Here is a 55261-nt window from a genome sequence, read left to right on the forward strand (position 1 = left end):
TGCACACGGGAGCGCGTGTCGCGGTAACCCTTCATCCGGGCGAGGCTGGCAGCGGCATCGTCTTCTGCCGTACCGACTGCGGCAATGCCGTCCCGGTTCGCGCAAGCCATGGCCGGGTCGCCGAAACCGACTTGTGCACGGCAATCGTCGATGCGGCCGGCAACCGGATCGCCACCATCGAACATCTCATGGCGGCCCTGGCGATCTGCGGCATCGACAATGCCCGGGTCGATCTGGCGGGACCCGAGATTCCCGCCATGGACGGATCGGCCCAGCCCTTCGTCTTTCTCATCGAATGCGCCGGTACGGTACCGCAGGATCGTCCACGCAATACCGTCCGTGTCGTGAAATGCGTCGAGGTTCGCAGCGGCCAGTCGCTGTGCAAGCTGGTGCCGGACCATGAACGCTCGTTCCACTGCCGTATCGACTTCCCGTCGCGGCATGTCGGCATTCAGGAGTTCTCCCTGGCCTTCGACGATGACGGCCTGCGCCACGAACTGGCCCCGGCGAGAACCTTCGGCTTTGCCGACGATGTCGAGGCACTCAGGGATCGCGGCCTTGCCCGGGGCGGATCGTTGCGCAACGCCGTGGTGATCGGTGAGCAGGGCGTGCTCAACGAGGAGGGACTGCGCTTCCCCGACGAGTTCGTTCGCCACAAGATGCTGGATGCGATCGGCGACCTTGCCCTTGCCGGATGCATCATCGGGGCGAGGTATGTGGGGATCCGCCCCAGCCACCGCCTCAACATCGCCTTGTTACGGAAGTTGTTCGACACCGCTGGCGCATATGACGTCATCGCGGGCGAGCTGCCGCCATCGGTCCCCCGCATCGACGTGCCGGCAACGTCGCTGGCGCTCAACAGCTGAAGCTGGTTGCCGGCATCTTATCCGGCAGGCGCCGCCACGGTTCGTTCGAGACGCAGGGCGGCGCAGCCGTCGGGGTAGTAGCCGGGTACCCGGGTTGCCAGGCGGTAGCCCATGCGCTCGTAACGGTTTTTGAGCGTGAGATTGTCCTCGCGGATCTCCAGCCGCATCCGTGTCGCACCGTGATCGAGGACTGCCCGTTCGGCGGCGCTGAAAAGGGTGCTGCCGAGACCGGCCCCCTGAATCCGCGGATCGACCGCCAGCGAATAGAAACGGCCGGCCGACGACCCCTTGCGGAACAGCACCAGGGCGTAACCGGCCGGGCGGCCCTCGTGCTCGACGACGATCAGTGCGGCATTGGCACCATCGGCGAAGTGTCGGAACTGCCGGGCGGTGATCAATCCGTCGTAACGGGCCGGATCGAACGCCGCTGCCTCGATGGCCGCGAGCGCTGCCGCATCGTTTCTCGTCGCTGGACGGCAAGGGGGAGCGTGTATTGATGATTTCGCCATGGCATATTTCCCTTGAAGGCGAAAATGTCCGCAAACGGATCAGCTGATGCCGGGTCCTGCCTGCCGGAATGCTCCGGTGTGATTGACAGTTGAGGACATCCCTCTGAGCGGGCTGGTCCTTCTAGATCTCTTTTCTCCAGGTTGGAATGGGGCGATTGAATCCGGATTTGCAATTGCCGAAATCGGAATTCTGGCTCTATCGGAAGTTTCCAGAACCGGCTAGATGCCTGTTCGAAGACTTGCGTGAACATCTTTGTTTCTCCAGGTGAAGGAGTAGCCGGCATGGTGATGGTCGGCGGATGTTGAATGGTTGGCTGATTGTCGTCGATCGCCTTGATGACCTCCCGCAAGGGGTTGCCGACCTGAACGCGACGACCACGCGGGACTACCTTGTGAGCCGTCCGGCCAAGACCCGGTTCACACCGAAGATCCTCAACCTTTCCCGCGACTATGCCTACCAGACCCGGGGCTATTACTGCTCGCTGCTGGCGGAGGCGCGCGGGCAGAAGGTCGTGCCCTCGGTCACCACGATTCTCGATCTGGCGCGGCGCAGCCATTACGCCTATGCGCTGCCCGACCTGGAGGATACGCTCAACCGCACCCTTCGCCGACTCGCCGAACCTCCGGTTGTTTCCTTTCGCCTGCATATCCATCTGGGCGTGGTCGACGACCCGCGCTTCGAGCGTTTCGCCGCCCAGTTGTTCGACTGGTTCCGCCATCCCGTCATCGAGGTGTCGATCCAGGCGGGAGACTGGTGGCGTATCCGGCGTATCCGCAGGCTGGCGATCACCGATCTGCACGAGGACCAGAAGGAAGCCTTTGGCCAGGCGCTGCGCCATTACATCCACCGCCGCTGGCGCAGCCCGAAGACCCGGGCCGAACCCCGCTTTTCGCTGGCTGTGTTGTGCGATCCGAAGGAAGCGCTGCCCCCGAGCGATGCCCAGACCTTCCGCCATTTCACCCGCATCGCCGAGCCGATGGGGCTGGGTGTGGAGACCATCACCCGGAGAGACCTTCCCCGGCTTGCGGAACATGACGCACTGTGGATCCGTGAAACCACCAATATCGACCACCATACCTATCGCTTTGCCCTGCGCGCCGAGCAGGAGGGCATGCCGGTCATCGACGATCCGGCATCGATCCGCCAATGCACCAACAAGGTCTATCTGGCCGAGGTTCTGGGGGCGCATGGCATCGGCACTCCCCAGACCCGGGTCATTGCTTCGCTCAGGGACATTCCCCGTATCGAGAATGACATCGGCTATCCGGTTGTGCTCAAGATTCCCGACGGCTCGTTCAGCCGCGGTGTCAAGAAGGCAGAAAACCGCGAGGAACTGACGGCCCTGACCAGGGCGATGCTGGAGGAGTCCGATCTGATCCTGGCGCAGGAGTTCATGTATACCGAATTCGACTGGCGCGTCGGCGTGCTCGACGGCGAGGCGCTGTTCGTTTCACAGTACCGGATGGCGAAGAAGCACTGGCAGATCGTCCGCCATCGCGAGGGACGCCGGGCGATCGAAGGAGGCTTCCGCACGCTCGCCATCGACGATGCCCCGGCAGAGGTGGTGTCGGCCGGCGTTCGGGCGGCACGCCTCATCGGCCGTGGCCTCCACGGCGTCGACGTCAAGCAGAACGATCAGGGTGTGTTCGTCATCGAGGTCAACGACAACCCCAATCTCGTCCACACCGTCGAGGACTCCGCCGAAGGCGACCGCTTGTGGCAACGCCTGGCCACATGGTTTCTCGACCGCCTGCGCTGAATTCTGGGTGCGGGCGGTGCCGGAACCGCGGTATGGCGCTGCATACAGGTGGGTGGAAATCTGTATGCAGCCTTGCCGAAGGTGGGAATGATCATGCCTGTCCGTTCTTGGGCCATGAAGGGCGAGAGGAGGATCATGGCATGAGACTGGCGGACAGGTAAAGGAAAATATTCCGTTCCATCGGACCGGAAAGGAACCCCGGCAAGGTATCCTTGCGATCCGGTTGCGGGAAATGTGTCAGGAGGCGGCGAAAAGCCCGTCGATGGGACCTTGCAGCGCCCTTGGGCCGGCGGCGACACGGTTGCCTTCGAACAGGCCGTCATTGGCAAGGAAATCGCAGGCGAACCCGCCCGCTTCCTCGACCAGCAGCAGACCCGCGAGGCAGTCCCAGCTGTTCATGTGCGGCTCGATATAGCCGATCAGCCGTCCGGCCGCCGTCCATGCAAGGCCGAGTGCGCCGGAACCGTGGCGATGGTACATCCCGCCCTGCTTCAGCAGGCTGTCAAGGACGGGGATGATCTCCTGCGGTGTGCTGCGGTTGGAGAACCCGACGCTCATGGTGCCGGCGGTGAAGTCCTTCGCGTCGGCGACCCGGATCGGCTCGCCGTTGAGGAAGGCGCCGCCGCCGCGACGGCCGGAGAACAATTCGTCATTGCAGGGATCGTATATGACGCCGGTCCCGATGACGCCATTGCGGCACCATGCGATCGACACGCACCAGCTGGCGATGCCGTTGAGAAAGCACCAGGTGCCGTCGATCGGATCGACGACCCAGTATCCGCCATCCGGACCGGGCTCGCTGGGTGCATGCTCCTCGCCGACAAAACCGTCCTCGGGGAACAGTTCGCCGATGCGGCGGCGGATCAGCAGTTCGACCTCGCGGTCGGCCTCGCTGACCAGATCCTGCGCGCCCTTCTGGATGATGTCGAGCTGGCCACGCCGGCGATAGTAGCGCAGGCCAAGCTGACCGGCCTCGCGTGCCACCGCTTCCGCAATCGCCAGTCGATGCGCGCCGTCCTTGAAATTCACTGATGTTCACCATTTTTCATGAGCGATGGCCGGTTTATAGAACAGGGTAGTCTGGGAGAGGAGACGTAATGATCACTGTCGAGGCCAACGGGGCAAAAATTCCATCCATCGGATTGGGGACGTGGGCTCTGCGTGGCGAGGTCGCGACCCGCATGGTCGCCAGCGCCATCGAATCCGGTTATCGCCACATCGATACGGCGGCGCGCTACGAGAACGAGGCGGCGGTGGGGGAGGGGCTGCGCGCGTCGTCCGTGCCACGTTCGGAGATCTTCCTCACGACGAAGATATGGCCGGACTGCTTTCGTGCCGACGATTTCCGTGCATCGGTCAAGGAGCGGCTCGACCTGCTGAAGGTCGACCATGTCGATCTCCTGCTGCTGCACTGGCCCAATGATGAGGTGCCCCTGGCCGAGACCATCGAGGCACTCAACTGGGCAAAGGCCACCGGCCTCACCCGGCATATCGGAGTGAGCAATTTCACGACGAGGTACATCGCCGAGGCAGTCCGGCTTTCGACGGCGCCCCTGGTGTGCAACCAGGTCGAATATCATCCCTTCCTGTTGCAGGACAAGGTGATGCAGGCGACCCGTGCCGTCGGCATGGCCTTCACCGCCTATCGACCGATCAATCGGGGCGTCGTGCAGGACAACGAGACGATCGCCGGTATCGCGAAAAAGCATGGCAAGAGTGCCGTGCAGGTAACGCTGCGCTGGCTGGTCCAGCAGGATGGCGTGGTCGCCATTCCGCGTACCTCCAATCCCGGCCGCGCGGAGGAGAACATCGACATCTTCGACTTCGGGCTCGATGGGGCGGAAATGGCCGCCATCAGCGCGCTGCGTTCGCCGGGCGGGCGCATGGTCAACCTCGACATCGCACCGGAATGGGACTGACACCATGAAATTCTACTATTCGCCGTCTTCTCCCTTCGTGCGCAAGGTTGAGGTGGCCGCCCGCGAGACCGGCCTCATGGACCGCATCGCCCTCGAACCCGTGACGGTGACGCCGGTAGCCCCCAGCGACAAGCTCATGGTGGACAACCCGTTGAGCAAGGTTCCCTGCCTTGTCACCGATGACGGCCTGTCACTGGTCGACAGTCGGGTGATCTGCGAATATCTGGACAGTCTCCATGACGGGAAGAAACTCATTCCAGCAGAACCCGGACGTCGCTGGCGTGTCCTGCGGCTGGCCGCTCTCGCCGACGAGGCCATGGATGCCGCCGTACTCACCCGCTACGAGACCTTCGTCCGTCCCGAGGACAAGCGCTGGCAGCCCTGGATCGATAACCAGCTGGCCAAGGTGACGCGCACGCTGGATCATGTCGAACCGGATGCCGGGCGCTATATGGGCCATCTGTGTATCGGCACGATCTCGCTGGCCTGTCTGCTCGGCTATCTCGACTTCCGCTATGCCGATTTGCGCTGGCGCGAGGGAAGGCCGGCGCTGGCCCGATGGTTCGAGGAGATGTCCGCACGCCCGTCGATGCAGGTTACCGTTCCGAAATAGGCGACCACGCGCTGTGTGCCAGACCGGGAACAGGCAAGTGGAGCGGGGGCGATTCCGTCGTGGATTCCACGTCCGCTCCCGGCCTCATGCAGGAGGTCGACCTCCGGCTCGTGGGCGGCCATGTCGGGATGCCATCCGGGGTATCACTCCGGCGGGACAGGGCGGGGCTTGCGGTTCTCGTCGATGGCGACATAGGTGAAGCGGCCTTCGGTGACGAGGACCTCCTCGCCGGTGCGTCCTCGCCTCGCCCAGCTTTCTATGTGGATGGCCATGGACGTGTTCCCGACCGACAGGACGTCTGCATACAGGCTGACGACATCGCCGACGAACACCGGGGCATGGAATGTCATGCTGTCGATGGCGACGGTCGCCACCCGTCCTGCCGCCCGCTCATAGGCCCGCACGCCACCGGCTATATCCATTTGCGCGAGTATCCATCCGCCGAATATATCACCGGCAGGATTGGTGTCGGCCGGCATGGCCAGCGCACGGACGGCGGGATTGCGGGGGTTTGGCACTTGACGTGACGGATCCTGCATGGCTTCTGCCTACTACCGTGAATAGAGAGCCGCGTGGGCGGGGCGAAGGTGTTGGTCCGCCATGGATACGGTGCGGGCCCGCCGCTGGCAATGACCCAGGACGGCCGAGGACAAGCGGACCTGAATGAGCGATCTTTTCGAACTGACGGATACGGCGACGAGTGCGACCTATACGGCCGAGGACATCGAGGTCCTCGAAGGGCTGGAGCCGGTGCGCCGGCGGCCCGGCATGTATATCGGGGGGACGGACGTCAATGCCCTGCATCACCTCGTGGCCGAGCTGCTCGACAACAGCATGGACGAGGCGGTGGCCGGTCATGCCAACCGTATCGAGATCGAGCTGGAAGCCGGCGATGCCATCACCATTCGCGACAATGGCCGCGGCATTCCGGTCGATCCGCATCCCAAGTTCCCCGACAAGAGCGCGCTGGAGGTGATCCTCACGACGCTGCATTCCGGCGGGAAGTTCCAGAACAAGGCTTACCAGACGGCCGGCGGCCTGCATGGCGTGGGCGTGTCGGTGGTCAACGCGCTGGCGAGCGAACTGGTTGTGGAAGTGGCGCGCGACCGCAGGTTGTACCGCCAGCGCTATGCACGCGGTGTGCCGCAGGGGCGGATCGAGGATGCGGGAGCGGTGGCCAACCGGCGGGGCACCAGCATCCGCTTCATTCCCGATACCGAGATTTTCGGCAACCGTGTCCGTTTCGATGCCGAGCGGCTGCACCGCATGGCCCGTTCCAAGGCCTATCTGTTCAAGGGTGTGGAGATTCGCTGGAGCTGCGATCCGGCGCTGGTGGAGGGGCGGTCCACGCCGGCGCGCGATACCTTCCATTTCCCGAACGGCCTGAGCGATTTCCTGGCCGGACTGCTTGAGGGCCGCGAGACCGTGCTGGACGAACCCTTCGCCGGAGAGGCCGAGCTGGCCGATGGGCAGGGGCGGGTGGAATGGGCCGTGGCCTGGCCACTGGACGAGGAAGGCTACCAGGGACTCTACTGCAACACCGTGCCGACGCCGCTGGGCGGCACCCATGAGACCGGCCTGCGGTCAGCGGTGATCCGGGCGCTCAAGGCCCATGCCGAGCGCATCGGCTACAGAAAGGCCGGCCAGCTTACTGCGGATGATGTCCTGGGCGGATCGGCGCTGCTGTTGTCGCTGTTCTACAAGACCCCGCAGTTTCAGGGGCAGACCAAGGAAAAGCTGGTCAGCAACGAGGTGACGCGGCTGGTCGAGGGGGCGGTCAAGGACCGATTCGAATTGTGGCTGGGCGACCATCCCGCCGAAGGCACGGCACTGCTCGACCATACCGTTGCGCGTGCCGAGGAGCGGCTGGCGCGCAAGCGGTCGAAGGAGGTCAAGCGGCAGTCGGCGACGCGCAAGCTGAGGCTGCCGGGCAAGCTGGCGGATTGTTCGATCGGCGACCGTCCCGGAACGGAGATCTTCATCGTCGAGGGCGATAGTGCCGGCGGTTCGGCCAAGCAGGCGCGCAACCGCGAGACGCAGGCGATCCTGCCGTTGCGGGGCAAGATCCTCAACGTCGCGTCGGCCACCGCCGACAAGCTGGCGCAGAACAAGGAGCTGCAGGATCTGGTGACGGCGTTGGGCTGTGGTGTGGGAAGGCACTGCCGGATTGATGATCTCCGCTATGAGAAGGTCGTCATCATGACCGATGCCGATGTCGATGGCGCGCATATCGCCGCACTCCTGATGACCTTCTTCTTCAGGGAAATGCGGCCACTCATCGAAAGGGGCCACTTGTTTCTGGCTCAGCCCCCGCTCTTCCGGCTCAGTCACGGCGGCACGGTGGCCTATGCCCGGGATGATGTGCACCGACAGGAATTGCTGCGTACGGTGTTCAAAGGCAAGAAGAACATCGAGGTCGGCCGCTTCAAGGGGCTCGGCGAGATGAACCCGTCGCAGCTCAAGGAGACGACGATGGACCCGGCCCGCCGCTCGCTGCTCGGTGTCGAGATCCGGGACGTCGAAGGCAAGCCGACCGGACAACTGATCGAGGAGCTGATGGGCCGCAAGCCGGAACTCCGCTTCCAGTTCATCCAGGAGAATGCGGGGCTGGTGCGCGAACTCGACGTCTGAGGGATCGTTTCTTCAGATGGGTGGCGGAGCCTGTCCCGCACGGTCTTCGAGGAGTGCGAAAGTATGGGCCGGGATCTCGACGGCGACAGCCCGGCTTTCGAGCCCGACGGGCGCGCTCGCGAGAGTGGTTCGCCAGTCGCCTTCCGGAAGCCTGAATCGGCAGGACGGGCCGGCGTTGAACAGCAGGAGAAAGCGGCCATCTTCGAGAAGGTCGCCACATTCGCCACGTTCTTCGGTAATACTGCCATCCAGCAGGAGGCCCAGCGACCTGCCGTGCCAGTCGCTGGCCGTCATCTCGCGACCCTCGGGGTGCCACCAGACGACATTGCCGTTCTCGCCGTGCATGAACCGGCGGCGGCGGAAGACCGGATGCGTCAGGCGCAATTCGATCAGGCGGCTGGTGAAGCCGAAGAGGTCGTCATCGATATCCTGCCAGTCCATCCAGCTGATGGCGTTGTCCTGGCAATAGGCATTGTTGTTGCCGTCCTGGCTGCGTCCGGTCTCGTCACCCATGAGCAGCATCGGCGTGCCCTGCGACAGCAGCAGGGTGGCCAGCATGTTCTTGCGGTCACGCAGGCGGGCGGCGACAATCTTCGGGTCGTCGGTCGGTCCCTCGATGCCGTTGTTCCATGAAAGGTTGTGCGCATGGCCATCCCGGTTGTCTTCCAGGTTGGCTTCGTTGTGCCTGTCTTCATAGGAGACGAGATCGAGCAGGGTGAAGCCGTCATGGCTGGTCACGGAATTGATGCTGGCCCACGGACGGCGCCCCTGGTGTTCGAACAGGTCGGCCGAACCGAGCAGCCGCGAGGCCAGTTCGGCGAGCTGGTCGTCATCGCCGCGCCAGAAGGCGCGGGTGGCATCGCGGAAGCGGTCGTTCCATTCCGCCCAGCCGGGCCCGAAGCCGCCCATGCGGTAGCCGTGCGGGCCTATGTCCCATGGTTCGGCGATGAGTTTGACACGGCTGAGGACGGGATCCTGGGCGATGGCGTCGAAGAAACCCGAACCCGGATCGAAGCCGCTGGCTTCGCGTCCCAGTGCCGTGGCGAGATCGAAGCGGAACCCGTCGACGCCGATCGCCTCGACCCAGTAGCGCAGCGAATCCATGGTCAGCTGGAGGACGCGCGGATGGGTCAGGTCAAGGGTGTTGCCGCACCCGGTCACATTGACATAGCCGTCAGCCGCCTCGCGGTCGATCTTGTAGTAGGAATGGTTGTCGACGCCGCGGAAGGCCACCGTCGGGCCGTTGCCGTCGCCTTCGCCGGTATGGTTGTAGACGACATCGAGGATGACCTCGATACCGGCTTGGTGAAGCTTGCCGATCGCCTCGCGCAGTTCCGTGCGCGGATCGTCGGTGGCGGCATAGCGCGGTTCGACGACGAAGAAGCCGATGGGATTGTAGCCCCAGTAATTGGTCAGGCCATTTTCGGCAAGACGCCTTTCATCGAAGAAAGCCTGACAGGGCATCAGTTCGATGGCGGTGATGCCGAGCCTGAGCAGGTGATCGATGACCGGTTTGCCGGCGAGGCCGGCATAGGTGCCGCGCAGCGCCTGCGGCAGGTCGGGATGCAGGGCGGTCAGGCCGCGGACATGCGCTTCGTAGATCACCGTCTCGGACATCGGCCGCTGCGGCCGGTGTCCGAGACGGACCGGTTCGGGGCGGGGCTCGATGACACAAAGCGGCACATCGGCGACGGGCTCGCCGTCGATTCCGGTCCATTGCAGGCCCGAGGCCCAGCGGGTGGCATAGGGATCGAGCAGGGGGCAGGACGGATCGAAGCGGTGTCCCGCCTGCGGATCGAACGGACCATGTGCGCGGTACTGATAATGCAATCCCGCCTTCGCGCCCGGCAGGAAGCCGTGAAAAATCTGGTCGGTGTGTTCTGGCAGGTCGAAGCGGGCGATTTCACGGCGGCTTGCCGGGTCGAACAGGCAGAGCTCGATACGGTCGGCATTTTCCGAAAATATGGAGAAATTCACCCCATCGGGCTCAAGGGTTGCCCCGAGCGGGAACCGCCGGCCGGGCCACAGGGTCGCCGGCCAGTCGTCGGAATTTATGGTTGAAGGAGTGGCCGTATCGGCAAACGGATCGCGAAAGTCCGGTTCGGGGCGATTGAGCAAGGCGAAGCGTCATCCTTGTTGCGTTCAGCACATTCCCCGATGTGTCGATATCGGCAAATGGCCTCTTTTCATTCATGATATCATGCTTCCCGCCAATGGCGGGCCGGTTTGTCGGGTCGCGAAACATTCCGGTGTCGCGGAAGGCTCCCCGCGCCAACAGGATATCCTTTCCCACCGGCAAGGACGGCATCCAGGGCACCAGGGCGACCGCTCCGACAGCGACGGGCATAGCACGGAACGCCGTGCCGTCGCAGCCTCGATCGCCGCTGTCCCCGTCGCCTTTTCCTCAGACAGCCTCCAGGTCCGGCTCCATCTGGTTTTCGATCCGTTGCTGCTGCTGCGGCGCAGCCATGTCCGGCAGCGAGGCCGCGGTCCGGGTCTGGCCGAGCAGCCGGTGGAGCTGGGCTGCAATATCCTCGTCGGATGACAGCAGCATCGGCTGGATGCTGAAATGCGGCCGTGTCGCGCTGAACTCTTCCATGTCTGCCCGCAGCCGCGCCAGGACACGCTCGGCCACGTCAGTCGCCATCCGCAGCGGCGACACCCGGTCTTCTCGGGCACCAGGCATGACGATCAGCTGTCCGTTGCCGCAATAGGTGGCAATATCGAACAGCGAGAGCGAATCCAGCAGGCTGGCCACCATCCGTTCCAGAAGTTCACCGGCAATCTCGTAGCCATGCTCCTGGGCAATGTCCCACAGGTCGTCGCAACGCAGCGCGAACACGGGGATCGGGTCCTGCTGCGCAGGTTTCCGGCACAGTTCGAGATAAGCCTGGAAGGTATCGCGGCTGACCGTTCCCCGGACATGCTCGTCCTTGCCTGCATCCTGGGGACTTGTGCCGGCGCGCAACATCTTGCGCCGGACAATGGCAACCTGTTGCCAGAAATGCAGTCGAAGGCGCATTTCCTCGATTGTCATCGAATTTGTGAAAACTTCCGAAATGCGATGATCTCTCATCCATTGGAACAGCCGTTCGCCATCGAGCAGCCGTTCGTCGACAAGGGCCAGTGGCAGCGGAGCGCTGCGACGATCGCTGGCCTGCCAGTTCTCCAGATCCTGCAACGATGCCTCGTCGCTGGCGCTGACGATGATGATGTCCATCGGCTCGTGCCTCAGCATCTGCGAGGCGACATCGACCCTTTCGGCATGGCTGACCGATGTCTGGGCGAGAGCCTCGGCTGCAAGGACCTTGACCTGGGACGGACGGCCGATCAGCAGCACGCGAACGGGTGCCGATCCCTTGCCGACGATGCCGGCGGTCCGGGGTGGCGGGTCGGCTGGCCGCAGCATGAGTTCTGCACGGTCGCGCATCATCACTTCATGGCGCGCCCGGGCAAGCATGGTCAAATGGCGAAGCTGGCGGCGCAGCCGGGCGTCATCCTGCAAGCCATGCCCGGCATGCATATCGTCGCATGCGCTGTCCGCCATGGCGGCGGCACGCATGCGCACTGGAAAGCGGTCGGGATGAAAGGTCAGGACATCATCGAATCCGAGGGCAAGGGCCATGGCCATGGCGCCGCGGTCGTGGGCGGCGATGCAGGCGGCGGTAGCCTCACCCGGCCGACGGGACCGGCGCAGGCGCTCGCTCAGCGCATGCGGCGATGTCGTCCCGGTGATGACGAAAAGGCCGACAACCAGTTGCCCGCGAGAAGCGGCAGGGGTGGACCCGGCGATGGTCGAGCAGGTGAAATTCTGGCCATCCTGTTCGAGCCACTGCCCGATACCGGCGATCTCGACATCGTCACCAACCAACTCGATCAGCGCATCCGTTCGCATTCGGTCTCCTTCCCCGGCAATGCATCCTTTATCTGTGGATGCTATTGGGCCGATCCGGACAGAATACGCCGAAAGGTTTTACATTTGGTTAGCGCGCGGGAAAGCAAGGCGTGCCGGCTCCGCGGCCGGGCATTCGCTCAGCGGGTGCCGTAGATCCGGTCGCCGGCGTCGCCAAGGCCGGGCAGGATATAGCCGTGGTCGTTGAGCTCACGGTCGACCGCGGCCGTGAAGACCGGTACATCGGGGTGGGCCGCGTGAAAGGTGCGCACACCCTCCGGGGCCGCAAGCAGGCAGGCCATCTTGATGTCGGTGGGGCCGCTCTCCTTGATCCGGTTCACAGCCGCGACCGCGGAATTGGCGGTCGCCAGCATCGGGTCGACGACCAGAACGGGCCGCTCCGAAATGTCCCCGGGAACCTTGTAGTAATATTCGACGGGCTCCAGCGTCTTCGGGTCGCGGTACAGGCCGATATGGCCGACACGGGCGGAGGGGATCAGGTCGAGCATGCCGTCGAGCAGGCCATTGCCGGCGCGCAGGATGGAGATGATGCACAGCTTCTTGCCTGCCAGCATGCTGGCTTCCATCGTCTCCAGCGGGGTTTCGATCGACGTCGGCTGCAACGGCAGGTTCCGCGTGATCTCGTAGCACAACAGCAGCGCCACCTCGCGCACGAGCTGACGGAACTCGGTGGTCGATGTCTCCTTGCGCCGCATGAGGGTGAGCTTGTGCTGGACCAGCGGATGATCGACGACGGTGAGTTCGGGCATGGCAGACTCTCAGGCGGAGGGCGGAAGGGACGAGGCAACCGGAATGCCCGAAGGCCCTCGGTCAACCGCCGAAGGTTTAGAAGACGGCGCCGGCAATGGCAATTGTTGCGCTGGCCTGATCGCCGGCGGAGCGGCCGGCGCGCTCGTGGGCGAGGGTGTCGATGCCGTGCAGGAGGTAGACGGTGGGAAGCTGCTCGACCGAAATGTCGAGAATGGAACGCACCCTGTCCGCCAGCCTGTCGATCAGGGCCGTCACCAGGCAGCGCAACTCGATGACAATGTCGGAGCCGGGTGGATGGATGAGACGGGAGACGGCGGCATGGCGCGGCCGGATGATGTGCAGGGCCAGCATCTGGTTGCAGCGCTCCCGGGTGGCCGGTGCCGGCATCGTGTTCAATCCCCGCAGTTCGCGGCCCGATTCGGCCAGCGGCCCGACCAGGTCCAGCATCAGTTCCTGCAGGAATGCGTGAAACGGGATCAGCCCGGGCATTGGATTGCCAATGGCAACACCCTCCATGCGCCAGATATCGCCAAGCGGTTTGCCGCCCATGAGTACGCTGCTGGCAGTGAGCGCCTGGCCGACAGGTTGCAGAAGGCGCATCAGCGAATGGGTATCCAGGTCATGCGGAAGGTGATCGAACAGGACACCGAAGCGTGCGTGCGTGCCAAACAGTTCGGGATGTTCTTCCAGCGTGTTGCGCAGCCGGGCGACGACCGGCCGCAACTGCTCGTCATCGGTGGCTTGCAGGCCATTGGCATCGACCCAGGGCATGCGCCGGTCGCCGGCATAGCGCCCCTCCAGCAGATGACGGGCGCCGGCGGCAAAGTCGCGCCGGTCAGGAAAGCGGATGCGCTCGATCAGCCAGGCCAGAGCCAGGTCGAAGCCGGTGCGCGATCGCTCGGCCGCGTCCGCACCTGCAAGCCGTTCCGCGAGCTGGTCCAGCAGGTCGGGAGCCTGTTCGGCCAGGTGCCACCATCCATTGCCCAGGGGCAGCGAATCATGTCCGTGGCGTTCGGCCAGCGTGGTCGCCACTGCACCGAGCGCATTGGTCTCGATCTCGAAATGCTCGCTGCCGTGCCGTTCGATGCGGGCAAGCACCGACCATGCGCGGTCGCGTACCTCGTCCAGTCCGAGATTCGCCTGCGATTCGGCCAAACCGTTCTCTCCTCGACCCTGTTTGCAATACCATTGTCGCCGTGCCCCATGGATCATGCAAGCGACACGCGGTATCAGCCTCCCGGTAGGGTTGTCGCGCTCACGGTCTTGACGAAAGATCAATGGCATGCGTCAAGGTTCCATGATCGCTCTCTCTGGGGTAGAGCCCTATTGTGTGGGTGGACAAGCCGTTGCGAAGGGAAATCCGGATGCCGGGTATGACCAGGAGGAGAATGCTGACGAGGATTGCCGGCCTGCTGGGACTTTCGGCTATCGCACCCATGCTGCTTCGCAAGGTGCCGTCATGCCGCTTTGTCTTCGTTGACGGCTGGATCCTGCGGGCGGACGACTTCGAACGATTGGACCGGCCTTGATTCTCGACGCCGAAACCGACGAGGCGAGGGCGGCAGCATCCGGCCGTCGTTTCGACATCGCCATCTGCGGTGCGGGACCCGCAGGGATCACCTTGGCGCTTGCACTGGCCGAATCCGGTCTCGAAGTCGCTTTGCTGGAGGGCGGCGGCCTCGAATATCTCGACAAGTCGCAGGAACTGTACAAGGGCGAGAATGGCGGTCTCGACTATTTCGATCTCGATATCGTCAGGGTCAGACAGTTCGGCGGATCGACCAATCACTGGGGAGGATGGATCCGGGCACTCGACGGCGATGACTTCGGGGCACGTCGGCAGGTGCCGATGTCGGGCTGGCCGATCACCAAGGCCGATCTCGACGTTTATGCCGACAGGGCCCGGTCGATCCTCGATGTTTCACAGGGCGAATCCGTGGGTAATCCCGACGAGCCGCTCGGCCACACTTTCGAGGGCATGCAAAGTGCGGGCTTCATTGTCACCGATGCGGTGCGCTTTGCGGAGAAATATGTCGAGGACATTCGCAAATCGGAGCGGATCCGGCTGTTCCTGCATTGCAATGTCATCGACATGACGCTGGCGGACAATCTTGCCGCTGCGCAGAGCGTCACTTGCGCGTCCTACGAGCGACCGGATCGCTTCACGATCGGGGCCGAGCGCTTCGTGGTCGCCATGGGCGGAATCGAAAATCCCCGCTTCCTGCTGAATGCCAGCAGGCAGATTTCGACAGGTATAGGCAATGAGCGCGATCTGGTAGGTCGTTACTTTGCCGAACATCCCGATGTGTGGGTGGGCTTCTATCTGGTAAGGCCCGACCTGCCGTCCTATCCCGGGCCATCCTTCCTCGTTCCGGATGCGCAATGGACGGCAATGCGGCGGACCCTGCGCTATTGCCTTGCCGTGGGTGAGCACAAGGAAGAGTCGAGCTGGTCGATGGCGACGCTGAAGGCGAGGCTCGAGCACTGGGCCTGCAAGTCGGACTGGACGCTGTCGATCGTGCATCTGCTGCGTTCGGGCATGAAGGCCGGGCAGGCACTGTGTACCGACGATCTCGAAACCATCGACGGTCTGCCCGGAGCGGGCAATCTGCGCATCTTCACCGAGCAGGCGCCGAATGCGGAAAGCCGCGTGATGCTGGCGGGCAGCGAAGACCGGTTCGGCCTGCGCCGCGCCAGACTCGAATGGAACCTGGCACCCCTGGATTTTCACACCATGCGCGAGGCGGTCAGGAGCTTTGGCGAGGAACTCGCCATGGCCGATCTGGGCCGGGTGCGCATGGCGGACTGGCTGAGGGCCGACGAGCCGGAGTTTCCGTCCACGCTCACGGATCGGGTCGCCCATCATCATCATTTGTGTACGACCAGAATGGCGGACGATCCCCAGTTCGGGGTCGTCGACAGGAATTGCAAGGTGTTCGGTATTGCCAACCTTTATATTGCCGGTTCGAGCAATTTCACCACGGGTGGATATGCCAACCCGACTTTCACCATCATACAACTGACATTGCGGCTGGCGGATCACCTGCGCGCGCAGGCGGGGCGATGAGCCGGGGGCCGGGCCGCGACGAACTCGTCACCCGGTGTGGCAGGACACAGGCGCTGATGGAGGCCATGGGGCTCGACCTGCTGTTGGCGACCACCGAACCCGAGGTTCGCTATCTCACGGGTTTTCGCACTCCGTTCTGGCAGAGCCCGACCCGTCCCTGGTTCGTGCTGCTGCCGCTACGTGGAGCGCCGCACGCCGTCATTCCCGCCATCGGCGAAGTGTGCATGGAGCGCTGCTATACCGCCTCGATCCGGAGCTGGCCTTCGCCGGCTCCCGAGGACGAGGGGGTTACCCTGCTGGCGGCGACGATCAACGAACTCGTCAGCGGCCGGTGCCGGGTCGGTCTCGCCATGGGTCCGGAGACCCATCTTCGTATGCCACTTGGCGACTTCGCGACGCTCAAGGCGCTGCTGCCCGGCGTGATATGGCGCGATGCCACGCGGATCTGGCGCCAATTGCGCATGGTCAAGAGCGAGCGCGAGATCGCGTGCATCCGCGAGGCAGGACAGCGAACCTGCGACGCCTTCGAGGCGCTGGGGGCGTATCTGGAGCCGGGGCTGAGCGAGATCGAGATCTTTCGCCGAATGCGGATCGAAGCCCTGCAAGCGGGCGTTGACGACGTTCCCTATCTGGTCGGCGGTGCCGGCAGGGGCGGCTATGGCGACATCATCTCGCTGCCCACGTCGCGGCCTGTCGGAACCGGTGACGTCCTTGTTCTCGACGTCGGGGCGACGTTCGATGGCTACCATTGCGATTTCGACCGGAACTTTGCCGTTGGCCAGCCCGATGCCGCGGTCAGTGAAGCCTATCGGCAGGTTCATGAGGCGCTGGATGCCGGACTGGAGGCGGTGCGGCCCGGTGCCAGCTGTGCCGATCTGCATCGGGTCATGTCGACTGTGCTCCGCGGTCGGGGTGGCGGTCGCGATGCGGGCAATGTCGGCCGGCTCGGCCATGGCATCGGCATGCAACTGACCGAGTGGCCGTCGATCACGGACACGGACGATACCGTTCTCGAAGTCGGCATGGTTCTCGCCCTTGAGCCCGGCCTCGTCTTCAGTGGTGACAGGGCCATGGTCCATGAAGAGAATATCGTTGTCAGGGACCAGGGTGCGGAACTGCTGACCCGCCGCGCGCCACCGGTCATCCCGGTGATCTGACCCGTCACTGTCATCCGTCCTTTGGTCGCCTGTCCCATGCGTGCTATGGCTGTCCCGATAAATCCGGGGAGGACCAGCCCATATGCAAGCCATTGCCGGGGCCATCCATGTGCTTGCGTCAATCAACAAGGCCGTTTCGGCCGTCGCCAGGGTCGTGAGCCTGTCGCTGATGGGGATCATGCTGGCGATCATGGTCACGGCCGTGTTCTTTCGCTATGTGCTGAACGATTCGCTGACCTGGTCGGAAGACGTATTGTTGATGATGGCCATCTGGATGACGTTCTGCGTCGCTCCGATCGCTTATCGTGTCGGTTCCAACGTGTCGCTCGACACGCTCGCCAGTCGTCTTCATGGGCGCGTCGCCCATGGGCTCGGGTTCATGACCCATCTGCTGATCCTGCTCCTGCTGGTCTTCCTCGCTATCCAGACGATCGGCTTCATCCAGCGTGGCTGGCAGATTCGCGCCAACACGGTGCCGATCCAGATGGCCTGGATCTACATGATCATGCCGGCTGCGTTCATTGCGATGATCCTTGCCGGCATGGAGCGGGGATTGCGGGATCTGGTCGGTATTATCGATCCGCTCGATGAACTGGCGATACCGCCGCAGCCTTCGGCGGACATGCAGGTGGCGGAGGATTGAGGCCATGTCGATTGCCTTTTTCTGGCTCTTCCTCGTCTTCATGGCCATCGGCATTCCCGTGGTGTTCGTGCTGCTGCTCGCGCCGGGCATCAGCCTGTTCCTCGATGGCAAGATGGCGCTCTATCCCCAGCTTTTGAGCCGTCTCTACAACGGTATGTACAGCTTCCCGCTCATGGCCATTCCCTTCTTCATCCTGGCCGGCGAGCTGATGAACTCGGGGGGAATCACGCGCAGCCTGGTGCTGTTTGCGCAGAGCCTCATCGGTCACGTGCGCGGTGGCCTGGCGCAGGTGAACATTCTCTCCTCGATCCTGTTCGCCGGATTGTCGGGATCGGCGGTGGCGGATACGTCGGCCCTCGGTTCGATGCTGATTCCGGCGATGGAAAAGCAGGGTTACACGCGCCGTTTCGCTGCCGCCGTGACTGCGGCTTCCTCGGTGATCGGTCCGATCATTCCACCATCGGGGATCATGATCATCTATGCCTTCATCATCAAGGAAGTATCACCAGCGGGACTGTTTGCGGCCGGCATCGTTCCCGGGTTGCTGGTAGGTGTCGGGCTGATGCTGGTCACCGCCCATCTGGCCAGGAAACGCAACTATCCGGTGGCCGCGCGCAAGGCCACATGGCCGGAGCGGGGGCGGGCGCTGAGGGAGGCCTTCTGGCCGCTGTTGACTCCCATCATCATCCTCGGGGGCATCCTGGGAGGGATCTTCACGCCCACCGAGGCTGCCGGCGCGGCTGCTGGTTATGCGCTCGTGCTGTCGCTCTTCGTGCTGCGCACGGTGTCCTTCAGCGAATTGCCGGCCGTTCTGTTCCGGGCGGCCATGGCATCGGGAGTCATCATGCTGCTGGTAGGAGCGGCGGTATCCTTCGCCTGGGTGGTCACGATCTCGGGAGCGCCGCGGGTCATGACCCAGTTCGTCCTGTCGATCTCGGATAATCCCTATATCCTGCTGTTCCTCATCAACCTCCTGCTGCTGTTCATCGGCATGTTTCTCGATGCAGGACCGGCCATTCTGATTCTCGGCCCCATCCTCTCGCCGATCATGGCCCGGCTCGGTGTCGAACCCTTGCACTTTGCCATCGTCATGTGCGTGAATGTCACGGTTGGTCTGGCGACTCCGCCCATGGGTCTCGTTCTGTTCACGGCAGCCTCGATCAGCCGGGAGAAGGCCGAGGCGATCGCCTGGGAAATGCTGCCGTTCCTGGCCGTCGAGGTCGCGGTCATTTTCCTGATCACCTTCATTCCGGCACTTTCGCTGACCGTTCCCCGTTTGCTGGGCTTCGCCTGAGGCAAGGCCGGCCGTCACACCGTCAACCCGCTGTTAACCCGGGCCGGGTAGTCTCGCATCCGTTCATGCCATTTTCCATGACGATCGGGGCGAGCCGTCCATGAAGCCATCGATGCTCCTTGACGCCTTCTGGGTCCTGGTGACCCGGTTTGTCATGCGCGCGGCCAATCTGCTGGTCTTCATGTTGCTGGCTCGCGGGCTCGATCAGGAAGAATTCGGCCAGTATGGCTATGTCATGGCGTCGGTCCTGATGCTGTCGGTGATCTTCGACATCGGCTTGCGGCAATCGAGTGGCCTGTATCTCGGCAAGCCCGATGCCGACCAACGGCGCATCGTCGCCAATGTCCTGGCGATGTGGCTGGTGCTCGGCGCTTTTGGCAGCCTCGCGATGGCGGGCGTGATGGTCTGGGGCGGCTTTGACAGCTCGATGCTCGTTGTGATGCTTGCGGCTGCCACGCTTGCTCCCACCCTTCTCATCCGCATGGGACAGGGGACCTTTCTCGGGCTGGGCCGGATGCGGGCGCTCAACCAGTCGGAACTGGCTAGTCGTGCACTGCTGCTTGTGGGCACGTTCCTTGCCTGGTTGTTCAACATGCTGACGATAGAATTCGCATTGGCCCTGCTGTTCCTTTCCTACGCTGGTGCGGCGGGATTGCTGGTCTGGCAGATCCGGGATCTGGTCGGCTGGCCGCGTATCGATGCCGATATCGCGCGGCCTCTGCTCGTGACGGGAATGACGTTTGCCGGCGGCATTATAGGCATGATCATGCTGGGCCGCGTGGGCGTGTGGATCGTCAACGCCCTGCTCGGGTCGGCGGATGTCGGCTCCTATTTCGCCGTCATGCGCCTTTCGGAGATGATTGCCGAGGTTGCGACAGCCGTCGGAGTCGTCATCTTCAGTCATGGCGTGCGTACCGAGGACCGAAGGATCGCAGCCCTTTCCTCGGCAAGGACAGCACGCTGCGTTTCCGCCGTAATGGCAGTCGGCGGCCTGATTGCCCTTTGGCTGGCAGAGCCGGTGATCCGGTATTCGGTAGGGGCCACCTATGTCGAGGCGGCCGATGCCTTTCGCATCCTCGTGATCGGGTCGGTGTTGAGCTGTTTCAGCATGATGCTCTACCCGGGCCTTTCCTCACAGGGCGAGGCCAGGTACGGACTTCGGGTGTTCGGCCCCGGTACCGTGGTGGCGGCAGTGTTATGCTGGTGGTTGGTGCCATCCTATGGTGTCGTCGGCGCTGCCGTTGCTATGGCGTTTGCCCAGGGCGTTGTCGCGATTTCCATCATTCTCATCTACCGGCATGTTTTCGGGATTGAGTTGCACAAGATCATCATTCCCCAGCATGAGGATCTTGTTTCTCTGGCAGGATTTATCCGGCGCAAGTTTGGAAAGCCACGCAAGGGGACACCCGTGGCGGAAACGACCTGACTCGCCGATTGATGCACCCGGGCTTGTGTCTCCACGGCGCATCCGTTCGGCCGGTCTTGATGCATTTTCCGATCGGGCCTGATCGGGAAAATTCTCCATCCCATTGTTTTTTTTATATGTTTTCGACCATCCAGGTGATCGACCGTAAGCAGGAAAATTTCCAAGATATACGGAAGTCATGCTCCGTCCGGTCCATCATGTTTCCGGGCTGAATTCGTTTCCGACATCGGACTGTCTGCGGTTTGGCACGTCTGCATCCGGTCGATGATCTTCATCTCATACCACTCTGTCAGGTGGTTCCTTCCCTTCGAAAAATGCCCTGATATTGTCCAGGCAGCGAAAGCCCATCGCATTTCGGGTATCCACCGTTGCGCTGCCCAGGTGAGGCAGGAGAAAGGTGTTGGGCAAGTCCCGATAGGCGGGATGAATATTCGGTTCTCCGGCAAAGACATCCAGCCCGGCAGCAAAAACCCTGCCGGATTGCAGTGCTGCGATCAAGTCAGTATCATTAACCAAGTTACCGCGAGCGGTATTTACAATAACAGAATCTCGCGGTAGCAGCGATATCGAATATTCATTGATGATGTTTGAGTTTTCCATGGTACCCGGACAATTTAACGTTAAGAAATGGCAATGTGGAAGAAGATCTTCTAGCGTCTCATGGTATGTGGCGCCCTGCTCGAATTCTTCGGGGAGGCGGGAACGGTTATGGTAATGAATTGTTAAGCCAAAAGCCCGGGCGCGATGAGCGACGGCCCGACCGATACGGCCCATGCCGACGATGCCGAGATTGCGGCCTTGCAGCCCGACCCCCAGCATATCGGTCGGCGACCATCGGTCCCAGGTCGCATTGCGGACTTTTGCCTGGTTTTCAAAGGCCCGTCTGCTCGCCGCGAGCAGGCAAAGCATGGTGATGTCGGCCGTGGCTTCGGTCAGCACATCGGGAGTGTTGGTGACAGTGATGCCCTTTGTCCTGCAAGCTTCGAGGTCGATATGATCGGTACCGACCGAATAGGTCGCGATCAGGCGGACCTGTGGCGCAAGAGCCGCCACCAGGTCATCGGTCCACTTTTCGGTGGAGCAGGTGAGGATGGCATCGACGCTTTCGGTAGCCTGGAGGAGCATGGCCTGCGTGAGTTCGCGATCGTCCCCATTGAGGATCGGGACCGTTTCAAGGTGCAGGCGGTCGACGACCGCATCCGGCAGCCTTCGGGTGACAAGAACCCGAGGTCGAATTGTAGCCATGTCATACCTCCCTGGAGTGTAATCGAAAACGATGGTTGCAAATGGCCAGCATATCTCGCCCACGAGGTGGAACCACCGCGTATTTGTCTAAAATTCAACGCAAACAGCTTGGCAAGACAAGAGCTGATGCTAAAGGTTCAGTTGCGAAAAAGAAGGAAATGCCGACCATGACGACCTGCAAGTTTCTGGCTGCCCTGGCCGTTGCCGCGACTGTTGGCTCGGCGTCGTTCGGAGCCCAGGCTGTCGAACTGCTTTCGCACCGCGCGGCATACCGCCTGTCGCTTCACGATGCGGAACCGGCAGGGGGGGTAGTTGACGTGCGTGGCGCCCTCGTGATGGAGTGGCGGGCTTCCTGCGAGGGCTGGATCAGCAACCAGCAACTGGGTTTTGTCGCCGATACCACGGACGGCACGGACTTCATGTATGATGTACGGTTCAGAAGCTGGGAATCCCGCGATCACAGCAAGCTGCGCTTCTATGTCCGCTCCTTTGATGACGGCCGGCCCTTCGAGGAGATCAGCGGCAAGGCGACCTTGACTGCGCCCGGCATGGCCGGAGTGGCCCACTACGAGCAGCCGAAGGTCAATACCATCGACCTTCCCGCAGGGACGATCTTCCCGACGTTGCATATGAACCGTCTGGTGGAAGCCGCCGAGGCTGGCGAATATGTCATGACCCACGAGGTTTTCGACGGCTCGGATCCCGACGTCATCTCGACGGTCTCGGCGTTCATCGGCCAGGCACGGGTCAGCACCATCGACACCGAGCATGGCAAGGAGCAGCGCTGGCCTGTCCACCTTGCCTATTACAGCGGCAACACCGGAGTCGATACGCCCGATTTCCAGATCTCGTTCGATCTCAGCAATCAGGGCGTGCTCTACGACATCGTTCTCGACTATGGCGAGTTCGCCCTTCAGGCCGATCTTGAGGAGATGGAGGCCTATGATACGCCCGTGTGCCAGTGACGCGGCAGCATGGCAGGATACGGGTGCATGTCCCGCCTGTGTCTCGTCTTTCCGGCAAGCGGATGGCTGACCCGCTGATGTGAGTGCCCGGCCGGGCCAGCATCGCGGTCAGGCTCCCGGATCAACCCTGCTGCCGTTCCATGTCCCGGCCGAGCCATGCCGCGCCGCGCACGCCTGAACTGTCGCCATGTGCCGACTTGCACAGATCGGTCGCGACGTGGTCGGAGAAGGTGTAGCGCCCCCAGCGCGCGGGAATGGCCTCATAGAGGCGTCCGATATTGGACATGCCGCCGCCGAGCACGATGACATCGGGATCCAGCAGGTTGATGACGGTTGCGAGTGCGCGGGCGAGGCGATCCTCATAACGCTCCAGCGAGGACAGGGCATCAGCGTTACCCGCTTCGCCAAGTCTGACGATGTCGGCCGACAGGAGTTCGCCACCGAAACGCCTCTGGTGGTCGGCCGCAAGCCCCACGCCGGACAGCCATGTTTCCAGGCATCCCTTCTGGCCGCAATAACAGTCAGGTCCGGGCCTTTCATCGTCGGCCGGCCAGGGGAGGGGGTTGTGGCCCCATTCGCCACCGACGGCGTTGACACCGGTGATGATCTGCCCGTGAGCCACGATGGCTCCTCCCACTCCCGTGCCGAGGATGACGCTGAAGACCACGTTTCTGCCGGCTCCGGCCCCGTCGGTCGCTTCGGAAAGTGCCAGGCAATTGGCGTCATTCTCGAAGGCGATACGGCGTTGCAGCCTTTCCTGCACATCCACGTCGAAGCGTTTGCCGTTGAGCCAGATCGAATTCGAATTCTTGATGAGACCTGTCGCCGGCGAGATGGCTCCGGGGTGGCCGATGCCAAGGGACCCCCGGCAACCCAGCTCCCGCTCCGCGTCTTCGACCAGCTGACCCATGGCCTCGATAGTGGCCTCGTACGACCCCCTTGGGGTAGGGATCCGTCGCCGCAACCTCTCCTGACCGTCGGCATCCAAAGCAATGATTTCGATCTTCGTTCCGCCGAGATCGATTCCAAGTGCAATCGACGACACATTCCTCTCCCGTTTCCTTCACTCGTGCGACTGTAACAGGAGCCGGAACCGTTCGCGACGGTCGTCATGCATGGCTATCATTTTCAGCCGCGAGCGGCCGCTGCTATAGACATGCCGGGGACGACATGGTGGCGATCGGGCATAGGTCGCCAATGGAGGAATTTCCTGTGGAGTTGGAAGACAGGATCGTTGTTCATCGTGGCCTGATCGCTGACGGGCTGGCTGGCCAGGACGAGGCCGGGCTGGTCGACGACTACTGCCGCAGTCTTCGCGAACGGGGGTTCCCGCTCACGCGGTTCTCGGTCGGGGCACAGATTCTGCATCCGTTGCATGAGGGAAGATCGATCGTCTGGCGCGAAGGCGAAGACCTCAGCATGGAGTTCCATTCGCCGATTCCCGTGGGGGAAATGTCGGTCGATTGGGAGCGCAGCCCCTTTCGCGCGTTGATCGAGGGGGAGCAGGATGAAATCCGGCGCAGGCTCGACAGCAACAGTTTCGATCCGGAGGAATTCTCTCTGCTGGAGGATTTCCGCAACCAGGGAATGACCGACTATCTGGCGCTGCGCGTCGCCTATCGTCGGGAAAGCACGCTGGGCGGTCCGTACGGTGTGGTCATGTCCTACGTGACAGACCGGACCGGCGGTTTTCCCGATATCGACATCGAGGCACTGAGAGAACTCAGTCGCACGTTTTCGCTGTCCTTTCGGGCGATGGCCGAGGTGTTCACCGGCCGAACGCTGATGCGGACCTATGTCGGGGGCGATGCGGCCAGACGGATCATCGAGGGGGCCATTCGCCGGGGACATGCGGAATCGCTTAATGCGGTACTGTGGTACAGTGATCTCCGCGGTTTCACCCGCATCGCCGATACCGTGGCGCGCGAGGAGCTGATGCCGCTGCTCAATGACTATGCCGAGTGTCAGGTCGACGCGGTCACGAGCCATGGCGGCGAGGTGATCAAGTTCATGGGGGATGGCATGCTCGCGATGTTCGAAGCCAGCGATCAGCCGGCAGCCTGTAGGGCCGCACTGGATGCCGCAATCCTTGCCCGCTCCAGCACGATGCAGTTGACGGAACGCCGCAAGCGGGCCGGGTTGCCGACCACGGGAATCTATCTGGGGCTGAACCTGGGGGAAGTGCTTTACGGGAATATCGGCAGTTCGCAGAGGCTCGATTTCACGGTCATCGGCCCCACGGTCAACGAAGTCGCCCGGATCGTCAGCATGTGTCGGGCCCTCGACCAGAGCCTCGTGATTTCGTCGGCTTTCGCCCGCGCCTGTCCTGACGGCGACCGACGGCTCGTGTCCCTTGGACGCTACGCCCTGCGCGGCGTTTCACGGCCGCAGGAGCTGTTCACCCTGGACATCGAAGCCGCCCTCAATGGTCCTTCGGCAGCGTGCTGATGGGACGCTGTCCCGCATGTGTCACGAGGCAGGGCCGGCCGCGATATTGACCGTCCGTGACGGATCGTTCTCGATATAGTCCCGAACGATCTCGATCTGCCGCCCGTTCGAATTGGCATTGAGCCATTCGGCGATACGCTCGACCCGCCTTTCGGCCATCCAGCGGTTGTACTTTTCCGCTTCGGCAGCGCCGCCGCCGCTGACGGGATCCGTCCCGACGGCTCCCGAAAGGTGGATCCTGTAGGTCTTCCCCTTGTCGAGACTGTCGACGAATGTCTTGAGCGTCCTTGCGCCACTGCCGCCGAAGAAGCTGCTGTTCATCGCAAAGGTGATCGATGTCCTGTTATTGCTGGCCATGGCCTGCGACGGAGCCGTTGCGGGGGCCGGGGCAGGGCTGGCGGCCACGACTTTCTGTTCGACCTGCTCGACCGGACGCACGGCTTCGACGGTGTTGTCGGCATTGTCTTCCGACACTTCCTGCCCGGCCTTCGCCGGCGTGGCATCCATGCTCGTCAAACTTGCGGGAACCTCGATCTGCGCTGGCGGAACGATCGGCCTGGTCTCGCTCTCGATCGAGGCGACCTTCGGCGGCTTGGTCAGGTCCTGGACGGGTACTCGGGACGCGGTGACCGGTACCGTCGGCGTGACGGCCACGGGTTGTTGCGGGGTGGACGGCCCGGCGACATCGCTTTCGCGAATTTCCGATACCTTCACGGCAGGTTTGGCCGACGTTTCCTTGGCATTGATTTCGTCACGCGAGGTCAGTGGCCGGGGCTCGGTCCGCTCGACCTTCGAAGGGGTAGTCTCGGCCTTCGGTGCTACAGCCTCGACTTTCTCCTTGGGCTGGGGAGCTTTCGCACCTACCGAATTGTCGAGGCTGGCGACAATCGCATCGTTGACAGGTTTGCCTTCACAGTCTTCCCCCTTGTGCAACTGGAACACCCACAAGGTCACCCGGGGCTCCTTGACCATGAACTGCCAGTCCCAGACGCTGGCCACCGATTTTGCCGGCAAGCCCAGATTGATCAGGGTCTGCTGGATGCGATCGGCGCGCGCACGGGCGAGGCGATGGGCGGAAAGCGTATCGCCGTCGGCCTGATCGCCCGGCTGGACGTGGCCGATCGCCTGGGCGGTCAGGAAGCAGTCGGTCGCCATCGGCACCAGCAACCGCTCAACGGCCATGCGGGTCGTGTCATCGAGCTCGGACTTCTTCAAGTCGAAGGGAATGGCATGGACCGACACATGGGCGATGCGTCCGTCCTTCAGGATGAGAGGAGTAGGGCCTGTCATGAGGCTTTCGAGCGGTGCAGCCCCAGCCGGTGTCAACGCTGCGAGAAACGGCAAGGTGAGCAGCGCTGTCGCGAATTTCTGCCAACGGCCCTTGGGCAGGGAGGATGGAAGCACGTGTCGAAGACCTCCGGCTCTGTCATCTGCGGCCCGTAGCGGGCCGGTATCTGCACCTCCTCGTCGAGGATATGCAATTCCTACTTGTGAGTGATAAACTATATCGCAAATTCGCGCATAGATACAATAGTGGCCTGTTGACCAATGGCGGAAAAATGAAAAACCCGCCATTGAGGCGGGTTTTACCTGTCCTGTGACGCATTGTCACAACATCACCACTTCGCAGGCAGATTCCCTGTCGGGAACCAACGCCAAGGGCGAAATCCGGTTCACCGGAACGTTCATCACGCTGACAGCCGCTACTTGATTTTCGATTCCTTGAACTCGACATGCTTGCGCACCTTGGGATCGTATTTGCGCACAGACATCTTTTCGGTCGTGTTCCGGGTGTTCTTCCTGGTGGTGTAGAAAAAGCCCGTTCCCGCGGAACTCACGAGCTTGATCAGCACCGTCGAGGGCTTCGCCATCGGGCCTGCTCCTTGATTCTCAATAACTGGATGATCGAACGCCGAGAAAATAGGGCTGTCGTGCCCGCTGTCAAGTCACGCGGTTCGGATCACGCATTCGTCATGCAGCTTCCGCTGCTTCCGTCATGCAGTTTCCGCCGCCTCGGGCGTCGGATTTCGACGTCGACGCAGCCGGCAGGCCAGACCGGCCATTCGGTCGAGATGCCCGAGGCGCTTGTCCACTTCGGCCATCGTGGCGGCCATGTCCTCGCTATCGTCGTGCAGCCATACCCTGAAGGCTTGCGCGTAGGCGAGCATGAGCATCCGTCGGGCGGCACGGCCGGCCATTCCCCGCAACCGTATTCCGGCAGCGTCGGCCAGTGCCGATGCCATGCGGTCCAGGTTGCAGAAGGTCAGCAGGACAAGGTCGGGCGACTTGCGGGCATCGCGGGCGAGGCGGACAAGTCCGGGGCGGAAGGTCTGCATCGCCTCGAACCGCCGCATCATCAGGTCGAACAGGCGCTCGCGAATGTCGAGATCGTCGAGGCCCGGCAGGGCCTTTTCAAGCATGGCCTTGTCGAGATGCCGGCCCACACCGGACAGCACGGCGCGGCGGCGCGGCAGCTGGCGGTGGACTTCGGCAAGGTCGGTGTCCGTCTTGCGGGCAAGGTCGACAAGTGAGAAATTCCGCCACCCGTTCTCGGCTATCAGGTCCATGCCTGCCGCAACGAGGTCGTCAATCGCTTTCCTGGACTTCGCCATCCGGTTCCCTCCTCATGCGATCAGAGGGATCGTCGCCCCTCCGCGCTTCAAAAAATACTCCGAAACATGACCCGTAGCGGAGCAGCGTAACCGAAAAGCAGCGAGAAGCGAAGCCGAAGAGGGCAATAGCCCCTGTCGGAAGCTTCAGGCGAGTTCGCGCGACCGCGTCGCGGCGGCAGCGACAGTGCGCTCCATGAGCGGCGCCAGACCGTCTTCGGCCATAAGGACCTCAAGAGCGGCCTGGGTGGTGCCGCCCGGGCTGGTCACGTTGACCCGCAGGGCCGAAGGGGAATCGCTGCTCGATCCTGCCAGGGCTCCCGCACCTTCGACCGTGCGCAGGGCGAGAAGGCGGGCAAGCTCGACCGGCAGACCGGCCTTCTCGCCGGCCTGGGCCATGGCCTCGACGAGATGGAACACGTAAGCCGGCCCGCTTCCCGAGAGCGCTGTCACAGCGTGCATCTGCTCTTCATCCTCGACCCATGCCGTCTCACCCACGGCCCGCATCAGCGCCTCGGCCTCGCGGCGTTGGCGATCGCTGGCCATGCGGTTGGCGCAAAGTACGCTCATGCCCCTGCCGATGGCTGCCGGTGTGTTCGGCATGACCCTGACAATGGCGGTATCGCTGCCGAAAATCGCCTCGAACGAGCTGATCGGCTTGCCGGCGGCGATCGAAACGACCTGCGTCCCGGGTCCCGTGAAGGCGGTAAGCGCTGGCAGCACATCACCCATCACTTGCGGCTTGACGGCGACAACGATCGTCCGCGCGGTCATGGCTGGAAGGGTATCGGCGCTTGCGGCAACGGTTTCGACACCGAGCGCGGCAATGGCATCACGGGCAGCATCGTTCGGTTCGATGACGAACGCATCGCCTCCCGCGAGGCCACCGCGCAGCCAGCCGGTCATCAGCGCCGAACCCATCTTGCCGCCACCAGCGAGCAGAAGCGGTCCGGCAATGCGCTGCATCATGCTTCTCCTTCGGTCTCGAGCAGTGCAGCCATGATGGCTTCCTGTGGCTCACGGCCACCCCAGATCAGGAACTGGAAGGCGGGGTAGAAGCGGTCACACTCGTTGACGGCAATCTCGACGAGATCCGACAACAGGGCATTGTTCGCGAGGTTCCCTTCCCGGAACAGGCACGAATAGCGGAAGATCGGCAGCTGTTCCTCGGGCCAGAGCTCGAAGTGACCCAGCCAGAGCTTTTCGTTAGCGATCGACAGGAGCTGGAAGAAGCTGTTGCGTTTCTTGGCCGGCACCTTCATGTCGAGCGCGCAGGACAGATGCATGACACCGATCTCGGGATGCCATGCAAACCAAAGTCGATAATTGCACCACTGGCCATTGATCTCGGCCGCAAGCTCTTCTTCGTTGTGGCGATGGTAGGGCCAGTCCTGATGGCTGGCGATCTGTTCGACCAGATCCAGCGGATTGGCGATATTCTCTATGGACTCCGAGAGTAGCGACGACACGCCATTATCTCCAGTCGGAACGGTAGTACTCATGGCGGCGATCCGAGGAAGGTATCGTTCCGTCAGGAGACGACCCTGCCAAAACCACCCCGGAATGACAAGGAATGAGCTTGCCGGTCTATCGCTCGTCAGAGGAATTGTCATCGGGCTTCCCCGACGTGCCGCGCTTTTTCCCGGACGGTTTGCTGTCGAGCACTGCAAGTTTTTCCTCGAGTTCGGCTATGCGCGCCCAAAGAAGATCCTGTTCCGCCCGTGCCTTGGCTGCCATGGCGCCTACGGCATCGAATTCCTCGCGGGTGACGAGGTCCATGTCGTTGGCCAGGCGCTCGATGCGCTCCTTGACCCGAAGTTCGATTTCCTCGCGCAGGCCGCCAAGGGTATGAACGGCTCCACTCGCCACTCGGGCCAGATCGTCGAACAGGCGGTTCTGGGTCTGCATCAATTGTCTCCTTGGCGAGGCTCGACCAGTCGGTCAATGACCTCTATATCGGGTCCGAATGCCCTCCGACAAGGTTCCTGCTTCGTGCCCCTGTTTGCCATTGCCTTCCCGAACATCGACCCCGTCATCATCCATCTCGGTCCGCTGGCCATTCGCTGGTATGCGCTGGCCTACATTGCCGGTCTGCTGCTGGGCTGGCGTCTGGCCCGCCGGCTGGTCCGGCGCGAGGGATGGCTGCCGACGGAGGAACAGGTCGATGACCTGTTGTTCTACGCCACCCTGGGCGTGATTATCGGCGGGCGGATGGGCTTCGTCATTTTCTACCATCCGGTCTATTTTCTCCAGAATCCGCTACAGATCCTTGCTGTGTGGCAGGGAGGCATGTCGTTTCATGGCGGCCTGATCGGTGTCATTACCGCGGTGTTCATCTTCGCCCGCCAGAGCAGGCTGCCGGTGCTCGAACTGCTCGATGTGGCGGCCGTCGTCACGCCCATCGGGCTGTTCTTCGGGCGCATCGCCAATTTCATCAATGGCGAGCTCTGGGGGCGGGTGAGCGATGTTCCCTGGGCAATGGTCTTCCCGACCGGCGGTCCCGAACCGCGCCATCCGAGCCAGCTCTACCAGGCCATGCTCGAAGGCGTTGTTCTGTTCGCGGTGATGTTCGCCCTGTCGAGACGTCCCCGCATCGAGAAGGAACGGGGCCTGTTGAGTGGCGCCTTCCTCATCGGTTATGCGGTCGCACGGACGATCGGCGAACTGTTCCGTCAGCCCGACGCCCATCTCGGCTTCCTTTTCGGTTTCATCACCATGGGGCAATTGCTGTCGATACCGATGTTGCTCCTCGGATTGTTCCTGGTACGCCGGGCACTGCGTTGAACCCGTTGCAACGGCGACTGATCGACGAGATTCGCGCCGGCGGTCCGATGGATGTCGCAACCTACATGACGCTGGCCATGGCCCATCGCACGGCCGGTTACTACGCAACCCGGGATCCTCTCGGGTCCCGCGGAGACTTCATTACGGCTCCCGAGATTTCACAGATGTTCGGTGAGTTGGTGGGGGCGGCACTGGCGCAGGCCTGGATCGATATGGGAGCGCCGCCGCGAGCGTTGCTGGTGGAACTCGGCCCGGGGCGGGGAACGCTGATGTGTGATGCCCTGCGCGCCACACGCCATCTGCCGGGTTTCCATGACGCGCTTCGCCTGCATCTGGTGGAAAGCAGCCCGGTCCTGCGCGCTGCGCAAGGACGTGCGCTCGCGGCCTCGCGGCCCGTCTGGCACGAGGATCTTTCGACACTGCCGTCGGATGCGCCCATCCTGCTCTGTGCCAACGAGTTCTTCGATGTCCTGCCCATCCGCCAGCTCGTCCGCACGCAGCAGGGCGTGCAGGAACGGCGAATCGCTGCCGACGACGATGGACGGCTGGGGTTCGTGCTGGACCCGCGCACCGTGACATTGCCCGCAGGTGGAACCTTTCCCGACTCGGGGATTGTCGAGATCGCCCCGGCCCGCGATGCGCAGATGGCGATGGTCGCCAGCAGGATCGCGGCGCAGGGAGGCTGCTGCATCGTCATCGACTACGGCGATCTCGACCTGGATGGCGCCGACACGTTGCAGGCCGTGCGCGATCATGCGAGGGCGGAGCCGCTCGAGGATCCTGGCGAGGCGGATCTGTCCAGCCATGTCGCCTTTCGTCCGTTGATGGAGGTTGTCCGTAGTGCAGGGCTTTCCGCCTACGGCCCGTTGCCGCAGGGCGTCTGGCTGGAGCGGTTGGGCATCGCGATGCGGTTCGAGCGGCTGGCGCGTGATACCTCATGTGAGGTACGGGGGGCGCTGCAATCGCAGCTGCGTCGTCTCGTCGATGGCGATCAGATGGGCATCCTGTTCAAGGTTATGGCCGCGACCAGCCTGTCCGAGCCGCCTGCGGGATTCACATCATCGGAATGCATGTCATGATCTTTGACGAGGCCGCGCCGTTGAAAGCCGTCGGACATGTGCGTCACGGGTTTTTCGGGCGTCGTGGCGGTGTCGGCGAAGGGCCGTTCGGCACGCTCAATGTCAGCCTGCGCAATGCCGACCGGCGTGAGGCTGCAGTCGAGAACAGGACCCGCGTGGCTGCGGCTCTGGGCGAACGGGTACAGGCGCTCAGCATTGCCCGGCAGGTTCATGGAACCGGCTGCGTCGCTCTGGAGGAGCCATTGGGGCTCGACGGCACGGTCGAGGCGGATGCGCTGGTTACCGACCGGCCCGGGATTGCCCTGGGCGTCACGACCGCCGATTGCGGTCCCATACTGTTCGCAGATCTCGACCATCATGTCATTGGTGCCGCGCATGCCGGCTGGCGTGGGGCGCTCGCGGGCATCACCGCGTCGACACTGGATGCGATGGAACGGCTCGGAGCGGATCGCCGGCGCATTGTCGCCGTCATCGGCCCGTGCATTGCGGTCGAGTCCTACGAGGTGGGACCGGAAATGGAACGGGCCTTCATCGATGCGGGTCCGGTCCATTCACGGCACTTTCGCGACGTGGCCGGGCGTCGGCATTTCGACCTGCGGGGGTATCTGGCCGCCAGACTCAAGCGTGAGCATGTCGCGCATATCGGTCATGTGGCGCGCGACACCTATGCCGAAAGGGACATGTTCTTCAGCTTTCGACGCACCACCCACGAGGGTGGCGGCCCCTTCGGCCTCCAGGTGTCGGCCATAGCACTCTCGACCTGACGATGACCGCCCGTGCGGCAAGGCTGTCGAGCGGCATATTTATCGCTCAATCAACAAGGCCATGCTCGCGGTAATAGCGCTCGGCTCCGGGATGCAACGGAATACCCGCACCGTCGAGGGCGGTATCCATGGTTATTGCCCTGCCCTTGCCGTGGCCGTTGTCGAGAAGCTTGCGCGAGCTGTCATTCCACAACGCCTTGGTGATGTCATAGACCAGCTGGTCATCGGCCTTGGCGGAAATGACCCACTGGGCGACCACGCCGAATGTGCGGATCTCCGGAACTCCGCGATAGGTATCGGCGGGTATCCGATCCACGCTCAAGAAGGGGTATTCCTCCAGCATCTTCTCGATGACGGGACCGGTCAGGGGGACGAGGCGGATGTCGCGTTCCTCGGCGAGGCTGGCGACCGATGGGGTCGGATAGCCCGCCACCGCGAAAAAGCCGTCCAGTTCGTTTGCGAGGATCATTCGCGAGGCTTCCGCCGGCTTGACATGGACCGCTGTGATATCGTCCTCGCCGATACCGAAGCTGTTCAGGACGATTCGGGCATTGACCTGTGTGCCGGAGCCCTGGTTGTCGAGCGAAATTCTCTTGCCGCGGATATCTTCGATGGTCTCGATGCCGCTGTCAGCCGTCACCACGAGGTGCATGCTCTCGACATAGAGGCTGGCGACCAGGCGCAGGTCCGTGGCCGGTGGAATGCCGTCGAGCAGCCCGCGATAGGCGGCATAGGCGATGTCGCTTTGGGCAAGCCCGCTGTCGAGACCTCCGGACATGATGCCTTCGATATTGTCGATCGAGCCGTTGGATGACTGCGCAATGGCGATCATCCCATCAACGCCGCAGCTGCCGCCATCGTCGCATGGGCGTGCGCCGGGCGGATTGCTGATGGCATCGGCGAGCAGGCCGCCAATCGGGAAATAGGTTCCGGCGACGCCGCCCGTGCCGATCCTGAAGATCCGGAAATCTTCAGCTGAACCGGTCGCGACCGTCATCATCAACATCAAGAGGCCAAGGATTGCCCGAAGCCCTCCTGCTCTCGACCGCATGCTTCAGCCTCCTCCGCTGGAACGCCCCGACGGCCATCCATCGGGGAATGTCCTGGACCTTCGTTCCGGTCTCGACAGGGCCGACCGGCCAGCCGTTCCCGAACCCTCCCCGTTCGGGCTGAACGACCCGAACGATCACTGAACGGGACGAGACAACGAGGTGGTGCCGGTGCTCCGATGCCATCAAATCGGGATGTATCCTAGTCAGCGCGTTGGGCCCGCCCTTCGATTGTCCGCTCCACCACTCCATCGACAATACGCTCGAATTCGAGGTTGAGGCGGTCACCTTCGAGTGATCTCACATGGGTTTGCAATTCATAACGGCCATCGTCGAGGATGACGAAGGAAAAGACCCGCAGACCTTCGGCGTCGAGATAGCCCCAACGCACCGGATCGCCGGCGATCGGGGCAATTTCGTCGCGCTCCTTGAAGGGATTGTAGGCGCGCCGTTCGCGCAGATAGCCACCGTTGCCGGACTTCTCGAGATCGAGAGCGCCCGTGCGCCGCTTGACGCCGGGCAGGTTCCTTCGTCCGTCGACCAGGTCGACATTGACCCATTCGATATGCAGGTCGGTCCTGGCGGGTCGGCTGAAAACGATGTCCATGTCGCGAAGCGAAGTCTGGCCGGTCAACGGATCGCTGACCACTGCCTCACCGACGAACGCGCCAACATAGTCGTCGAGTGTCTGAGCGTGGACCGGACGGAAGAGAGCCGGCGCTGCCGCCAGCAGCATGGCGAGGGCGATATCGCGCATCATGGCCGGTGCTCCAGGCTGGCCTGCCATGTCAGTTCCGTGGTGCCGTTGACGATTCTGGTCAGCTTCATCTCCGCCTGGCCGCCGTTGTTCCCGATCTGCATGCGGTCGAGTGTCATGTGTCCGTTACCTGTGACTTCCAGTCGGTAGAAGATCAGGGTGGCGCCATCAAGGCGTGCCCAGAGGATCGGCGCGTCGTTGAGGCTTTCGATTCCCTTGCTTGCGAACAGCCCGAACAAGCCTGTCGACTTCTGCTGTTCGAATACGCCCGGCTTGCCTGAAGGGATGAAAGGGGTTTTGGCCAGGTTCATGTCGTCGGCATGGTATTCGAGGCTGAAGCCGGTACCGGCTCGATCGATCATGATGACAATCGGTTTGCCATCCTCCGTCTTGCCTTTCCACTGGCCGAAATAGTCGTCCGGCGGCGTGGCGAGGACAGGGTGCCAGAGCAGGAGGAGGAACAGCAACCCGAAGGAGAAACGTGGCATCCGTAGACCCTTGTCAACCAGAAAGAAAACTATAGCGCTTGTTGACCTCGCCGTCATCCACACCGCACGTAACGTGCCGGCATGATGCGCCCGGGTACTCCATCGTGCTGCCGGCGTCACATCAGTTGCACAAATCCGGGATGTTTTTCTATTGTGTTGAGATAGGTTGCACCGCTCTGTTAAACCTTATTGAAGAGTGCTTGAACTGCCGCCGGTGCCCGATCGGGAACTATACCGGTGCGTGATCATCCTTGGCGACTGCCACAACCCCGTGGAGCCATTGGCTTGTCCAGCCCCTTCGACCGTTTTTCGGATCTGCCCGAATTTCCATTCCGGCGTCTGGCCGCCTTGCTCGAAGGCGTGGAACCCGCTGCCGGCCGCGAGGTTCTCGACCTGACCGTGGGCGAGCCCAAACATGCGCCTCCAGCGATGCTGAGTGAAACCGTTTTGGCGAATGCCGACAGTTGGAACCGTTATCCACCGCCATCCGGCACCGACGCGTTCCGAAATGCAGTTGCACGATGGCTCACCCGTCGATACGGCCTGCCGCCCGCTTTCATCGATCCGGTCACCCATATCGTGCCACTGGCCGGGACCAAGGAGGGGTTGTTCCTGCTTCCGTCCGTGGTGAACGGCAAGGAACGGGCGGTGGCCCTGATGCCGAGCCCCCTCTATGCGGTCTATGCCGGCGCTGCGGCACTCGCCGATGCGGAGCCTGTGGGCCTGCCGGCCATCGCCGAACACGGTTTCCTGCCGGACCTCGATGCCCTGGATCCGCAACTGCTTGACCGTACCGTGGTCTTTTTCCTTTGCTCGCCCGCCAATCCTCAGGGGGCTATTGCCAGCAGGGACTATCTGGCGAGAGTGGTGGAACTCGCCCGACGCCACGATTTCCTGTTTGTCAGCGATGAATGCTACAGCGAGATCTACGACGATGCACCGCCCGTCGGCGTGCTCGAAGTGCTGGTCGAAATGGGGGAGGGCATGCATCATGTCGTTGCCATGCACTCGCTGTCGAAGCGTTCGAATGCTGCGGGGCTGCGCAGCGGTTTTGTCGTTGGTGATGCCGCCATCTTGCGCCGCTTTGCCCGTTTGCGCGCTTATGGCGGTGCCGTGCAGCCGCTTCCGGTGATGGAGGCGGCCACGCGCCTTTGGGATGACGAGGAACATGTCCGTGCCAATCGCGAGCGCTATCGTCGCAAGATCGATATTGCCGAACGCAAGCTGGGCAATCGTTTCGCCTTCTATCGCCCGGCGGGCGGTTTCTTCCTCTGGCTCGATGTGGGAGATGGCGAAGCTGCCACCCGCCGCCTTTGGCGGGAAGCCGCGCTGAAGGTCCTGCCCGGCAGTTACCTGACCTTTGGCGATCCGGGTGACGGCGATATGGGGAAGGCCTATATCAGAATGGCTCTGGTCCACGACGAAGCCATCATCGGGACGGCCCTTGACCGCCTTGTCGATGTTCTTGGTTGATGGATTGTTGCGGATTGACGGACTGAAGGAAGTGTTGTCATGGCTTCATCGCTGACCGGTCTCTTTGACCCTTCGCCGCTGGGCCTGTGGATGCGGGCATTGTTGCGACGTTCCTGCGGCGTGGTACTGCTCGCATTGGCATTGTTCTTCGCGGCGTCCTTTTTCGGCTTCGAGCCCGACGACCCGTCATTCAACAATGCCACGGCGGGCGAAACCGTGAATTTCATGGGCCTGGCCGGTTCGTTCACGGCTGATCTGCTCTATCAGTCCTTCGGGCTTGCCGTCTGGATCCTGCCCGTGGCCTTCGGCGCACTGGGCATGCGCCTGACGATGAGCGAGGGGCTTGTCCGTCCCTGGCTGCCCGCCATGGCCCTGCCGCTGTCGCTGCTGCTGGTTTCGGCGTGGCTCGCATCCTGGCCGCTGGGTCCGCAAAACAGCTGGCCGTTTCGCGCTGGATATGGCGGTTTTGTCGGCGATCTGGAGTTCCTGACCCTGCAGCAGCATCTCAGTCCCACGTTGTTCAACTGGGTGACCGTGCTGGCAGGCCTGGCCTTCGCGATCCTGTCGCTGGGGCTGGGATGGCAGGAGAGCATGGCCGCAGCCCGGCGATTCGGTCAGCATTCTGCTCGCTTCGGGCGTCAGGTGGGCGATGTGGCGGTTGCCGCTTCACATGCTTCCCGCGACATCATCGAGGATGGCATGCGTCGCTTCGACAGGCGTCGGCCGCTGAGGGCAGCGGTTCTCTCCGAGCCTATCGATCTTTCCGATGAGCCGCGACCGCAGCGGGCCTCGGTCATCATTCAGCATCTCAAGCGGGCGATCCGATGGTTCGACCGTCAGGACCAGGACCATTTCATCGAGGTTCATCCCGATGACGACTCGTTCGGCGACGGGTTCCGGACCCAGCGTCGCTCGCCGGTGCGTGGCCGCCGGCCAGCCTCTCCGCGCGATGTGGATGCGCAGGAAAATACACTGGTATATCCACCGGAACACGCCGCAGGATATGACGACCGGCTTGATGTGACTGATGACGAGGCGTCGTCGCATAGCGGATTGCCGGAGGTGGCATTCGAGGCCGAGCGGGAACCCCGACGCGATGCGCCGCCGGCCCCGCGAGCACCTGAAGTTCGCATCGCCGCGCGCAGGACCGCTCCCGAACCGGCCCACCACCCTGATCCCGACGGGCCGTTCCAGCTTCCCACGCTCGATTTCCTCACCATGGCCCGCCAGAACTTCCGGTCCACGATCACCAAGACCTCGCTGAACGAAACCTCGCGTCAGCTGGAAAAGGTTCTGGATGATTTTGGTGTTCGTGGTGAAATCATCGATGCCAAGCCGGGTCCGGTTGTCACGATGCTGGAACTCGAACCGGCACCGGGAACGCGTTCGCAACGGGTGATCAGCCTGGCCGATGACATTGCCCGCTCCCTGTGCGCCATGTCGGTGCGTGTGGCCACCGTGCCGGGGCGCAACGTCATCGGCATCGAACTGCCCAATCCCGAGCGTGAAATCGTGTTCCTGCGCGATCTGCTTCAGTCCGCTCCCTACAACAGCAGTGAGGCGCGTCTGCCGCTGGCGCTCGGCAAGGACATCAGCGGCGAGACGGTGATCGTCGATCTTGCCCGGATGCCCCATCTGCTCATCGCCGGCACCACCGGCTCGGGCAAGTCCGTGGCCATCAACGCGATGATCCTGTCGCTGCTGTTCCGCCTCGATCCGAAGCAGTGCCGCATCATCATGATCGACCCGAAGGTGATCGAGCTCTCGGTGTACGAGAACATTCCGCATCTGCTTGCGCCCGTCGTTACCGAGCCGCACAAGGCGGTGGTGGCGCTCAAATGGGTTGTGCGGCAGATGGACGAGCGCTACCGGCTGATGTCGCATCTGGGTGTGCGTGACATCTTCGCGTACAATCGCCGGATCGAGCAGGCGCGGGCCAAGGGACAGTCGCTGACCCGGCGTGTCAGGGTCGGCTTCGAGCCGGGTACCGGTCAGCCGATCATGGAAGATCAGCCCATCGATATGACGCCCCTGCCGCTGATCGTCGTCATTGTCGACGAGGTCGCCGATCTCATGCTGACGGCGGGCAAGGAGATTGAAAGCGCGATCCAGCGTCTGTCGCAGAAGGCCCGCGCTGCCGGCATCCATCTGATCGTGGCGACCCAGCGGCCATCGGTCGACGTACTCACTGGCGTCATCAAGGCGAATCTGCCTTCGCGAATCAGCTTCCGCGTCAGCTCGAAGATCGACAGCCGCACGATTCTCGGTGAGCCGGGTGCCGAACAGCTCCTGGGACAGGGCGACATGCTCTATCTCATGCCCGGCGACCGGATCATGCGTGTCCACGGTGCCCTGGTATCGGATACCGACGTGGAGAAAGTCGTTACCTGGCTGCGAGCACAGGGCGAACCCGAATATGACGATGCCGTTACCAGTGAAAACGGTGGCGAGCCCGGAGCGGATGGCGGTGGAGGTCTGGAGGTCTCCTCGGAGATGGGCAATGACGGCGTGTACAATCAGGCCGTGCAGATTGTTGCCCGCGACGGCAAGGCATCGACCAGTTACCTGCAACGCAAGCTCTCCATCGGCTACAACAGTGCCGCCAAGTTGATCGAGCGGATGGAAGCCGAAGGGTTGATCAGCTCTGCGGACCATGTCGGGCGCCGACAGGTATTGATGGGCAGGGGGGGTATCGACGGCGATCAGGCGACGGACGACCTATGAGGAATGTATTGATTTCACGCAGGCTTTTTTCCGGAATGCTTGTCTCGACGGGGTTGGCTGTCCCGGTATCCGCCGAGACTTCGTCCGTTCAGTCGCAGCCGCCGGTTTCGCCTTCGATTTCCGAGATCGAGAACTATCTGAACGGTATCCATACCCTGCGCGCGAATTTCGACCAGATTGCTCCTGACGGCTCGTCATCCTCGGGTATGCTTGCGATCGAGCGCCCGGGACGCATGCGACTCGACTATGATCCACCCTCGGGCATCCTTTTGATCGCTACCGGGGACTGGCGTCTGGTCTTCTACGATTCCTCGATCAAGCAGGTGAATATCATTCCCATCAGTCAGACTCCTCTGGGATTCCTGCTCGACGATCAGGTGCGGCTGTCAGGAGATGTCAAGGTTATCGATCATCGGGGCAAGGGGGGGGAGGTCGGCGTCACGCTCGTGCGGACAGACGAACCCAACCAGGGAAATGTGACATTGATTTTCAATGCCTCGCCAATCGAACTGCGGCGTTGGGTGGTCGTCGACGCGCAAGGTCAGGCAACCTATCTTATTTTGAAGAATGTCCAAACAGGGATCAAGCTCGATCCGGAATTATTTCGTTGGAGGGATCCCAAGGTCTTTGGTTTTCCAGACGACAATTGATTTAATTCCTTGCCGATATCCTGTCGATGTGTCATCATTATACTTCTGTCCGACCTTTTTCTGCCGATCCCAGTTGTTCATTGCCCGCAACGATCGCCCATTGCCGAATTTCACGACTCATTAACTGCGCTTGCCGTACTATGATTCTGTCTGGAATGATGGATTGACGGGTGAATGCAGATTGTTTCGGCGCAAGAGCGGTCTGATCGCTTCGCCGACAGACGTCTTCAACGGCAGGCAGGTAGGCGCAAGGCTGTAAACGGAGGCTTGTTTGCGCGCCTTCGCGCATGTCGTGTCCTGCCCATGATCGTCCCGTTGCTTGTCTTGTTGACGTCCGCTTCGCCTGCCTGGGCAGTCGATCAACCCGTTGTGACACCGATAACGTCGATCGCCGCGGCCATCGCATTGATCACGACCATGATCGCCATTGGCTATTCGTTGCATGTGCGCAGGCATATCCGCGGTATCCGCAAGCAGACGCAGGCTGCCGAAGAGCTGTTTACCGACCTTGCCAAGGCTGCCACCGACTGGATCTGGGAATCGGACAGCTCATTGCACCTCACCTCGATTTCCGAGGGGTTCGGTCGTTGCACGGGGTACGATCAGGGTATCTTCATCGGCGAAGTTCTCAACGAGTGCGCAAGCATCGGAATGGATGAGGAGTTGAGACGCAGCATTGCCATCGCCGTCGCTTCCCAACGGTCTTTCCGCGAGGTCAATTGCCGTTTCGATGGTCCGGAGGGAGAAACCCATTACTTCAAGATCAGCGGCCGTCCGTTCTTTGACGCCGATGGCCGGATCAAGGGGTATCGGGGTGGTGGCGTCGACATCAGTGATCTGGTTGCGGCCAAGGATCGCGTGCGCTTCCTCGATCGGCACGACCCGCTGACGGGCCTACCCAACCGCATGGCCCTGCGCGAGGAACTCGATCGCGTTCTGAAGCATGCACACGTAACCAAGACCGAGCCGGTGCTGATCGCAATCGACATCGCGAGGTTCGGTACGATAAACGACGCCTTCGGGGCGGCCGCCGGTGATCACGTCCTGCGACAGTTCGCCGAACGGCTGCATGTCTGTCTTTTACCCGACGACATGTTGTTCCGTCAGGGCAATGACGAGTTCCTCGTCCTGCGCCCGACTCCCTCCAAGTTCGAGATGCTGGAGGAACTGCTGGAGAAGATCGCCTCGACGTTGGGCGAGGCATTCGAGGTTGAAGACCAGCGCGTGCGCATCGGCAGTCATGTCGGTGTCTATGTTGTCGATCCGGACGAGCGCGAGGTGGAGATCTGCATCCGTCGCGCGCAGATCGCGTTGCGCCACGGCAAGTCTGTGGGCGAGCGAACGACGGTCTACAGCGAAGGCATGGATGTCGAGGCGGAAATTTCGCGACGTCTCGAAGAGGATCTCCGGATCTCGATCCGTTCGGATGGTCTGGTCCTCAACTACCAGCCGCAACTGTCCCTCAAGGAGGGACGAATTGTCGGTGCGGAAGCGCTGGTACGCTGGCATCACCGCGACCATGGGTTCGTCTCGCCCGCGCGTTTCATTCCCCTTGCCGAGCGTACCGGGCTGATCACCGATCTCAGCCGCTGGGCACTACGCCAGGCCTGTCACGATGCCCTGCAGTGGAATGGTCTTCATGTGGCCGTAAACCTCTCGCCCATTGATGTGCGCCATGACGATTTCATTGACTGGATCGGTGAAACCGTCGGCCAGTCGGGAATGCCTCCGGCGCGTATCGAACTGGAAATCACCGAATCGGTGTTGATCGAGGATACCGAAACCGGGTTGGACAAGCTGCGGGCGCTGAAGGCGATGGGCTTCAGGATCGCCCTGGACGACTTCGGGACCGGTTACGCAGGCATGGGCTACCTGCAGATGTTCCCCTTCGACAAGCTCAAGATCGACCAGTCCTTCATCAAGAGGATGACGCGCTCCAAGCACGCGATGGCGATTGTCCGTTCGGTCATCAAGCTCGGACATGAACTCGATCTGGTGGTCTGCGCCGAAGGTGTCGAGCATGAAGAACAGCTTCAGGCCCTTCTCGTCGGTGGTGCCGATGTCATTCAGGGATATTATACCGGCCTGCCCATGGCAGCTTCCCGGGTCAGGGCTCTCGCCGAGAAGCACAACCGCGAGGTCGTTGAACCGAAGAAGCGCTCCATCATGAAGCCATCTGCAAAACGGACGGTTCCGATACCCTGACTGACCTTGACCTTCCCCGTTGGCCCGGCCACCCTGCTAAGGTGGTTCATGCTGCTTTTGCCATCTGCGCGAAAGCCTGAGCTGGGATCAAGTATCCGATCGACGAATGTCGGCGGCGGCGGTTGTAATAGATCTCGATCCAGCAGAAGACGGTGCGCCTTGCGTCATCGCGCGTTGCGAACCCACAGCGGCGGACGAACTCGGTCTTCAGCGAGCCAAAGAAGTTTTCCATGTGTGCGTTGTCGAGATAATCAGCGTCCTGAGCTTGTCCTCGTCGTCGATGAGGTCGCCCCATTCGAAATCGGTCGGAAAGACCCATCGTCGGCTCGGTCGCCAGCGCCATCATCGCCCTCCATGACAGCGGAGACCCCGGCCTTGCGAACGTTTGAGACCGTCGACCTGGTCAGCGGCGCGGCAGCATCAACCTGCCTGCTCCATCTCGTAGCCACTGCAGGCCAGTCGAATGGTCTTGGGAACGATCCACTCACCTTTCTCGTAGTAGGTCGCCATGCGCCTGCTGATGCCGATGGCCGCTGCCGCACCCGTCACCGAAAGACGGTTCCGGGCACGCCATTCGCGCCAGTCCTCGACCGTCATCGCCTCGCCAGCCTGTTCCAGCGACCAGCGGTAAAGTTGATCGGCGCCCAGGTCGATCTCATCCTCGATCCAGACAACCCGATGTCCCCAGTCGTCAGCCCGTGCGCGGGAGAAAAGCGAGGCATCGTGAAGTATCCGGTACGGACCCTCGGCTGCTCCCGACACGTCGACCGTCATCCGTTCACCCGTGCTCCACTCGATATCGAGTTCGAACGGCCGGCCGGTTGCGGCCGCACGAACGATCCGGGGCATCTTCCGTTTCATGATCGATTCTCCTTTCCGTGGAGCTCATTCCAGACGCTTCTCAACCGATCCCGGTTTTGCGCAGCCCATTGCAGCGGTTCACGCAACAGACGCGACGGCAGATCTCCCGCCATCACTTCCAGCGTCCCGATCATGACGGCTGCCCGGCCTTCGACCCGCTCGACATGGAAATGCGGCGGGGGATGGTCGCGGAAGAAGATCGCGATCTTGAAATTGCTGGATTGGTGAACCGTAGGCATGGCGCAACCATTGCTCAATATCTCCATTATGACAAGAAAAAAGGGCAATCATTGCGCGTTCTGGCCCGACCTCAGGAAACAGGTACCCTATGCGGACGTTTGACATTGTCGTCGTCGACGGCGGCATCCCCTCGATCGCGCTGACCATGGCCCTGGGCGCGATCGGCCCGCAGCCGGTGGCGGCCGTTGCCGATGGCTTCGACGACGCGGGCTTGCGCGAATGGCTGGCCCATCGTCTGCCCTTTCCCTTGTGGCTTGCGGAAAGCCCGCCGCCCGGCCGGGTTCCGCATGGCCGCCCTGGGCCTGCCGCGTTCCGCCACATCCCGCCGGCGCGCGAGTGCCATGACCGCCGTTACCGACTACCGGCGCATGTAGACGCACCCGAAACCTCACAAAGGAGCCCGCCATGGGTGGATTTTTTTCCAGGCCGAAGAAACCGAAGCCGCCACCGCCACCGCCCGATCCGGTGACCGTCGACGAGACCGCCGAAGCGAGCGAGAACGCGCTGCGTGCCGCCCGCAAGCGCGGCCGTGCGGCCAGCATTCTCACATCCGCCGACGGTGTGGGCGACGCGCCCGGCTCGGTGGCCGTGCGCAGGCTGCTGGGCGGTTCGCCATGAGCGCGGGTTTCGGCGAAGGCACCGCGATCGACCTGATCCGCTCGTTCGAGCCCCTGCGCAGCCAGCGCGAGACGGATTTCGACAGTGTGTGGGAGGAGATCGCCCGTCGTGTGCTGCCGCGCTACGAGTTCCGCGGCGACCGCAGGCGCTATGCCACGAGCCAGGAGGACATCTTCGACGCCACCGCCGCCACCGGCTTGAAGCGCTTCGGTGCGGCGATGGAATCGATGCTCACCCCGCGCTCGCAGCTCTGGCATGCGCTGGCCGCATCCGATCCGAAGCTCGAGAACAACGACCGGGTGGCCCGCTATCTCGAGGCGGTGCGCGATATCCTCTTTGCCGCCCGCCGTTCGCCCGCCGCCAATTTCGCCAGCCAGCTGCACGAGGCCTATCTCTCGCTGGGCGCGTTCGGCACCGGGGCGGTGCTGGTCATGCCCGGCGAGGATGGCCGCAGCCCGGTCTATCGCTCGATCCCGCTGCAGGAACTCTACGTCGCCGAGAACGCCGCCGGCCGCATCGACAAGGTCTATCGCCGCTACTGGCAGACCGCCCGGCAGATGGCCCAGCATTTCGGCGAGGACGCCCTGCCGGACCCGATCGCCAAGTGCCTCGCCGACAAGCCGGAGGAGCGCTTCGAGCTGCTGCACATCGTCCGCCCGAACCGCGATATCGATCCGGGCCGCAGGGACTGGCGCTCCATGACCTTCGAGAGCTGGCACCTGACCGTGCAGCACCCGCACGTCCTGCGCCGCTCGGGCTTCCGCACCATGCCCTATGCCGTCTCGCGCTATGTCACCGCACCCGGCGAGGTCTATGGCCGCTCGCCGGCGCTGGAAGTGCTGCCCGACATCAAGATGGCCGATCGCATGTCGCGGACCATCATCGACCGGGCGAACCTCGCCGCCGAGCCGCCGCTGCTCGCCGTCGACGACGATCTGCCGGTGCCGGTGCTGATCCCCAACGCCGTCAATCCCGGCTGGCTCAACCGCGACGGCTCGCCGAAGATCCGCCCGCTGGAGCCGGGCAGCGACTTTGCCGTCGGCCTGGAGATGCTCGACCAGCGTCACCGCTCGATCAACGACGCCTTTCTGGTGACACTGTTCCAGATCCTGGTCGACAGCCCGTCGATGACCGCCACCGAGGCCATGCTCCGCAGCCAGGAGAAGGGTGCGCTGCTCGCTCCGACCATGGGCCGCCAGCAGTCCGAGCTGCTCGCCCCCATCATCGAGCGCGAGATCGACATCCTCACCGCCGCCGAGATGCTGCCCGACATGCCGCCTGAGCTGGTCGAGGCGGGCGGTGCGATCGAGGTCGAATATCTCTCGCCGCTCGCCCGTGCGCAGCGCATGGAGCAGGCCACGGGCCTCGTGCGCACGCTGGAGGCCATCATGCCGCTGGCGCAGCACGACCCCTCGATCCTCGACAATATCGACGCCGACAAGGCGCTGCGCGGACTCGCCGGGATCAACGGCGTCGACATGGACATGATGCGCCCCGTCGAGGAGGTGCTCGAACGCCGCCGGCAGCAGCAGGAGGCGATGCAGATGCAGCAGGCAGCCGCCATGGCCCCGGGCCTCAAGGCCGGTGCCGAAGCCGCCGCCACACTCTCGCAGATGGAAGGTGCCGCATGAACTCCCGGATCCGCCACCTGGTTCTCTCGCGCTTCAGCGCCATTGTCCGCGAACTGCAACCCGGCCTGCGCGACCTGGCCATCGTCGCCGGCAAGGTGCTGATCCGGCGCGCCGCCGAACGGATCACGGGCAGGCAATGATGATCGAGCAGGCCGACGCGCTGGTGCGAATGCCGGAACTGCCGGCGGAGCACTATGGCTGCGTGATCGCCGATCCGCCCTATTCCAGCGGCACGACCCACGCCGCCGGCCGCACCACCATGAAGCCGTCGGTAAAATACCAGAACAGCGAGAACCATGGGATCTATCCCGAGTTCGCCGGCGACAATCGCGACCAGCGGTCGTTCGCGATCTGGTCGGAACGCTGGATGCGCGAGGCGTATCGCGTGACCCGGCCGGGCGGGCTGATCCTGTGCTTTTCCGACTGGCGGCAGTTGCCGGCCACCACCGACGCCCTGCAGGTAGCGGGGTGGATCTGGCGCGGCATCGCGGTGTGGGACAAGACCGGAGGTGCACGGCCACAACGCGGGCGGTTCAAGGCGCAGAGCGAGTTCATCGCCTGGGGCTCGCGCGGACACCTTCCGAATGAGGGCAGATGCGCGCCCGGCGTGTTCCGCCACAGTGTCGGCAACCGCAAGAACCACATCACCGCCAAGCCCACAGCGCTGTTCGAGGATCTTCTGCAGATCGCACAACCGCCGGTGCTCGATCCGTTCGCCGGCGGCGGTTCGCTGGGCATCGCCTGCAAGCGGCTCGGGTTCGACTATCACGGGCTGGAGATCGATCCGCACTTTGCCGGCGTGGCGATGAAGGCCATCGAGGCCGGTGTGGCGATGAAGGCCATCGGGGAAGCGGTGCCGTGAGCGACCGCCGCGAGACCATCCGCCGGGCCTATGCCGCCCTGTTCCTCGACGAACATGGCGAGCCCACCGAAACGGCGAAAATCGTGCTGCAGAACCTGGCGCAGGCCGCCTTCGCCAACCACACCACCGCCCACGCCGAGGCGTTCGCCACCGCCACCAGCGAGGGACGGCGGCAATTGCTCCTCCACATCCTGGCCAACCTGCGGCTCGAACTGGCACCCGCAGCCCGGCGCAGGGACGAAAGCGACCGGCCCGTGGTCGCCATCACCGACGAGAAGGACATCCCGTCATGACCACCGAAACCCTCGAACCGACAACCGATAACGCGGAAACCGCAACCGAAACGGCCGGCAACAGCGCCGCTGCGGCCCTCTCGCAGCCGCCGGCGGACGATCCCGCCACGCCCGCGCTGCCCGACTGGGCGCAGTCGCTGGGCGACGCCGACCGCGAATGGCTGGGCAAGGCCGGGCACAAGGATATCGCCGCCGTCGTGCGCGGCTATCGCAGCCTTGAGACCTTCCTCGGCGCCGACAAGGCCGGCCGTGGCCTGGTGCGTCCGGCCGACGAGGCCGACGCCGAGGCATGGGGCGAGTTCTACAAGGCGCTCGGCCGCCCCGACGATCCGGCAGGCTACGGCCTCGCCGAGCGCGAGGGTGCCGACCCGGAGTTCTCCGCCGCCGCCGCCAAGGCCATGCACGAGGCCGGGCTGACGCCGGCGCAGGCCAACAGGCTCACCGACTGGTTCAACGGCCACGGCTCCGGCCTCGCCGAACAGCAGACCGCCGAACAGGCCCGCCAGCAGGAAGCCGGGTGGGGCGAGCTGCAACGCGAATGGGGCACGTCCTTCGACCGCCAGGTCGAGACCGCCCGCCGCGCCGCCTCCAGCTTCGGCTTCTCCGCCGACCAGCTCGGTGCGATCGAGGACGCCATCGGCACCAAGGCGCTGATGCAGAAGTTCGCCGATATCGGTTCCAAGCTCATGGAGGACACCATCCCCGCGGGCGGCTCCGGCGGTGCCACCGGCCAGTTCACCAGCCCGGCGGCGGCCAGGGCCGAAATCGAACAGCTCAAGACCGACCCCGCCTGGCGCAACGCCTACCTCAACGGCGGCGACCCCGGCCACAAGGCCGCCGTCGAACGCTTCGCAAGGCTGATGCAGGTCGCAGCCAGGGGGTGACGGGTCAGGCGGCGCTGCCCCGGCGCCGCCGTTCACCGTTCAGTTCCGCGATACGCACGGGATCGAGCCCGAGTTCCAGCGCGACCAGCTTTTCGACCGTAGACGGGATCGCCCGCTCGCCGGAACACCACCGCTGAATCGTGCGGATATCGACGTTCCAGCGGCGGGCGGCCGACGATTGCGTCAATGAAAGCTCGTCGAGCGCGGTCCGCAGCTCATCGGCTGTCACAGGCTTTTCCTTTCATGGACGCAATCACTCCAACAGCTTGAGCATAGCCAGCGTTACGGCCGCCGAGGCGCCGCTGAGTGTCGCGAACATGTTTCCCAGGCTGATCCATCGTTTCCATCTCAGCTCAAGGATTTCCTGCTCCAGCTTTTCGCATTCGAGCGCCGATTTCCGGCTATCCTGATCGTTCACCCGCTAGTGGCCAGATAGATGACAACTCCGGCCATGATGCCGCAGACAACACTGAAAACGGCGAAGCCAAGCACAAACCAGCCCTCGCGATGGCCTTTATCGATCATTTGAATTCTCCCTGTCCGTTTCGATCTCGGCGAGCCGCTTCTCGAAGCGCTCCATGCGCTTGATGAGACCGTTCATCGCGTCATGGGTTCCGAATGCCCGCATGGCCATGCCGGTTGTCACCTGCATTTCATCCTTGATCGCGCGTACATCCGTTTCAACGGCCTCAAGACGATTGGCGATAGCGTCGACTTTCTGATCGAGCTTTCGCAGCAGGGCGAGCACAAGGTTATCGGGATCGTTCATCGGTTTGTTCCTTTGCGGAAAGAAATCAGGCGGCCTCGCTGATGTCCGCAACAAGCGTTCGACCCAGTGCTGCAAGAGCAGCTTCCACCTGCCTGATATGCGACTGGTGATCGAGGTCGAGCAAACGGCGCAAGGCGGTTTCCGCTATTCCAAGGCGGGCCGCCAGCGCCCGGCCGCTCGTTCTTTCCTCACGCATGGCGAGCCGCAGGCCGATCTTGGCGACGGTCAGGGCATCGAGGCGCACCGGCAGGCCGCCGCCGCCGGACGGTCGCGGAAGGTCATCATCTTCACCGATGTGCATTGCAAAGATTGACGCCAGCAGATCATGAGCGCGCTGCGGCACATCGGCCTCGCTTTCTGCGAATGAGACGCCGTTCAGTCCGTCAAAGGTGATGGTGAACCCGCCATCTTCGCGAGTGACGGTCGCGTGAAATACTTCGTTCACTTTTTCACTCCGAGCTGCTTGAGAATTGCATTCACGGTGCCGGTCGGCATCTCGCCTTTCGAATGAGGGATGACGGTTTTCCGGCTGCCGAGGTGAACCTCGATGTGGCCTCCCTTGCCGCGCCCTCGAACCTCATCGAAAGGAAGGCCGCTGGCCTTTGCGTGGCGTTTCAGGAGCTTCATGAGTTCACTGTGCTTCATGCACACATAAATAGGCGCATTCTCGATTTAAGTCAACACATATTTGTGTGCATACCCACATCCCGCGCATTGCTCGCCCCTGTTCTCAACGTCTGTGCGAAACGGCCACAAGGCGGCCTGCGGGGCGCGGACAGCGCCTTCGTGCCGGTTTGGGTCACACCGTTCATCCCGATCCGCTTTCGCCCGCTGACGGGCCGTTTGCGCCGGTTGAGGGCGCGGGCTCGTCTTCGCCTTTGTCAGGGGCTCCCTCCCTGCCGAACAGGTGCAGCCGCTGAAGTTCCCGCTCCATTATTTCATACCCGTAGTCCGCTTCAGCCTGTTCACCTTTCTCGCCAGCGATCCCACGGGCGTTCTCCCTCGTTTCGTTTCCCTGCCTTGGACAGTAGAGCACAGCACTTCGACTTGCGATCCGGTGAAGAGACTTTTCGAACGACTGTGCATCATCTTGCGCGGCGACAGTCGCCGGTCGCGAACTTATCCACAGCGCCAACATCAGACTCTGATTACCAGTATTAAGTTCCAATGTGTCATGGGAGGCCCATGGCCCCCCCCCCCCATTTCCAACCACACACATTTCAATGGGTTATCGCGAAAATACGTAACCGGTGCAAAAGTCCGGGCGATCAGACCTTGGCGGCGGTGACGAGCTGGGCGAGTGGTGGGATTTCTGTCGTGTATGGTACGGCGAGTCGGTGGCCGAGGAGCTGGAAGAAGGAGACGTCGAGTTTCTGGCAGGTTTTCATGCAGCCGAGCAGGGTATCGCGTGCCTGACGGCCGGCATCGGACCAGGTGCCGCCGGAGATCTTGCGTTTGGTGACGTGGCAGCGGATGTCGTTCTCGGAGCCATTGGTGTGCAGGGGGATTTCGGGGCGGTCGAGGACCAGGAGGAGTTCCGGTTTGCGGGCATGCAGGCGTGCAAGCAGGCGATCGAGGGTGGCGAAACCGGTCTTGCGCTTGAAGATGCGGTCGAAGCGGGCACGGAGCTGGGTTGCGCGCGATTTTTGAGGGTCTCGCTTGTAAGCCTTGAGATCGGCGTAGAACCACCAGACGAGCTGGCGGACGAGATCGATGGCACGCCTTTGGCTGTCGTTGAAGCCGGTGAGCTTGTGGATCAGGCGCTCGGCATGAACCCAGCAGAGTGCATGTCGGCCGACACGGAACTGTCCGGCGCCATCGGAGACGATGACGGTATCGTTGAGCAGACCCTGGTGGTGGATGCTGCCCCAGAGTGCGGCCTCGGTGGCGATTTTGACCGGGTCGGGGTGAACATCGAGTTGATCGATGCCGAGTTCGCCCAGATGGGCCGAGAAGGCGCCGCGATCGGCGAATGTCCTGGTGTCATGCGCCTCCAGCCGGGCGATCACGGAGCCCGCCAGCGCATGTTTGCGCATGTAGCTGAAGGCGTCGTCATTGAGGACATAACCGCCATGACCGGCGCGCAGCAGTTCGAGAAAATTCACCCGGCTCTTGGAAAACGTCGTCGCGAAGTGGGTGAAGCGGTCATCGCCGATCTGGGTGGTGAAGCCGTTTTTGGCGCCATGCCGGGCGCCGGTGTCATCGACGGTGATCCATTTCGCGCTCTCGAGACCGGCGCGGAACAGCTCCGTGGCCTCGTCATGCAAATCGCCTGGATCATTGTTCAACAGCCGGATGACCTGGCACTTGGAAATGACGATGCCGATCTCGTTCAGCATCGCCGTCAAGCGTTCCGTCGTGACCTGGCCCTGGACGTGCTGCAGAATGATGAACCGCACCAGTTCAGGCCCGAAATGCCCGCACAAGCCCTGGGGCAACGGCGCTGTCACCGTTCGCCCGTCCGGCGTCATCCAGCGCTCCTGGCGATAGCGGATCACCCGGCTCTCCAGCCGCAGATCCTGCACGACAAAATCCTCATACCCCTTGAACCGCGAGCCGGGCGGCGCCTCAACCCCGAGCTTCTGCTCCTCGCTCACCACAGGAACCCGCCGGCTGGCCTTCGACGAACCACCCCGCTTGCCCTTGCCGCCTCGCTTGCCTGTGGCCGTCGATGTTCCGGCCTTCGCTGCCATCCCCGACGGTTTGATCTTCGGCCGCCCTTTCAGCCCCTTGAGCCGGGCAATCTCATCCCGCAATGCTGCATTCTCCGCCTCCAGCAAAGCGACGCGCTCCAGCAGCGCCGCAACCAAATCGCGGAGATCATCAAGGCCGAGTGTGGCGAGGTTGGTGGCATTGGGCTTGGACATAACAAACTTGAATCACGTCCCATCGCTCTTGGGAATCGAGAACATATTCTTATTCCATGCGCGCAGATCAAGCCTCAAAAATCCAGTCCGCCCGGACTTTTGCACCGGTTACGAAAATACGGTGAATCTGCTGTTTTCCGTCATCCTGCCCGGCGGGATTTGCAGCGGTTGTCCACAAGCCGCGCCGTTCAATGGCCGAAGCGAGGCCGGATCGGGCCGGAACGGAGAGGATTTGCGACCATCAAGGCAGGGAAATGTTGCTCAATGGTTAACGGATGTGAGGAATTCCGCCCTGCTTTCGGGTCCAATTCAGGCTGCAGACGCGCGGAAGCGGCGCGCCCTTCCGGCCACGCCGTCCGTCCGGCCTTGTTCAGAATCTATCCGGGCGGGCCGTCGCGCGCCCACATCTCGAAGAAGCGGCCGCCGAGATAGGCGGCGGCCCAGACATCGGCGTAACGCGACGAACCGGTTTTCTGCCAGCGGTCCACCAGCCAGTCGATCACCGACGACGGCACTTTTGGCGCCGGGATCGACTTGTAGATCTGCCTGGCATGGGCATACATGCGCTGCGCCACGTTGGCGCGCATGAGCCGTGCATCCCTCATTGCCGCTTCGGCCTTGCGGGCGGCGCGCTCGGCCCTGCTCCGGCTGCGGGCCATGTAGCCCACCAGGGTCTTCTCCGCCCTCAGATCCTCGCGATCATGCGTCATCCGCTCGTAAAGCGGATCGAGCCCCCTGAGCCTTTCGAGCCGCTCCATGTCCTCGCGGTGACGGGCGTCCCGCTGGCTCTCGCCGGGACGGATCTCCAGCGGTGCCCCGGCCATCCCGTCGATCATCTGCTTTTCCTGGCCGAAGGTTCCCGACGAGGAGGCGAGCTTCTGGTATTTGCGGGTCAGGTGCATGGCCTTGAGGCTGAACATGCCGTCGCGGGTTTCGACCTGGTCGGCCATCGCCGCCCGCGTCTTCGCCCATTGCTTCGGCGTCTGCTGCGCGCACCGCGCAAGCAGCCCGTCATCGTCCGGCACCCGCATGCCTTCGACCCGTTCCAGCCGTTCGGAAAGCAGGATGAATGCCTGGGCGACGTGGGGGCCTCGCCGGGCCATGTCGGCCAGCAGTTCCCGGTGGATCGGATATCGGGTTGAAACGGGGAGGGCGAAGGCGTCCATGATCCGTCTCAATCCCCGCCAATGTCGCTGTGTAAGCGACTTTGCGCCGGAGACTTTCGCGCAACGGACCCCTTGTGCGCGCCGGATGGATGGCCGATTCTAGCCATCGCAGGTCCGTTGTTGTTGATGTATCCGTTGTTGATGCAGATGCGGGAATGGCTTGTGGAACCGGCCGCGAACCGGTTTTTTGAAGTTGAGGAAAAGCATTTCGTGACGAGCGCCGGGGTAACCCCTTAGGCGCTCGTTTTCGTTTGGCGTCGCCGGAAGCCGGGCGGCGGCCTCGGCATTGTCTCTGCCATCATACGGATATTCGAGCGGATGTTCAGGAGAGATCCCGAGATGCCCACTGTCCAGCTCAATCTCTGGTACCAGGACGGCCATCCGCGCATGTGGTGCGAGGTCACCAACAATGGCCGTACTACCCCGCTCGTCATCGAGGAGCTGCGCCTCATCCGCCCATGGACCGGCGGCATGAGCCGGATTTTCGGCACGACACCCATCGCCGGCCCGGCCCGGCGCCTGCCCATCGGCCTGATGATCGACCCCGGCCAGTCGCAGGATTTCCGCCTGCGCCTCGATCCCGCCCGCACCGTCAGGAGCGTCGTGCTGCTCGCCGTGCTGGAACAGCAGGATCCCACGCCCCGGACCCACAAGATCCGCGTCTGGCGCAAGCCCCGCCACTGATCGCCCCGCCACCGGCCGTCCGCTGTCTTGCAAGTGGAACCCTGTTTCGGGGACACGCGGCCGGTGTCTCATGAAGCCCGGTCCTGCGGCGAGCGCTGGCGAAGGGAACGGCGGGAGGCGGCGAGAGCGGTCTCATGCAGATCGGTGGAGAGCTTCACGCCTTTACGGCGCGCAAGGTCGAGCAGCGCCGGCCAGGCGTGCGCGGGGATACCGCGCTTAGGCCAGTTGCTTACTGTCTGCGGATTGATGCCCATCTCTCTTGAGATTCGGGTGGCTCCGCCAAGAGTTTCGATCAGAATTTTACCGTTCATGACGATCAATTTTGACACATAGTGTTTCTTTACGAAAGACCCGATTCGCTGCGTGTCCGGAAGCGTCTGTTTCAGTATTGGATCAAGGGTTAGACCTTATCCGAAAAGAACCATGCCACTACCCGAACGTAGCGCCGACTTAGTGCTTGTTGTCGGGGAACGCCTCGCCGCCACGCGGCGCGCGCTTGAACTCACCCAAGAGCAGCTCGCAGAGCAAGTCGGCGTTTCGCGAGGCGCGCTTGGGAATTGGGAACAAGGAACGAGGCTTCCCGATCCTGCCACGATGCTTCGCTTGAGACAGCGTTATGGCGTGACTCTCGACTGGATCTACGGGGGTGATCCGTCAGGTTTGCCGCAGCGTTTGGCATCCAAAATCCTGGGGCGAACGTCTATCCCATAGCGAGCCCGAAAAGACGCTCAGGCCTTCGAGAAGATGGAGGCTTTGACTAAGCAAATTCAATCATGACCCATAATGGGTCGATATGTAATTGATTTTTGAAACATGGTGTGTCATTTCTTGTTTATGCAAGAGGACACGCCCATGAACCCGCTCGCCCTTTCCGGCTCGGACGATACCGATGACACCGCACTGACGGAGAGCGCCGCCTGGTCGGATGTGCATGTGGTCGGCGGCTCGATCATCACCGAGGCCGAATATCTCGACCTGATCGCCCGCGACGAATATGTCGGGCCGGACAATGACGACTGGCTGGATGACTTTGCCGGGCCGGACGAAGAGGGATGCTAGCCCGCAGGTTCCTGCGTGATGCGCTCGACGGCCTTGGTCAGCCGGTCGAGCTTCTGCCGCTGCCGGTCCTGCTGGCCGGTCAGGGCGCGGATCTCGCCGGTCAGCGCGTGAACGCTGGTGTCGAGGCGGCGCACGATCGCCGCCGTCACTTCCATGTCGGCCTTGAGGTCTTCGACATCGGCCTGAACGCGGTCCAGCTTGTCCATCATGCGCTGAAGCTGCGTGGCGATGAAGGTGAGATCGACCTTTTCCATGAGGCGCATTCTACCAGAAACGCCACACGGTGTGAAAGTGAACGAAGCTGCACGGAGGTGCGTCCATGAACCCGCTCGCCCTTTCCGGCCCATGCCGCTGCGAGGCATCCGCGCCTGACCGATCCTGTGGCGTTCGAAACGACGAGGAACATGGATTTCGGCTCGGCGATGCACGAGCTGCTGCTGGGCGGCGAGGTGCGGGTGGTGACGGTCAATGCGCCGGACTGGCGCACCAGGGCGGCACGGGCGAGTCGGGAGGAGATCAGGAAAGCCTGCGGCATCCCGGTGCTGGCGGGCGACTGGCCGCGCATGGCGCGGATGCTGGCCGCCGCCCGCGAGCAGCTGGCCCGTGCGGGCATGGCCTGGGCGTTCTCGCCGGCGCGCGGCTTTTCCGAAGTCTCGGCCTTCTGGCAGGAGGAGGCGGCGGGCGCGCCGATCTGGGGCCGCGCCCGGTTCGACTGGATCGACCCGGAGGCCGGGCTGATCCTCGATTACAAGACGACCTCGATGCCGCTGTCGATGTGGAAGCGGCGGGCGCTGATGGAGCTTCCGGGCCGGGTGCAGCCGGCATGGTACCGGCGTGCGGCCGGGCGGCTGGGGGTGAAGCGGCCGCGCTTTGCCTTCGTCGTGCAGGAAACGGTCGAACCGTTCGGGCTGATGATCTTCGAGCCCGGCCCGCGCCTGCTCGAACGCGGCCGCGCGGACATCGATCACGCGGCGGCGAGCTGGTCGCGATGTCTCGGCCGGGGCGAATGGCCCGGCTACCCGGCGAAGGTCGAGACGATGGAGCCGCCGGCACCGCGCAAGCGGAGCAATCCGTTGCGCAAGGGGCGGCGCTGGGCCAAAAGCCGATGAATGATGTACCGAACTGCCTGAGCGGCGGCTTGCCGACCGTGACGCCGCAAAAACTGTTCGAGCTGATCGACGACTGCAAGCGGCGGGCGGCCATCCGCGGCCGCCTCCTCGGCCAGCCGAACGAGTGGGAATATCTGCAGGCCGCACTGGAGGAACTGCACCTGGCCCGCATTCAGGTCGGGCGGCTGGAACGGCACCTGCGGGCTTCCGCCCGCGATGCGAAGGCCGCATGAGCGCCAGCCCGTTCGGCGGACTGCCGTATTTCCGCAAGCTGTCGACCGGCTTCGGCCATCACCTCGTCGTGCGGATGCACGCCAGCGGAACGCTGCTCGTCGAGCATGGCGAGGAGATCGTCGGCTCGTTCACCGCCGTCGGCTGGTGCCAGCTCGACCGCCGCGAAGCCGCCGAACTCGCCCGCTGCCTGCTCGAC

Annotated in this window: 63 protein-coding genes (2 of these 63 cut by a window edge); 32 read left to right on the plus strand and 31 right to left on the minus strand. The window is 62.9% G+C overall.

All coding sequences use genetic code 11. The annotated features are described in order from the left end of the window. Positions 1–866, plus strand: the 3' portion of a protein-coding gene (lpxC, locus tag H6851_09380; GenBank protein MCB9943815.1) for a UDP-3-O-[3-hydroxymyristoyl] N-acetylglucosamine deacetylase. The gene continues 70 nt to the left of window position 1, outside the view; 866 of the gene's 936 nt are visible here — the last part of the coding sequence; the start codon falls outside the window, past its left edge; its stop codon occupies positions 864–866. 17 nt (positions 867–883) lie between these two features. Here lpxC and H6851_09385 read toward each other — a convergent pair whose 3' ends face one another. After that, positions 884–1375 (minus strand): GNAT family N-acetyltransferase, encoded by a 492-nt coding sequence (locus H6851_09385; protein ID MCB9943816.1) that lies wholly within the window; start codon positions 1373–1375, stop codon positions 884–886. A 302-nt stretch (positions 1376–1677) separates the two neighbouring features. On the opposite strand from H6851_09385, the gene H6851_09390 reads away from it, so the two are divergent. Continuing rightward, complete coding sequence (locus tag H6851_09390) at positions 1678–3135, plus strand: RimK family protein (GenBank protein ID MCB9943817.1); 1458 nt, start codon at positions 1678–1680, stop codon at positions 3133–3135. Positions 3136–3372: 237 nt separating this feature from the next. Here H6851_09390 and H6851_09395 read toward each other — a convergent pair whose 3' ends face one another. Next, the gene (locus H6851_09395) at positions 3373–4137 is read right to left on the minus strand and encodes an inositol monophosphatase (protein MCB9943818.1); all 765 of its coding nucleotides are present in this window, start codon (positions 4135–4137) and stop codon (positions 3373–3375) included. 95 nt (positions 4138–4232) lie between these two features. On the opposite strand from H6851_09395, the gene H6851_09400 reads away from it, so the two are divergent. Both H6851_09400 and H6851_09405 read left to right on the plus strand, forming a co-directional pair. Beyond that, complete coding sequence (locus tag H6851_09400; protein MCB9943819.1) at positions 4233–5054, plus strand: aldo/keto reductase; 822 nt, start codon at positions 4233–4235, stop codon at positions 5052–5054. Positions 5055–5058: 4 nt separating this feature from the next. Beyond that, entirely contained in the window at positions 5059–5667 is a 609-nt protein-coding gene (locus tag H6851_09405; GenBank protein MCB9943820.1) for a glutathione S-transferase, read from the plus strand. Between the two features lie 143 nt (positions 5668–5810). Here H6851_09405 and H6851_09410 read toward each other — a convergent pair whose 3' ends face one another. Then, positions 5811–6206, minus strand: coding sequence for an acyl-CoA thioesterase (locus H6851_09410; GenBank protein MCB9943821.1), 396 nt, complete (start codon positions 6204–6206; stop codon positions 5811–5813). Between the two features lie 124 nt (positions 6207–6330). Between H6851_09410 and parE the strand changes: the two genes are divergently transcribed. Next, entirely contained in the window at positions 6331–8298 is a 1968-nt protein-coding gene (gene parE / locus H6851_09415) for a DNA topoisomerase IV subunit B (GenBank protein MCB9943822.1), read from the plus strand. A gap of 12 nt (positions 8299–8310) precedes the next feature. Here parE and glgX read toward each other — a convergent pair whose 3' ends face one another. From glgX to H6851_09435, 4 genes are all read right to left on the minus strand, one after another. Beyond that, the gene (gene glgX / locus H6851_09420) at positions 8311–10353 is read right to left on the minus strand and encodes a glycogen debranching protein GlgX (protein MCB9943823.1); all 2043 of its coding nucleotides are present in this window, start codon (positions 10351–10353) and stop codon (positions 8311–8313) included. A 349-nt stretch (positions 10354–10702) separates the two neighbouring features. Next, complete coding sequence (locus tag H6851_09425; GenBank protein ID MCB9943824.1) at positions 10703–12193, minus strand: hypothetical protein; 1491 nt, start codon at positions 12191–12193, stop codon at positions 10703–10705. A gap of 137 nt (positions 12194–12330) precedes the next feature. After that, positions 12331–12960: a uracil phosphoribosyltransferase gene (gene upp, locus H6851_09430; protein ID MCB9943825.1), complete on the minus strand. Its 630-nt coding sequence runs from the start codon at positions 12958–12960 to the stop codon at positions 12331–12333. Positions 12961–13036: 76 nt separating this feature from the next. Next, positions 13037–14116: a DUF1688 family protein gene (locus H6851_09435; protein MCB9943826.1), complete on the minus strand. Its 1080-nt coding sequence runs from the start codon at positions 14114–14116 to the stop codon at positions 13037–13039. A gap of 233 nt (positions 14117–14349) precedes the next feature. On the opposite strand from H6851_09435, the gene H6851_09440 reads away from it, so the two are divergent. The 6 genes from H6851_09440 to H6851_09465 all read left to right on the plus strand — a co-directional run bounded on the left by H6851_09440 (position 14350) and on the right by H6851_09465 (position 20548). Further along, positions 14350–14490 (plus strand): hypothetical protein, encoded by a 141-nt coding sequence (locus H6851_09440; GenBank protein MCB9943827.1) that lies wholly within the window; start codon positions 14350–14352, stop codon positions 14488–14490. Continuing rightward, positions 14487–16028, plus strand: coding sequence for a GMC family oxidoreductase (locus H6851_09445; GenBank protein ID MCB9943828.1), 1542 nt, complete (start codon positions 14487–14489; stop codon positions 16026–16028). Before H6851_09440 ends, H6851_09445 begins: the two co-directional genes overlap by 4 nt. Further along, positions 16025–17185, plus strand: coding sequence for an aminopeptidase P family protein (locus H6851_09450; GenBank protein ID MCB9943829.1), 1161 nt, complete (start codon positions 16025–16027; stop codon positions 17183–17185). Before H6851_09445 ends, H6851_09450 begins: the two co-directional genes overlap by 4 nt. Before the next feature lie 82 nt (positions 17186–17267). Then, positions 17268–17828 carry a TRAP transporter small permease subunit gene (locus tag H6851_09455; GenBank protein ID MCB9943830.1) on the plus strand — a complete coding sequence of 187 codons (561 nt, stop codon included), beginning with the start codon at positions 17268–17270 and terminating at the stop codon, positions 17826–17828. 4 nt (positions 17829–17832) lie between these two features. Continuing rightward, positions 17833–19122: a TRAP transporter large permease gene (locus H6851_09460; protein MCB9943831.1), complete on the plus strand. Its 1290-nt coding sequence runs from the start codon at positions 17833–17835 to the stop codon at positions 19120–19122. Positions 19123–19222: 100 nt separating this feature from the next. Further along, a complete protein-coding gene (locus H6851_09465) occupies positions 19223–20548 on the plus strand; it encodes a polysaccharide biosynthesis C-terminal domain-containing protein (GenBank protein MCB9943832.1) in 1326 nt (441 codons plus the stop codon). Between the two features lie 276 nt (positions 20549–20824). Here the strand turns inward: H6851_09465 and H6851_09470 are convergent, their stop codons facing one another. After that, positions 20825–21793: a D-glycerate dehydrogenase gene (locus H6851_09470; GenBank protein ID MCB9943833.1), complete on the minus strand. Its 969-nt coding sequence runs from the start codon at positions 21791–21793 to the stop codon at positions 20825–20827. Between the two features lie 167 nt (positions 21794–21960). On the opposite strand from H6851_09470, the gene H6851_09475 reads away from it, so the two are divergent. Further along, on the plus strand, positions 21961–22758 hold the full coding sequence (locus H6851_09475; protein ID MCB9943834.1) for a DUF1849 family protein: 798 nt from the start codon (positions 21961–21963) through the stop codon (positions 22756–22758). Between the two features lie 121 nt (positions 22759–22879). Here the strand turns inward: H6851_09475 and H6851_09480 are convergent, their stop codons facing one another. Then, positions 22880–23794 carry an ROK family protein gene (locus H6851_09480; protein ID MCB9943835.1) on the minus strand — a complete coding sequence of 305 codons (915 nt, stop codon included), beginning with the start codon at positions 23792–23794 and terminating at the stop codon, positions 22880–22882. 176 nt (positions 23795–23970) lie between these two features. Between H6851_09480 and H6851_09485 the strand changes: the two genes are divergently transcribed. After that, a complete protein-coding gene (locus H6851_09485; protein ID MCB9943836.1) occupies positions 23971–25206 on the plus strand; it encodes an adenylate/guanylate cyclase domain-containing protein in 1236 nt (411 codons plus the stop codon). A gap of 21 nt (positions 25207–25227) precedes the next feature. On the opposite strand, the gene H6851_09490 is transcribed toward H6851_09485, so the two are convergent. From H6851_09490 to H6851_09515, 6 genes are all read right to left on the minus strand, one after another. After that, positions 25228–26610 (minus strand): hypothetical protein, encoded by a 1383-nt coding sequence (locus tag H6851_09490; GenBank protein MCB9943837.1) that lies wholly within the window; start codon positions 26608–26610, stop codon positions 25228–25230. A 299-nt stretch (positions 26611–26909) separates the two neighbouring features. Beyond that, positions 26910–27077 carry a 50S ribosomal protein L33 gene (rpmG, locus tag H6851_09495; protein ID MCB9943838.1) on the minus strand — a complete coding sequence of 56 codons (168 nt, stop codon included), beginning with the start codon at positions 27075–27077 and terminating at the stop codon, positions 26910–26912. A gap of 123 nt (positions 27078–27200) precedes the next feature. Beyond that, on the minus strand, positions 27201–27818 hold the full coding sequence (locus H6851_09500; GenBank protein MCB9943839.1) for a hypothetical protein: 618 nt from the start codon (positions 27816–27818) through the stop codon (positions 27201–27203). Positions 27819–27962: 144 nt separating this feature from the next. After that, complete coding sequence (locus H6851_09505) at positions 27963–28781, minus strand: pyrroline-5-carboxylate reductase (protein ID MCB9943840.1); 819 nt, start codon at positions 28779–28781, stop codon at positions 27963–27965. Beyond that, a complete protein-coding gene (locus tag H6851_09510; GenBank protein ID MCB9943841.1) occupies positions 28781–29317 on the minus strand; it encodes a YbjN domain-containing protein in 537 nt (178 codons plus the stop codon). Before H6851_09510 ends, H6851_09505 begins: the two co-directional genes overlap by 1 nt. Before the next feature lie 85 nt (positions 29318–29402). Then, positions 29403–29723 carry an accessory factor UbiK family protein gene (locus H6851_09515; GenBank protein ID MCB9943842.1) on the minus strand — a complete coding sequence of 107 codons (321 nt, stop codon included), beginning with the start codon at positions 29721–29723 and terminating at the stop codon, positions 29403–29405. 36 nt (positions 29724–29759) lie between these two features. Between H6851_09515 and H6851_09520 the strand changes: the two genes are divergently transcribed. Genes H6851_09520 through pgeF form a run of 3 tightly spaced genes read left to right on the plus strand, consistent with a single transcriptional unit; the run spans position 29760 to position 32442 of the window. Further along, positions 29760–30599 carry a prolipoprotein diacylglyceryl transferase gene (locus H6851_09520; protein MCB9943843.1) on the plus strand — a complete coding sequence of 280 codons (840 nt, stop codon included), beginning with the start codon at positions 29760–29762 and terminating at the stop codon, positions 30597–30599. Between the two features lie 47 nt (positions 30600–30646). Next, positions 30647–31678 carry an SAM-dependent methyltransferase gene (locus H6851_09525; GenBank protein MCB9943844.1) on the plus strand — a complete coding sequence of 344 codons (1032 nt, stop codon included), beginning with the start codon at positions 30647–30649 and terminating at the stop codon, positions 31676–31678. Beyond that, the gene (gene pgeF / locus H6851_09530) at positions 31675–32442 is read left to right on the plus strand and encodes a peptidoglycan editing factor PgeF (GenBank protein ID MCB9943845.1); all 768 of its coding nucleotides are present in this window, start codon (positions 31675–31677) and stop codon (positions 32440–32442) included. The genes H6851_09525 and pgeF overlap by 4 nt, the downstream gene beginning before the upstream one ends. 46 nt (positions 32443–32488) lie before the next feature. On the opposite strand, the gene H6851_09535 is transcribed toward pgeF, so the two are convergent. The 3 genes from H6851_09535 to H6851_09545 form a co-directional block, all read right to left on the minus strand. Next, complete coding sequence (locus tag H6851_09535) at positions 32489–33493, minus strand: TAXI family TRAP transporter solute-binding subunit (GenBank protein MCB9943846.1); 1005 nt, start codon at positions 33491–33493, stop codon at positions 32489–32491. A 200-nt stretch (positions 33494–33693) separates the two neighbouring features. Further along, positions 33694–34251, minus strand: a complete 558-nt coding sequence (locus tag H6851_09540; GenBank protein ID MCB9943847.1) for a hypothetical protein — start codon at positions 34249–34251, stop codon at positions 33694–33696. Continuing rightward, entirely contained in the window at positions 34248–34736 is a 489-nt protein-coding gene (locus H6851_09545; protein ID MCB9943848.1) for a hypothetical protein, read from the minus strand. The genes H6851_09540 and H6851_09545 overlap by 4 nt, the downstream gene beginning before the upstream one ends. Positions 34737–35021: 285 nt before the next feature. Between H6851_09545 and H6851_09550 the strand changes: the two genes are divergently transcribed. The 4 genes from H6851_09550 to H6851_09565 all read left to right on the plus strand — a co-directional run bounded on the left by H6851_09550 (position 35022) and on the right by H6851_09565 (position 41788). Beyond that, the gene (locus tag H6851_09550) at positions 35022–36209 is read left to right on the plus strand and encodes an aminotransferase class I/II-fold pyridoxal phosphate-dependent enzyme (protein MCB9943849.1); all 1188 of its coding nucleotides are present in this window, start codon (positions 35022–35024) and stop codon (positions 36207–36209) included. A gap of 39 nt (positions 36210–36248) precedes the next feature. Then, positions 36249–38933, plus strand: coding sequence for a DNA translocase FtsK (locus H6851_09555; GenBank protein MCB9943850.1), 2685 nt, complete (start codon positions 36249–36251; stop codon positions 38931–38933). Between the two features lie 8 nt (positions 38934–38941). Continuing rightward, positions 38942–39583 carry an outer membrane lipoprotein carrier protein LolA gene (locus H6851_09560; GenBank protein MCB9943851.1) on the plus strand — a complete coding sequence of 214 codons (642 nt, stop codon included), beginning with the start codon at positions 38942–38944 and terminating at the stop codon, positions 39581–39583. A 369-nt stretch (positions 39584–39952) separates the two neighbouring features. After that, on the plus strand, positions 39953–41788 hold the full coding sequence (locus H6851_09565) for an EAL domain-containing protein (protein MCB9943852.1): 1836 nt from the start codon (positions 39953–39955) through the stop codon (positions 41786–41788). Between the two features lie 46 nt (positions 41789–41834). Here the strand turns inward: H6851_09565 and H6851_09570 are convergent, their stop codons facing one another. From H6851_09570 to H6851_09585, 4 genes are all read right to left on the minus strand, one after another. Beyond that, on the minus strand, positions 41835–42134 hold the full coding sequence (locus H6851_09570) for a transposase (GenBank protein ID MCB9943853.1): 300 nt from the start codon (positions 42132–42134) through the stop codon (positions 41835–41837). A 74-nt stretch (positions 42135–42208) separates the two neighbouring features. Beyond that, a complete protein-coding gene (locus tag H6851_09575) occupies positions 42209–42649 on the minus strand; it encodes a DUF2442 domain-containing protein (GenBank protein MCB9943854.1) in 441 nt (146 codons plus the stop codon). Next, positions 42646–42888 carry a DUF4160 domain-containing protein gene (locus tag H6851_09580; protein ID MCB9943855.1) on the minus strand — a complete coding sequence of 81 codons (243 nt, stop codon included), beginning with the start codon at positions 42886–42888 and terminating at the stop codon, positions 42646–42648. Before H6851_09580 ends, H6851_09575 begins: the two co-directional genes overlap by 4 nt. Before the next feature lie 71 nt (positions 42889–42959). Then, a complete protein-coding gene (locus tag H6851_09585; protein MCB9943856.1) occupies positions 42960–43232 on the minus strand; it encodes a hypothetical protein in 273 nt (90 codons plus the stop codon). 62 nt (positions 43233–43294) lie between these two features. Between H6851_09585 and H6851_09590 the strand changes: the two genes are divergently transcribed. Genes H6851_09590 through H6851_09615 form a run of 6 tightly spaced genes read left to right on the plus strand, consistent with a single transcriptional unit; the run spans position 43295 to position 47177 of the window. Next, positions 43295–43507, plus strand: a complete 213-nt coding sequence (locus H6851_09590; protein MCB9943857.1) for a hypothetical protein — start codon at positions 43295–43297, stop codon at positions 43505–43507. Further along, entirely contained in the window at positions 43504–45138 is a 1635-nt protein-coding gene (locus H6851_09595) for a head-tail connector protein (protein ID MCB9943858.1), read from the plus strand. The genes H6851_09590 and H6851_09595 overlap by 4 nt, the downstream gene beginning before the upstream one ends. After that, the gene (locus H6851_09600; GenBank protein MCB9943859.1) at positions 45135–45278 is read left to right on the plus strand and encodes a hypothetical protein; all 144 of its coding nucleotides are present in this window, start codon (positions 45135–45137) and stop codon (positions 45276–45278) included. Before H6851_09595 ends, H6851_09600 begins: the two co-directional genes overlap by 4 nt. Continuing rightward, positions 45275–46000 (plus strand): site-specific DNA-methyltransferase, encoded by a 726-nt coding sequence (locus H6851_09605; GenBank protein MCB9943860.1) that lies wholly within the window; start codon positions 45275–45277, stop codon positions 45998–46000. The genes H6851_09600 and H6851_09605 overlap by 4 nt, the downstream gene beginning before the upstream one ends. Continuing rightward, positions 45997–46293: a hypothetical protein gene (locus H6851_09610; protein ID MCB9943861.1), complete on the plus strand. Its 297-nt coding sequence runs from the start codon at positions 45997–45999 to the stop codon at positions 46291–46293. The genes H6851_09605 and H6851_09610 overlap by 4 nt, the downstream gene beginning before the upstream one ends. Next, positions 46290–47177, plus strand: coding sequence for a hypothetical protein (locus H6851_09615; GenBank protein MCB9943862.1), 888 nt, complete (start codon positions 46290–46292; stop codon positions 47175–47177). Before H6851_09610 ends, H6851_09615 begins: the two co-directional genes overlap by 4 nt. Before the next feature lie 4 nt (positions 47178–47181). On the opposite strand, the gene H6851_09620 is transcribed toward H6851_09615, so the two are convergent. From H6851_09620 to H6851_09650, 7 genes are all read right to left on the minus strand, one after another. Beyond that, the gene (locus tag H6851_09620; GenBank protein MCB9943863.1) at positions 47182–47406 is read right to left on the minus strand and encodes a helix-turn-helix transcriptional regulator; all 225 of its coding nucleotides are present in this window, start codon (positions 47404–47406) and stop codon (positions 47182–47184) included. A 24-nt stretch (positions 47407–47430) separates the two neighbouring features. Beyond that, a complete protein-coding gene (locus H6851_09625) occupies positions 47431–47595 on the minus strand; it encodes a hypothetical protein (GenBank protein MCB9943864.1) in 165 nt (54 codons plus the stop codon). A gap of 96 nt (positions 47596–47691) precedes the next feature. After that, a complete protein-coding gene (locus H6851_09630) occupies positions 47692–47946 on the minus strand; it encodes a hypothetical protein (protein MCB9943865.1) in 255 nt (84 codons plus the stop codon). A 25-nt stretch (positions 47947–47971) separates the two neighbouring features. Next, positions 47972–48391, minus strand: coding sequence for a hypothetical protein (locus tag H6851_09635; GenBank protein ID MCB9943866.1), 420 nt, complete (start codon positions 48389–48391; stop codon positions 47972–47974). Continuing rightward, positions 48388–48573 carry a type II toxin-antitoxin system HicA family toxin gene (locus H6851_09640; GenBank protein ID MCB9943867.1) on the minus strand — a complete coding sequence of 62 codons (186 nt, stop codon included), beginning with the start codon at positions 48571–48573 and terminating at the stop codon, positions 48388–48390. Before H6851_09640 ends, H6851_09635 begins: the two co-directional genes overlap by 4 nt. A 641-nt stretch (positions 48574–49214) precedes the next feature. After that, positions 49215–50813: a transposase gene (locus H6851_09645; GenBank protein ID MCB9943868.1), complete on the minus strand. Its 1599-nt coding sequence runs from the start codon at positions 50811–50813 to the stop codon at positions 49215–49217. 377 nt (positions 50814–51190) lie between these two features. Next, positions 51191–51979 (minus strand): hypothetical protein, encoded by a 789-nt coding sequence (locus tag H6851_09650; protein MCB9943869.1) that lies wholly within the window; start codon positions 51977–51979, stop codon positions 51191–51193. Between the two features lie 339 nt (positions 51980–52318). Between H6851_09650 and H6851_09655 the strand changes: the two genes are divergently transcribed. Next, positions 52319–52663, plus strand: coding sequence for a hypothetical protein (locus H6851_09655; protein MCB9943870.1), 345 nt, complete (start codon positions 52319–52321; stop codon positions 52661–52663). A gap of 68 nt (positions 52664–52731) precedes the next feature. Here the strand turns inward: H6851_09655 and H6851_09660 are convergent, their stop codons facing one another. Beyond that, the gene (locus H6851_09660) at positions 52732–52974 is read right to left on the minus strand and encodes a hypothetical protein (protein ID MCB9943871.1); all 243 of its coding nucleotides are present in this window, start codon (positions 52972–52974) and stop codon (positions 52732–52734) included. Positions 52975–53086: 112 nt separating this feature from the next. Between H6851_09660 and H6851_09665 the strand changes: the two genes are divergently transcribed. Together H6851_09665 and H6851_09670 are read left to right on the plus strand one after the other, a co-directional pair. Continuing rightward, the gene (locus H6851_09665) at positions 53087–53374 is read left to right on the plus strand and encodes a helix-turn-helix transcriptional regulator (protein MCB9943872.1); all 288 of its coding nucleotides are present in this window, start codon (positions 53087–53089) and stop codon (positions 53372–53374) included. Between the two features lie 141 nt (positions 53375–53515). Further along, positions 53516–53722 carry a hypothetical protein gene (locus tag H6851_09670; protein MCB9943873.1) on the plus strand — a complete coding sequence of 69 codons (207 nt, stop codon included), beginning with the start codon at positions 53516–53518 and terminating at the stop codon, positions 53720–53722. On the opposite strand, the gene H6851_09675 is transcribed toward H6851_09670, so the two are convergent. Next, positions 53719–53976, minus strand: a complete 258-nt coding sequence (locus H6851_09675; GenBank protein ID MCB9943874.1) for a hypothetical protein — start codon at positions 53974–53976, stop codon at positions 53719–53721. The genes H6851_09670 and H6851_09675 overlap by 4 nt on opposite strands. Before the next feature lie 114 nt (positions 53977–54090). Between H6851_09675 and H6851_09680 the strand changes: the two genes are divergently transcribed. The 3 genes in view from H6851_09680 to H6851_09690 are tightly spaced (each overlapping or abutting the next) and all read left to right on the plus strand, a layout consistent with a single transcriptional unit that may run on beyond the window. Continuing rightward, positions 54091–54831 (plus strand): PD-(D/E)XK nuclease-like domain-containing protein, encoded by a 741-nt coding sequence (locus H6851_09680; GenBank protein ID MCB9943875.1) that lies wholly within the window; start codon positions 54091–54093, stop codon positions 54829–54831. Further along, a complete protein-coding gene (locus H6851_09685) occupies positions 54828–55064 on the plus strand; it encodes a hypothetical protein (protein ID MCB9943876.1) in 237 nt (78 codons plus the stop codon). Before H6851_09680 ends, H6851_09685 begins: the two co-directional genes overlap by 4 nt. Beyond that, positions 55061–55261, plus strand: the 5' portion of a protein-coding gene (locus H6851_09690; GenBank protein ID MCB9943877.1) for a hypothetical protein. The gene runs 36 nt beyond the window's last position; 201 of the gene's 237 nt are visible here — the first part of the coding sequence; the start codon lies at positions 55061–55063; its stop codon lies beyond the right edge, outside the window. Before H6851_09685 ends, H6851_09690 begins: the two co-directional genes overlap by 4 nt.

This window comes from Geminicoccaceae bacterium (assembly GCA_020638465.1).
GTDB lineage: Bacteria > Pseudomonadota > Alphaproteobacteria > Geminicoccales > Geminicoccaceae > JAGREO01.

Bases quoted from the DNA above. Each gene is read 5' to 3' on its own strand.
- H6851_09385 (MCB9943816.1), bottom strand. From the start codon at position 1,375: ATGGCGAAATCATCAATACACGCTCCCCCTTGCCGTCCAGCGACGAGA.
- pgeF (MCB9943845.1), top strand. From the start codon at position 31,675: ATGATCTTTGACGAGGCCGCGCCGTTGAAAGCCGTCGGACATGTGCGT.
- H6851_09655 (MCB9943870.1), top strand. From the start codon at position 52,319: ATGCCCACTGTCCAGCTCAATCTCTGGTACCAGGACGGCCATCCGCGC.
- H6851_09600 (MCB9943859.1), top strand. From the start codon at position 45,135: ATGAACTCCCGGATCCGCCACCTGGTTCTCTCGCGCTTCAGCGCCATT.
- H6851_09585 (MCB9943856.1), bottom strand. From the start codon at position 43,232: ATGGCACTCGCGCGCCGGCGGGATGTGGCGGAACGCGGCAGGCCCAGG.
- H6851_09500 (MCB9943839.1), bottom strand. From the start codon at position 27,818: ATGGCGAAGTCCAGGAAAGCGATTGACGACCTCGTTGCGGCAGGCATG.
- H6851_09670 (MCB9943873.1), top strand. From the start codon at position 53,516: ATGAACCCGCTCGCCCTTTCCGGCTCGGACGATACCGATGACACCGCA.
- H6851_09660 (MCB9943871.1), bottom strand. From the start codon at position 52,974: ATGAACGGTAAAATTCTGATCGAAACTCTTGGCGGAGCCACCCGAATC.
- H6851_09540 (MCB9943847.1), bottom strand. From the start codon at position 34,251: ATGATGCGCGATATCGCCCTCGCCATGCTGCTGGCGGCAGCGCCGGCT.
- H6851_09555 (MCB9943850.1), top strand. From the start codon at position 36,249: ATGGCTTCATCGCTGACCGGTCTCTTTGACCCTTCGCCGCTGGGCCTG.
- H6851_09410 (MCB9943821.1), bottom strand. From the start codon at position 6,206: ATGCAGGATCCGTCACGTCAAGTGCCAAACCCCCGCAATCCCGCCGTC.
- rpmG (MCB9943838.1), bottom strand. From the start codon at position 27,077: ATGGCGAAGCCCTCGACGGTGCTGATCAAGCTCGTGAGTTCCGCGGGA.
- H6851_09440 (MCB9943827.1), top strand. From the start codon at position 14,350: ATGCTGACGAGGATTGCCGGCCTGCTGGGACTTTCGGCTATCGCACCC.
- H6851_09400 (MCB9943819.1), top strand. From the start codon at position 4,233: ATGATCACTGTCGAGGCCAACGGGGCAAAAATTCCATCCATCGGATTG.
- H6851_09665 (MCB9943872.1), top strand. From the start codon at position 53,087: ATGCCACTACCCGAACGTAGCGCCGACTTAGTGCTTGTTGTCGGGGAA.
- upp (MCB9943825.1), bottom strand. From the start codon at position 12,960: ATGCCCGAACTCACCGTCGTCGATCATCCGCTGGTCCAGCACAAGCTC.
- H6851_09575 (MCB9943854.1), bottom strand. From the start codon at position 42,649: ATGAAACGGAAGATGCCCCGGATCGTTCGTGCGGCCGCAACCGGCCGG.
- H6851_09645 (MCB9943868.1), bottom strand. From the start codon at position 50,813: ATGTCCAAGCCCAATGCCACCAACCTCGCCACACTCGGCCTTGATGAT.
- H6851_09405 (MCB9943820.1), top strand. From the start codon at position 5,059: ATGAAATTCTACTATTCGCCGTCTTCTCCCTTCGTGCGCAAGGTTGAG.
- H6851_09650 (MCB9943869.1), bottom strand. From the start codon at position 51,979: ATGGACGCCTTCGCCCTCCCCGTTTCAACCCGATATCCGATCCACCGG.
- H6851_09675 (MCB9943874.1), bottom strand. From the start codon at position 53,976: ATGGAAAAGGTCGATCTCACCTTCATCGCCACGCAGCTTCAGCGCATG.
- H6851_09475 (MCB9943834.1), top strand. From the start codon at position 21,961: ATGACGACCTGCAAGTTTCTGGCTGCCCTGGCCGTTGCCGCGACTGTT.
- H6851_09425 (MCB9943824.1), bottom strand. From the start codon at position 12,193: ATGCGAACGGATGCGCTGATCGAGTTGGTTGGTGACGATGTCGAGATC.
- H6851_09685 (MCB9943876.1), top strand. From the start codon at position 54,828: ATGAATGATGTACCGAACTGCCTGAGCGGCGGCTTGCCGACCGTGACG.
- H6851_09545 (MCB9943848.1), bottom strand. From the start codon at position 34,736: ATGCCACGTTTCTCCTTCGGGTTGCTGTTCCTCCTCCTGCTCTGGCAC.
- H6851_09590 (MCB9943857.1), top strand. From the start codon at position 43,295: ATGGGTGGATTTTTTTCCAGGCCGAAGAAACCGAAGCCGCCACCGCCA.
- H6851_09570 (MCB9943853.1), bottom strand. From the start codon at position 42,134: ATGATGGCGCTGGCGACCGAGCCGACGATGGGTCTTTCCGACCGATTT.
- H6851_09465 (MCB9943832.1), top strand. From the start codon at position 19,223: ATGAAGCCATCGATGCTCCTTGACGCCTTCTGGGTCCTGGTGACCCGG.
- H6851_09580 (MCB9943855.1), bottom strand. From the start codon at position 42,888: ATGCCTACGGTTCACCAATCCAGCAATTTCAAGATCGCGATCTTCTTC.
- H6851_09505 (MCB9943840.1), bottom strand. From the start codon at position 28,781: ATGCAGCGCATTGCCGGACCGCTTCTGCTCGCTGGTGGCGGCAAGATG.
- H6851_09595 (MCB9943858.1), top strand. From the start codon at position 43,504: ATGAGCGCGGGTTTCGGCGAAGGCACCGCGATCGACCTGATCCGCTCG.
- H6851_09450 (MCB9943829.1), top strand. From the start codon at position 16,025: ATGAGCCGGGGGCCGGGCCGCGACGAACTCGTCACCCGGTGTGGCAGG.
- H6851_09520 (MCB9943843.1), top strand. From the start codon at position 29,760: ATGACCTCTATATCGGGTCCGAATGCCCTCCGACAAGGTTCCTGCTTC.
- H6851_09515 (MCB9943842.1), bottom strand. From the start codon at position 29,723: ATGCAGACCCAGAACCGCCTGTTCGACGATCTGGCCCGAGTGGCGAGT.
- H6851_09525 (MCB9943844.1), top strand. From the start codon at position 30,647: ATGGATGTCGCAACCTACATGACGCTGGCCATGGCCCATCGCACGGCC.
- H6851_09460 (MCB9943831.1), top strand. From the start codon at position 17,833: ATGTCGATTGCCTTTTTCTGGCTCTTCCTCGTCTTCATGGCCATCGGC.
- H6851_09455 (MCB9943830.1), top strand. From the start codon at position 17,268: ATGCAAGCCATTGCCGGGGCCATCCATGTGCTTGCGTCAATCAACAAG.
- H6851_09640 (MCB9943867.1), bottom strand. From the start codon at position 48,573: ATGAAGCTCCTGAAACGCCACGCAAAGGCCAGCGGCCTTCCTTTCGAT.
- H6851_09510 (MCB9943841.1), bottom strand. From the start codon at position 29,317: ATGAGTACTACCGTTCCGACTGGAGATAATGGCGTGTCGTCGCTACTC.
- H6851_09615 (MCB9943862.1), top strand. From the start codon at position 46,290: ATGACCACCGAAACCCTCGAACCGACAACCGATAACGCGGAAACCGCA.
- H6851_09605 (MCB9943860.1), top strand. From the start codon at position 45,275: ATGATGATCGAGCAGGCCGACGCGCTGGTGCGAATGCCGGAACTGCCG.
- H6851_09535 (MCB9943846.1), bottom strand. From the start codon at position 33,493: ATGCGGTCGAGAGCAGGAGGGCTTCGGGCAATCCTTGGCCTCTTGATG.
- H6851_09630 (MCB9943865.1), bottom strand. From the start codon at position 47,946: ATGAACGATCCCGATAACCTTGTGCTCGCCCTGCTGCGAAAGCTCGAT.
- parE (MCB9943822.1), top strand. From the start codon at position 6,331: ATGAGCGATCTTTTCGAACTGACGGATACGGCGACGAGTGCGACCTAT.
- H6851_09470 (MCB9943833.1), bottom strand. From the start codon at position 21,793: ATGGCTACAATTCGACCTCGGGTTCTTGTCACCCGAAGGCTGCCGGAT.